46 protein-coding genes and 1 pseudogene (2 of these 47 running past the window's edge) are annotated in these 56,200 nt (G+C 69.5%); 31 read left to right on the forward strand and 16 right to left on the reverse strand.

Features of this window, described 5'->3' with window-relative positions; genetic code table 11:
• On the forward strand, positions 1–21 hold the 3' end of the coding sequence (locus ACG0Z3_RS10610; protein WP_394397454.1) for a bifunctional nicotinamide-nucleotide adenylyltransferase/Nudix hydroxylase. It extends 1,014 nt beyond the left edge of the window; only the last 21 of its 1,035 coding nucleotides appear in the window; its start codon lies beyond the left edge, outside the window; it ends in the stop codon at positions 19–21.
• 161 nt (positions 22–182) lie between these two features.
• Here ACG0Z3_RS10610 and ACG0Z3_RS10615 read toward each other — a convergent pair whose 3' ends face one another.
• Together ACG0Z3_RS10615 and ACG0Z3_RS10620 are read right to left on the reverse strand one after the other, a co-directional pair.
• Positions 183–1,223, reverse strand: a complete 1,041-nt coding sequence (locus tag ACG0Z3_RS10615) for an AraC family transcriptional regulator (protein ID WP_394397455.1) — start codon at positions 1,221–1,223, stop codon at positions 183–185.
• Positions 1,220–2,125, reverse strand: coding sequence for a GGDEF domain-containing protein (locus ACG0Z3_RS10620; protein WP_394397456.1), 906 nt, complete (start codon positions 2,123–2,125; stop codon positions 1,220–1,222). Before ACG0Z3_RS10620 ends, ACG0Z3_RS10615 begins: the two co-directional genes overlap by 4 nt.
• A gap of 174 nt (positions 2,126–2,299) precedes the next feature.
• Between ACG0Z3_RS10620 and ACG0Z3_RS10625 the strand changes: the two genes are divergently transcribed.
• The 11 genes from ACG0Z3_RS10625 (at position 2,300) to ACG0Z3_RS10675 (ending at position 14,427) form a co-directional block, all read left to right on the forward strand.
• Entirely contained in the window at positions 2,300–4,774 is a 2,475-nt protein-coding gene (locus tag ACG0Z3_RS10625) for a TonB-dependent receptor (RefSeq protein ID WP_394397457.1), read from the forward strand.
• The gene (locus ACG0Z3_RS10630; RefSeq protein ID WP_394397458.1) at positions 4,774–6,354 is read left to right on the forward strand and encodes a phytase; all 1,581 of its coding nucleotides are present in this window, start codon (positions 4,774–4,776) and stop codon (positions 6,352–6,354) included. The genes ACG0Z3_RS10625 and ACG0Z3_RS10630 overlap by 1 nt, the downstream gene beginning before the upstream one ends.
• A gap of 10 nt (positions 6,355–6,364) precedes the next feature.
• A complete protein-coding gene (locus ACG0Z3_RS10635) occupies positions 6,365–6,649 on the forward strand; it encodes a hypothetical protein (RefSeq protein ID WP_394397459.1) in 285 nt (94 codons plus the stop codon).
• Positions 6,650–6,721: 72 nt separating this feature from the next.
• A complete protein-coding gene (locus ACG0Z3_RS10640) occupies positions 6,722–7,216 on the forward strand; it encodes a (2Fe-2S)-binding protein (RefSeq protein ID WP_394397460.1) in 495 nt (164 codons plus the stop codon).
• Positions 7,213–9,384, forward strand: coding sequence for a xanthine dehydrogenase family protein molybdopterin-binding subunit (locus ACG0Z3_RS10645; RefSeq protein ID WP_394397461.1), 2,172 nt, complete (start codon positions 7,213–7,215; stop codon positions 9,382–9,384). Before ACG0Z3_RS10640 ends, ACG0Z3_RS10645 begins: the two co-directional genes overlap by 4 nt.
• Positions 9,384–9,746, forward strand: coding sequence for a sulfur oxidation c-type cytochrome SoxX (soxX, locus tag ACG0Z3_RS10650; RefSeq protein WP_394397462.1), 363 nt, complete (start codon positions 9,384–9,386; stop codon positions 9,744–9,746). Before ACG0Z3_RS10645 ends, soxX begins: the two co-directional genes overlap by 1 nt.
• A complete protein-coding gene (locus ACG0Z3_RS10655; protein ID WP_394397463.1) occupies positions 9,743–10,153 on the forward strand; it encodes a thiosulfate oxidation carrier protein SoxY in 411 nt (136 codons plus the stop codon). The genes soxX and ACG0Z3_RS10655 overlap by 4 nt, the downstream gene beginning before the upstream one ends.
• A gap of 61 nt (positions 10,154–10,214) precedes the next feature.
• Positions 10,215–10,538, forward strand: a complete 324-nt coding sequence (locus tag ACG0Z3_RS10660; protein ID WP_394397464.1) for a thiosulfate oxidation carrier complex protein SoxZ — start codon at positions 10,215–10,217, stop codon at positions 10,536–10,538.
• A complete protein-coding gene (soxA, locus tag ACG0Z3_RS10665; RefSeq protein ID WP_394397465.1) occupies positions 10,535–11,275 on the forward strand; it encodes a sulfur oxidation c-type cytochrome SoxA in 741 nt (246 codons plus the stop codon). The genes ACG0Z3_RS10660 and soxA overlap by 4 nt, the downstream gene beginning before the upstream one ends.
• Before the next feature lie 69 nt (positions 11,276–11,344).
• Positions 11,345–12,925, forward strand: coding sequence for a mechanosensitive ion channel family protein (locus ACG0Z3_RS10670; protein WP_394397466.1), 1,581 nt, complete (start codon positions 11,345–11,347; stop codon positions 12,923–12,925).
• Between the two features lie 23 nt (positions 12,926–12,948).
• Positions 12,949–14,427 carry a hypothetical protein gene (locus ACG0Z3_RS10675; protein ID WP_394397467.1) on the forward strand — a complete coding sequence of 493 codons (1,479 nt, stop codon included), beginning with the start codon at positions 12,949–12,951 and terminating at the stop codon, positions 14,425–14,427.
• Between the two features lie 5 nt (positions 14,428–14,432).
• Here the strand turns inward: ACG0Z3_RS10675 and ACG0Z3_RS10680 are convergent, their stop codons facing one another.
• Positions 14,433–15,125, reverse strand: a complete 693-nt coding sequence (locus tag ACG0Z3_RS10680; RefSeq protein ID WP_394397468.1) for a glutathione S-transferase N-terminal domain-containing protein — start codon at positions 15,123–15,125, stop codon at positions 14,433–14,435.
• Positions 15,126–15,183: 58 nt separating this feature from the next.
• On the opposite strand from ACG0Z3_RS10680, the gene ACG0Z3_RS10685 reads away from it, so the two are divergent.
• Entirely contained in the window at positions 15,184–15,921 is a 738-nt protein-coding gene (locus ACG0Z3_RS10685; protein ID WP_394397469.1) for a hypothetical protein, read from the forward strand.
• Positions 15,922–15,935: 14 nt separating this feature from the next.
• On the opposite strand, the gene ACG0Z3_RS10690 is transcribed toward ACG0Z3_RS10685, so the two are convergent.
• The gene (locus ACG0Z3_RS10690) at positions 15,936–17,009 is read right to left on the reverse strand and encodes a phosphotransferase (protein ID WP_394397470.1); all 1,074 of its coding nucleotides are present in this window, start codon (positions 17,007–17,009) and stop codon (positions 15,936–15,938) included.
• Positions 17,010–17,071: 62 nt separating this feature from the next.
• Complete coding sequence (locus ACG0Z3_RS10695) at positions 17,072–17,776, reverse strand: Crp/Fnr family transcriptional regulator (protein ID WP_394397471.1); 705 nt, start codon at positions 17,774–17,776, stop codon at positions 17,072–17,074.
• A gap of 143 nt (positions 17,777–17,919) precedes the next feature.
• Between ACG0Z3_RS10695 and ACG0Z3_RS10700 the strand changes: the two genes are divergently transcribed.
• Positions 17,920–19,656, forward strand: coding sequence for a FimV/HubP-related protein (locus ACG0Z3_RS10700; RefSeq protein ID WP_394397472.1), 1,737 nt, complete (start codon positions 17,920–17,922; stop codon positions 19,654–19,656).
• A gap of 178 nt (positions 19,657–19,834) precedes the next feature.
• On the opposite strand, the gene ACG0Z3_RS10705 is transcribed toward ACG0Z3_RS10700, so the two are convergent.
• From ACG0Z3_RS10705 to lptF, 4 genes are read right to left on the reverse strand one after another with little or no spacing between them, the layout of a single operon-like run.
• On the reverse strand, positions 19,835–20,779 hold the full coding sequence (locus tag ACG0Z3_RS10705; RefSeq protein WP_394397473.1) for a CysB family HTH-type transcriptional regulator: 945 nt from the start codon (positions 20,777–20,779) through the stop codon (positions 19,835–19,837).
• A 33-nt stretch (positions 20,780–20,812) separates the two neighbouring features.
• Positions 20,813–21,181 (reverse strand): sirohydrochlorin chelatase, encoded by a 369-nt coding sequence (locus ACG0Z3_RS10710; protein WP_394397474.1) that lies wholly within the window; start codon positions 21,179–21,181, stop codon positions 20,813–20,815.
• Positions 21,181–22,305 carry an LPS export ABC transporter permease LptG gene (gene lptG, locus ACG0Z3_RS10715; RefSeq protein WP_394397475.1) on the reverse strand — a complete coding sequence of 375 codons (1,125 nt, stop codon included), beginning with the start codon at positions 22,303–22,305 and terminating at the stop codon, positions 21,181–21,183. The genes ACG0Z3_RS10710 and lptG overlap by 1 nt, the downstream gene beginning before the upstream one ends.
• Positions 22,302–23,399 carry an LPS export ABC transporter permease LptF gene (gene lptF / locus ACG0Z3_RS10720; protein WP_394397476.1) on the reverse strand — a complete coding sequence of 366 codons (1,098 nt, stop codon included), beginning with the start codon at positions 23,397–23,399 and terminating at the stop codon, positions 22,302–22,304. The genes lptG and lptF overlap by 4 nt, the downstream gene beginning before the upstream one ends.
• A 30-nt stretch (positions 23,400–23,429) precedes the next feature.
• Between lptF and ACG0Z3_RS10725 the strand changes: the two genes are divergently transcribed.
• From ACG0Z3_RS10725 to ACG0Z3_RS10735, 3 genes are all read left to right on the forward strand, one after another.
• On the forward strand, positions 23,430–24,893 hold the full coding sequence (locus tag ACG0Z3_RS10725) for a leucyl aminopeptidase (protein WP_394397477.1): 1,464 nt from the start codon (positions 23,430–23,432) through the stop codon (positions 24,891–24,893).
• A gap of 2 nt (positions 24,894–24,895) precedes the next feature.
• Entirely contained in the window at positions 24,896–25,318 is a 423-nt protein-coding gene (locus ACG0Z3_RS10730; protein WP_394397478.1) for a DNA polymerase III subunit chi, read from the forward strand.
• 142 nt (positions 25,319–25,460) lie between these two features.
• Entirely contained in the window at positions 25,461–26,600 is a 1,140-nt protein-coding gene (locus ACG0Z3_RS10735) for a branched-chain amino acid ABC transporter substrate-binding protein (RefSeq protein WP_394397479.1), read from the forward strand.
• A gap of 286 nt (positions 26,601–26,886) precedes the next feature.
• Here the strand turns inward: ACG0Z3_RS10735 and ACG0Z3_RS10740 are convergent, their stop codons facing one another.
• The gene (locus ACG0Z3_RS10740) at positions 26,887–27,216 is read right to left on the reverse strand and encodes a hypothetical protein (RefSeq protein WP_394397480.1); all 330 of its coding nucleotides are present in this window, start codon (positions 27,214–27,216) and stop codon (positions 26,887–26,889) included.
• Here ACG0Z3_RS10740 and ACG0Z3_RS10745 point away from each other — a divergent pair.
• From ACG0Z3_RS10745 to ACG0Z3_RS10765, 5 genes are all read left to right on the forward strand, one after another.
• Entirely contained in the window at positions 27,200–28,582 is a 1,383-nt protein-coding gene (locus ACG0Z3_RS10745; protein ID WP_394397481.1) for a TIGR03013 family XrtA/PEP-CTERM system glycosyltransferase, read from the forward strand. The two genes, ACG0Z3_RS10740 and ACG0Z3_RS10745, sit on opposite strands and share 17 nt — an antisense overlap.
• A gap of 48 nt (positions 28,583–28,630) precedes the next feature.
• On the forward strand, positions 28,631–30,793 hold the full coding sequence (gene prsK / locus ACG0Z3_RS10750; protein ID WP_394397482.1) for an XrtA/PEP-CTERM system histidine kinase PrsK: 2,163 nt from the start codon (positions 28,631–28,633) through the stop codon (positions 30,791–30,793).
• Positions 30,790–32,151: a PEP-CTERM-box response regulator transcription factor gene (gene prsR, locus ACG0Z3_RS10755; RefSeq protein WP_394397483.1), complete on the forward strand. Its 1,362-nt coding sequence runs from the start codon at positions 30,790–30,792 to the stop codon at positions 32,149–32,151. The genes prsK and prsR overlap by 4 nt, the downstream gene beginning before the upstream one ends.
• A 225-nt stretch (positions 32,152–32,376) precedes the next feature.
• Positions 32,377–35,172, forward strand: a complete 2,796-nt coding sequence (prsT, locus tag ACG0Z3_RS10760) for an XrtA/PEP-CTERM system TPR-repeat protein PrsT (RefSeq protein WP_394397484.1) — start codon at positions 32,377–32,379, stop codon at positions 35,170–35,172.
• A gap of 154 nt (positions 35,173–35,326) precedes the next feature.
• On the forward strand, positions 35,327–36,391 hold the full coding sequence (locus tag ACG0Z3_RS10765) for an EDSAP-1 family PEP-CTERM protein (RefSeq protein ID WP_394397485.1): 1,065 nt from the start codon (positions 35,327–35,329) through the stop codon (positions 36,389–36,391).
• Positions 36,392–36,591: 200 nt separating this feature from the next.
• Here ACG0Z3_RS10765 and ACG0Z3_RS10770 read toward each other — a convergent pair.
• Positions 36,592–36,702, reverse strand: a pseudogene (locus ACG0Z3_RS10770) (IS1595-like element ISPels1 family transposase); the annotation flags it as partial.
• Positions 36,703–36,945: 243 nt separating this feature from the next.
• Between ACG0Z3_RS10770 and ACG0Z3_RS10775 the strand changes: the two are divergent.
• On the forward strand, positions 36,946–37,710 hold the full coding sequence (locus tag ACG0Z3_RS10775; RefSeq protein ID WP_394397486.1) for a LamG-like jellyroll fold domain-containing protein: 765 nt from the start codon (positions 36,946–36,948) through the stop codon (positions 37,708–37,710).
• 492 nt (positions 37,711–38,202) lie between these two features.
• Here ACG0Z3_RS10775 and ACG0Z3_RS10780 read toward each other — a convergent pair whose 3' ends face one another.
• The 3 genes from ACG0Z3_RS10780 to ACG0Z3_RS10790 form a co-directional block, all read right to left on the reverse strand.
• Positions 38,203–39,585 (reverse strand): efflux transporter outer membrane subunit, encoded by a 1,383-nt coding sequence (locus tag ACG0Z3_RS10780; RefSeq protein ID WP_394397487.1) that lies wholly within the window; start codon positions 39,583–39,585, stop codon positions 38,203–38,205.
• On the reverse strand, positions 39,582–42,728 hold the full coding sequence (locus tag ACG0Z3_RS10785; RefSeq protein ID WP_394397488.1) for an efflux RND transporter permease subunit: 3,147 nt from the start codon (positions 42,726–42,728) through the stop codon (positions 39,582–39,584). Before ACG0Z3_RS10785 ends, ACG0Z3_RS10780 begins: the two co-directional genes overlap by 4 nt.
• 85 nt (positions 42,729–42,813) lie before the next feature.
• Positions 42,814–44,019 carry an efflux RND transporter periplasmic adaptor subunit gene (locus ACG0Z3_RS10790; RefSeq protein ID WP_394397489.1) on the reverse strand — a complete coding sequence of 402 codons (1,206 nt, stop codon included), beginning with the start codon at positions 44,017–44,019 and terminating at the stop codon, positions 42,814–42,816.
• A 105-nt stretch (positions 44,020–44,124) separates the two neighbouring features.
• Between ACG0Z3_RS10790 and ACG0Z3_RS10795 the strand changes: the two genes are divergently transcribed.
• The 8 genes from ACG0Z3_RS10795 (at position 44,125) to ACG0Z3_RS10830 (ending at position 54,205) form a co-directional block, all read left to right on the forward strand.
• Complete coding sequence (locus ACG0Z3_RS10795; protein WP_394397490.1) at positions 44,125–45,522, forward strand: ATP-binding protein; 1,398 nt, start codon at positions 44,125–44,127, stop codon at positions 45,520–45,522.
• Positions 45,523–45,750: 228 nt separating this feature from the next.
• Entirely contained in the window at positions 45,751–46,479 is a 729-nt protein-coding gene (locus ACG0Z3_RS10800) for a response regulator (protein ID WP_394397491.1), read from the forward strand.
• Positions 46,480–46,730: 251 nt separating this feature from the next.
• Entirely contained in the window at positions 46,731–47,102 is a 372-nt protein-coding gene (locus ACG0Z3_RS10805) for a response regulator transcription factor (protein ID WP_394397511.1), read from the forward strand.
• A gap of 74 nt (positions 47,103–47,176) precedes the next feature.
• Positions 47,177–47,872 carry an HD-GYP domain-containing protein gene (locus ACG0Z3_RS10810; protein WP_394397512.1) on the forward strand — a complete coding sequence of 232 codons (696 nt, stop codon included), beginning with the start codon at positions 47,177–47,179 and terminating at the stop codon, positions 47,870–47,872.
• Between the two features lie 19 nt (positions 47,873–47,891).
• Complete coding sequence (locus tag ACG0Z3_RS10815) at positions 47,892–48,695, forward strand: ABC transporter substrate-binding protein (protein WP_394397492.1); 804 nt, start codon at positions 47,892–47,894, stop codon at positions 48,693–48,695.
• Between the two features lie 3 nt (positions 48,696–48,698).
• Positions 48,699–51,239: an ATP-binding protein gene (locus ACG0Z3_RS10820; protein ID WP_394397493.1), complete on the forward strand. Its 2,541-nt coding sequence runs from the start codon at positions 48,699–48,701 to the stop codon at positions 51,237–51,239.
• A 117-nt stretch (positions 51,240–51,356) separates the two neighbouring features.
• Positions 51,357–52,145 carry a response regulator gene (locus tag ACG0Z3_RS10825; RefSeq protein WP_394397494.1) on the forward strand — a complete coding sequence of 263 codons (789 nt, stop codon included), beginning with the start codon at positions 51,357–51,359 and terminating at the stop codon, positions 52,143–52,145.
• The gene (locus tag ACG0Z3_RS10830) at positions 52,142–54,205 is read left to right on the forward strand and encodes a PAS domain S-box protein (RefSeq protein ID WP_394397495.1); all 2,064 of its coding nucleotides are present in this window, start codon (positions 52,142–52,144) and stop codon (positions 54,203–54,205) included. Before ACG0Z3_RS10825 ends, ACG0Z3_RS10830 begins: the two co-directional genes overlap by 4 nt.
• Here ACG0Z3_RS10830 and ACG0Z3_RS10835 read toward each other — a convergent pair.
• Both ACG0Z3_RS10835 and ACG0Z3_RS10840 read right to left on the reverse strand, forming a co-directional pair.
• Complete coding sequence (locus tag ACG0Z3_RS10835) at positions 54,202–55,806, reverse strand: methyl-accepting chemotaxis protein (protein ID WP_394397496.1); 1,605 nt, start codon at positions 55,804–55,806, stop codon at positions 54,202–54,204. The two genes, ACG0Z3_RS10830 and ACG0Z3_RS10835, sit on opposite strands and share 4 nt — an antisense overlap.
• 33 nt (positions 55,807–55,839) lie before the next feature.
• A protein-coding gene (locus tag ACG0Z3_RS10840) for a putative bifunctional diguanylate cyclase/phosphodiesterase (RefSeq protein ID WP_394397497.1) crosses the window boundary here: on the reverse strand, positions 55,840–56,200 show its final stretch. 1,442 nt of this gene lie beyond the right edge of the window; 361 of the gene's 1,803 nt are visible here — the last part of the coding sequence; its start codon lies off the right edge, out of view; the stop codon is at positions 55,840–55,842.

Consider the following 56,200-nt stretch of genomic DNA (forward strand, 5'->3'; position numbering starts at 1 on the left):
GGCCTGCGCGCCCATCCCTAGCCTGGCAGCCTGTCGTCCTACACCGGCGGGGTGCGCGGGGAACTACATTCACTGCGGGCTCTGGCCCCCTGCTTTCCCTCCCTGAGCAGGCGTCTGCGCCGCAAGTGCAGACGGTTTGAACCCTGGCCCCTCGGGCCGGGGTTCCTTTTGTTTGGCATCGCTCAGCCGGGCGCCCAGGCGCCCGGCGCCAGGCCGGTCCAGCGCTTGAAGGAGCGGCGGAAGTTGGCACCGTCGAAGTAGCCCAGCGCCTGTGCCACGCGGTCGCGCCCCCAGCCGTCAGGCCCCAGCAGATAGACGGCCACATGGACGCGCAGGCGGTCTACCTCGGCCTGGTAGTGCGTGCCGTGGCGAGCCAGGCGGCGCTTGTAGGTGGCTGGGCTCATGCCGCTTTCGGCCGCCAGCGTCTCCAGGCTGGGCGGCTGCGCCACCTGGGCCAGCAGGCGGTCTCCCAGCGCGGCCAGCAGGCCGCGGCGCAGGGCCTGCGGGTCGGCCTGGCGGGCCAGCGCCGCGCTGGCCAGGCCGGGGGCTGCGGGCCAGTGCACATCCGCCTCGGCGCGGGTCAGGCGCATGGCGTCCACCTGGCAGCCGAAGTGCAGGGACGTGCCCAGGTGCACGGCGTGCTGGGCGCGGTCGCGCGGCGCGGTGCGCTCGAAGCTGAAGCGCCACGGTAGGCGCCGGCCGGTGCGCCAGGCGCACAGGCTGGCCACGGCGCTCATGTGCAGGTCCACCACGAAGCCACGCAGCCCGGCGGGCAAGCCGCAGGCCTCGGTCCACACCAGCGTCAGTTCGCGCTCGTCCATCACAAGGCGCGGGGTCAGCAGTGGCGTCAGCCGGCCGGCGTGGCGGCACAGCAGTGTCAGCAACGCCGGCAGGCTGTCGGCTTGCAGCAAGGCCTGGCTGGCCAGGCCGTAGTGGCCGGGCAGCAGCAGGGCGCCCAGCGCGAAGGCGCTGTCCGCGCCTGCGTCGCGCAGCGGGGCCAGCAGTGCGAGCAGTTCGCGCGGCGAGATCAGCGGCTGGGCCGGCCAGGCCACGTCCAGCCCGCGGTGGTGGGCAAACTCGGCCAGTAGCGCGGCATGGTCGGTGGCCGGCAGGCAGGCGGTGTCGATCTCGTAGGGCGCCAGCCCGGCGTCGCTGCCGCCCAGGCCCAGCGGCAGCCAGGCGTCCAGCCGGGCTTGCAGCGCGTCCGCGGCGCAGCTCGTCATAGCGCCTGCAGCAGGTCCAGCAGCAGCTGCTCGGGCGGCTGCGTGCCGCTGGTGGCGCGCAGTGCGTGGCGCACCGGCAGGCGCACGCGGCGGCCGTCGTGCAGGTTCAGCGTCAGCTGGGCGAGGGCGGCCTGCAGTTCGGCGGCCATGCATTCGCCCTCGGCCAGCCCGCAGCCAGGCAGCAGCACGATGAAGCGGTCGCCCGCGTAGCGGCACAGCAGGTCCTGCGGGCGCAGGTTGAGTTGCAGCGTGAGGCTGGCGGCCTCCAACGCGCGGTCGGCGGCCTGCAGGCCCTGCTCACGGGCGAGGTGGGCAAAGCCATCGAAGCCTAGCATCAGCACGCAGCCGCTGCGGCCCAGGCCGCGCTCCAGCGTGATCTGCTGCGCCATGTAGCCGGCGTCGGCCAGTTGGGTGACGCGGTCCACTGCCCTGTGGTCGCGGAAGAAGCGCTCGCGCTGCGCCAGTTGGCGCGCCAGCACGCGCTGCTCCTGGCGCCAGAAGTGCAGGCCCACCGTCAGCGCCAGCATGCCCAGCGGCGTGAGTGCCTCCAGCGCGTTGTCCCACAGCATGTCCTTGGGCAGGCGCCAGACCTCATCCAGCGCATCCACCCATTCGCCCACCAGCATGGCCGCCAGGCCCAGCACCAGCCAGTGCGTCACGCGTCCGGCGGGCCGGCTGGCGCGCACGTACACCAGCCACACGCCCACCATGGTCGCCATGCCGCCCTCGGCCAGCACGTCCGTGCCCTGCCATTGCGCCAGCGGCTTGAGCTCGCCCAGCGTGATGAAGGCCAGCAGTGGCGCCGTCAGCAGCGCGGCCAGCATGGGATAGAGGGCATCGCGGGCCAGCAGCTGCTGCAGCGGCTGGCCGATGGTGGGTGAGGGCAGGGTCCAAGGGCGCATCCGGCCATCGTATGAACGGCGTGTGACAGTGTCGGGACGCTGCGGCAGGGGAGTCGCATCGGCTCACGGTGGGCCGCCTGCTGCGCTGCCGGGCCTGTGTGACAGCTGTGTCAAATGCTCGCCACGCCGCGTCGCGAGCATGCCGGCCATTCACACGACGCCGGACGCTCCGCCATGTCTCACCGCCACCTTCCCCGCCTCGGCCTGCTGGCCGTCTCCATCACCCTGGGCTTTGCCGCTCAGGCCCAGACCAAGACCGAGAACCTCGGCACCATCGTCGTCACCGGCCAGCGCGCCAGCCTGCAGTCGGCGCTGGACAAGCAGCGCAACGCGCAAGGCGTGCTCAGCGTCGTGCATGCCGACGGCATCGGCCAGTTGCCCGACGACAACGCCGCCGAGGCGCTGGCCCGGCTGCCCGGCGTGACGCTGGAGCGCGACCAGGGCGAGGGCCGCTTCGTGCGCGTGCGCGGGCTGGGGTCGGACTACAACACGATCAGCATCAATGGCGCCACAGTGCCGGCCTCCGAGGCCGGCCGCCGCTCGCCGGGCCTGGACGTGGTGCCGGCCGGGCTGATCCGCTCGCTGGAAGTGCACAAGACCCTGACGCCCGACATGGACGCCAGCAGCCTGGGCGGCAGCGTCAGCGTCAACACGCTGACCGCCTTCGACGTGCCGGGCCGCCTGCTCAGCCTGGATCTGGGTGCCAACCATGACACCAACCTGGGCGCCACCAAGCCGCGCCTGGGCCTGACGTTCGCGGATCGCTTCGTCGACGGCAAGCTGGGCTTCGCGGTGTCGGTGTCTCGCGACCAGCGGCGCTTTGCCAGCGACAACGTCGAGACTGGCGGCGCTTGGGACGAGGGCAAGCTGGAGGAGCTGGAGCTGCGCCGCTACGACATCCTGCGCACCCGCACCGGGGCGGCCATGAGCCTGGACTGGCGCCCGGCGCCCGGCCAGCAGCTCTACCTGCGCGGCTTTGCCAGCCGCTTCAGCGACGACGAGCAGCGCCAGGCGCTGGCTGTGGAGTTCGAGGATGCGCAGTCCGTCGGCGCGCTGGGTGACGGCACGGCCGTGCGTGAACTCAAGGCCCGCCGCGAGACGGCCCGCACGGCTTCGCTCGCGCTGGGCGGCCAGCTGGCCGTGACGGGCTGGCTTCTACAGGCCGAGACCGGCCTGGGCCGCGCCGAGGAGCGCACGCCCGAGGGCCTGGCCGGCGCCGCTTTCGAGGCTGACTTCTCCGGCCTGGGCTTCAACGACAGCCGTCGCCCGCTGCTGCAGGGGCCGGCCGGCCTGCGCCAGGCCGGCGCCTACGAGCTGGACGAGGTGGAGATCGAGGACAGCCGCGCCCGCGACCGCGTGCGCCACCTGAAGCTGGACGTGCAGCGCACGCTTGACCTGACCGGCGGCGCAGACCTGACGATCAAGACCGGCGCCAAGGCCACGCGCCGCCACAAGGACAACCAGCAGGAAACCTATGTGCTGGACAGCGACGCGCTCGGCGAGCGCAGCCTGGCCGACGTGAGCGGGGCGGCTGGCGTGAGCTATCCCTGGGGCAGCAGCTTCGGCCCGGCCATGGACGCCGGCAAGCTGCGCGCGCTGTGGCGCTCCCTGAAGCTGGCCGACTACCGCGACGACGAGGACTCGCTGGTGGGTGATGTGGATTTGAAGGAACAGGTCGACGCCTTCTACGCCCAGGCCACCTGGGAGCGCGGCGGCACGCAGCTGCTGGGCGGCGTGCGTCTGGAGCGGGTGCGCTTTCAGGCACGTGGTAACGCGCTGGTGGACGGCGATGTTGCCGCGGTCAGCGTTGACACCCGCAGCACCCACTGGCTGCCGGCGCTGATGCTGCGGCAGGACCTGGGTGGCCAGCTGCTGGCGCGTGCAGCCTTCACCAGCTCGCTGGTGCGGCCCAGCTTCGAGCAGCTGTCGCCCGGCCGCGTGGTGGACGGCGACGAGGCCGAACTTGGCAACCCTAGCCTGAAGCCGCTGCGCTCGCGCAACCTGGACATCGGCCTGGAGCAGGGCCTGGGCCGGGACGGCACGGTGTCGGCGTATGCCTTCAGCAAGCGCATCCGCGACTTCGTGTTCCAGACCGACCTGGCCGGCGCACCGGGCTGGGAGGGCTTCGACCAGGTCAACACCTTCGCCAACGGCGACAGCGCGCGCGTGCACGGCCTGGAACTGGCCTACAACCAGGCGCTGCGCAGCCTGCCAGCGCCGTTCAACAACCTGATTGTCGGCGCCAACGCCAGCCTCGTGCGCTCCAAGGCCCGCGTGGGCGGCTATGACGGCGGCGTGTGGAAGAGCCGCGAGATCAGCCTGCCCAGCCAGTCCGACCGCAGCGTCAACCTCAGCCTGGGCTGGGAAGGGCAGGGCCTGTCGGCGCGCCTCGCGCTGAACCACCAGTCGTCCTACCTGCTGGAAGTGGGCGACGTGTTCGATGCCGCACGCGATCTGCGCGTGGATGGCCAGCAGCGCTTGGACCTGTCGCTGAAGTACAAGCTCAGCCGCCAGCTGGAGCTGAGTGCCGATGTGGCCAACCTGACCAACCAGGCCTACTACGTCTACCAGGCCACGCCTGCGCAGAATGCGCAATACGAGCGTTACGGCCGCAGCATCAAGCTGGGCCTGAAGTGGAGCCTGTTCTGATGCGCCGTTTGTTGCTGACCCTCGCGCTCGGCGCCACCCTGACCGTCGCGCAGAGCGCCGCGCACGCCGAGCGCTTCGAACTCGCCAAGACCGCGCTGGAGCTGCGCGACGACGCCGGCCGCACGCTGGACCGCCACGCGCTGCGTGCCAAGCACATGGACCAGCGCCACGACGACGGCCCGCTGGCCGTGCTGCAGGACGCCGACAGCGGCCGCCTCCAGCTCTGGCGCGCCAGCGCCGGCCGTCTGCAGCGCCAGGCAGAGTGGCCCGCGCCGCCGTTTGACCTCGCGCAGCTGTGCCTGTACCGCGACCCGCAGGGCCTGCTGCAGCTTTTCCTGCTGGGCAAGGAGGGCTTGTCGGCGCAGTGGCTGATCCGTGGCGGCGAGGCGCTGCCGGTGCAGGCGCTGGCCACGCCGCTGGACCCCGGCGGCTGCCGCGTGCGCGACGCCGACGGCCTGCTCTACCTCAGCGAGCCCGGCGTGGGCCTGTGGGCCCAGTCCGCCAACGCCGAGCGCCCGGGCCGGCGCCTGCTGCTGGCGGACAGCGAGTCCGGCGAGAAGGCGCTCAATGCCAAGCTGGATGCGTGGTTGGCCGCTCACCCCGTGGCGCCGCTGCCGGCACCGCACCCGGTGGTGTTGGCTACGGGCCAGACGCAGCCGGTGCGCGAGGCTGGCGATGCCGCGGACGACCCCGCTATCTGGGTGCACCCCACGCGCGGCGCACAGAGCCTGGTGCTGGGCACCGACAAGAAGCGCGGCCTGGCCGTCTACGGGCTGGACGGCCGTGAGCGCCAGTTCCTGCCTGTGGGCCGCATCAACAACGTGGACCTGCGACAGGGCCTGCGCTACGGCGGCCGCCGGCTGGACCTGGCCGTGGCCACGCAGCGCGACGAGGCCGGCCTGGTGCTGTTCGGCATCTCGCTCACTGGTCGCGTCAGCGAGCTGGCGCGCCTGCCCACCGGGCTGGACGACATCTATGGCGTCTGCGTGGGCCGCAATGCCGAAGGCGGGCTGGACGTCTACCCCAACGACAAGGACGGCCGCGTGCTGCGCCTGCGTCTGATGCTGGCCGGCACAACCTGGCAGGCCCGGCCCGTGGCCGAGTACCGCCTGGACAGCCAGCCCGAGGGCTGCGTGGTGGACGAGGCGCACCAGGCGCTGTTCATCGGCGAGGAGAAGCGCGGCGTGTGGCGGCTGGACCTGGCCACGCCGGGCAGCCAGCCGGCGCTGGTCATCACCGCCGGCCCGGGACTGGTGCCGGACGTGGAAGGCCTGGCCATCCACCCCGGGCGCGGCTGGCTGGTGGTGTCGTCGCAGGGCAGCGACTCCTACGCCGTCTACGACATCCGCCCGCCGTTCGCGCAGCGCGGCACGTTCTCCATCGGTGTCAACGCGGCGCTGGGCATTGACGCGGTGTCCGAGACCGACGGCCTGGACCTGACGTCCGCCAACCTCGGCGGCCCGTACAAAGACGGACTGCTCGTCGTGCAGGACGGCCACAAGCGCCTGCCGCACGGGCCGCAGAACTTCAAACTGGTGCCGTGGGCTGCGGTGGAGCAGGCGCTGCGCCACGGTCGCTAGGATGGGCGGCATGAGAATCGTGCCCCTGCTGTTGATCTGCCTGGCGCTGGGCGCCTGCGCCTCGCCCCGCTGGGTGAACCCCAAGACCCCGGGCGCCGACCTGCAGGCCGACCTGGCTGCCTGCGAGAAGGACGTGATGCGCACGGCGCACCTGGAGCAGCGCATGGCGTTGCCTGGCAGCTGCGCCGGCGCGCACTGCGCGGGGCAGGAGGAGCAGCAGCGCCTGCAGGCCACGGCCGGCGCCGTGGCGGCCCACAAGCGCTGCATGACCCTGCGCGGCTGGCGGCAGGATTGAGCGGGCTGGCAGGCCGCCGCCGACCCTGCTAGTCTGCCGCCCGCCAAGGGTGGCGGAACAGGAGCAGTGCGCATGGCGGAGTTGACGGTCAACGGCACGCGGATGTCGTACGAGGCGGAGGCGGACACGCCGCTGCTGTGGGTGCTGCGCGAGCAGCTTCGGCTGACAGGCACCAAGTACGGCTGCGGTGTCGCGCAGTGCGGCGCGTGCACGGTGCACATCGACGGCGCGCCCATGCGCAGCTGCGTGATGCCGGCCTCGGCGCTGACGCCGGCGCAGAAGATCACCACGATCGAGGGCCTGTCGCCCACGGCCAGCCACCCGCTGCAGAAGGCCTGGGATGCGCTGGACGTGCCGCAGTGCGGCTTCTGCCAGAGCGGCATGCTGATGGCCGCCGCGGCGCTGCTGAAGGACAAGCCCAAGCCCACCGATGCCGACATCGACGCGGCCATCACCAACATCTGCCGCTGTGGCACCTACAACCGCGTGCGCGCCGCCATCCATCTGGCTGCCGGCCAGGTGACGCGCAAGCAGATCCCCATCGTCATCGACGGAGGCCAGGCATGAGCGCGACGCTGAATCGACGCGATTTCCTCAGCGCCACCTCGGCCGTTGCCGGCGGGCTGATGGTGGGCTTCCACGTGCCGGGTCTTGCCCAGGCGGGCACGCCCACGCCTGAGCTGAATGCCTGGGTACAGGTGCTGCCGGACGACACCACGCTGATCCGCATCGCCCGCTCCGAGATGGGCCAGGGCACGTTGACCGGCCTGGCCCAGCTGGTGGCCGAGGAGCTGGACTGCGACTGGCACAAGGTCAAGACCGAGTACCCCACGCCGGGCCAGAACCTGGCGCGCAACCGCGTCTGGGGCAGCATGAGTACCGGCGGCAGCCGCGGCGTGCGCGACTCGCACGAGTACGTGCGCAAGGGCGGCGCGCTGGCGCGGGCGCTGCTGATTCAGGCGGCCGCCAACCAGTGGAACGTCTCCGTCGTGGATTGCAGCACCGCGGCCGGCCATGTGCTGCACGCGGGCAAGAAGCTCAGCTACGGAGCGCTGGCTGCCGAGGCGGCCAAGCTGGCGGCGCCGGCAGACATCCAGCTCAAGCCCGCCAAGGACTGGAAGCTAGCCGGTCGGCCGATGAAGCGGCTGGACACGCGCCCCAAGCTCGACGGCTCGCTGATCTACGGCATGGACCTGCAATTGCCAGGGATGCTGAATGCGGCCATCAAGGACTGCCCGGTGTTCGGCGGCAAGCTCAAGAGCTTTGACGCGGCGGCCATCGAGAGCCGCCCGGGCGTGAAGAAGGTCGTCAAGGTGGGCGACACGGCCGTGGCCGTCGTGGCCGACACCTGGTGGCGCGCCAAGACCGCGCTGGACGTGTTGCCCATCGTCTGGGACGAGGGCGCCAACGCGACGCAGAACAGCGCCGATACCGCTGCCGTGCTGAAGGCCGGGCTGGACGCAGACACCGCCGCCGTGGGCAGCAGCCAGGGCGACACGAAGGCCGCGCTGGCCAGCGCGGCGCGGCGTGTGGAGGCGGTCTACGGCTACCCGCACCAGAACCACGCAACGATGGAGGTCATGAACGCCACGGCACTCATCACCCCTGCAAAGCCCGGGACGCCCGAGCGCTGCGAGGTCTGGACGCCCACGCAGAACGGCGAGGCCGCGCTGGCCGCCACCGCCGAGGCAGCCGGCCTGCCGCCGTCGGCCTGCGAGGTCTACAAGCTGCACCTGGGCGGCGGCTTCGGCCGGCGCGGCGCCGTGCACGACTGGGTTCGCCAGGCGGTGCTGATCGCGCGCGAGCTGCCGGGCACGCCGGTCAAGCTCATCTGGAGCCGCGAGGAGGACATGACCCACGGCCGCTATCACCCCGTCACGCAGTGCAAGCTGACGGCCGGGCTGGACGAGGCGGGCAAGCTCACCGCGCTGCACATGCGCATCTCGGGCCAGAGCATCATCGCGGGCATCTTTCCGCAGAACATCCGCGACGGGAAGGATCCTGCCGTGTTCCAGGGCCTGAGCGCCGGCGGCGCCGAGGGCGCGCTGGGCTATGCGGTGCCGAACCTGCTCATCGACCACGCGATGCGCAACCCCACCGTGCCGCCGGGCTTCTGGCGCGGCGTGAACCTGAACCAGAACGCCATCTACCTGGAGTGCTTCCTCGACGAGGTGGCTCATGCCGCCAAGCGCGACCCGCTGACGCTGCGCCGCGAACTGCTGGCCAATTCGCCCAAGCACCTGGCCGTGCTGAACGCGGTGGCGGCCAAGGCCGGCTGGGGTAAGCCTCGTGCTAAGGGACGGCATCTTGGCCTGGCCCAGATCATGGGGTTCGGCAGCTATGTGGCGGCCTGCGCCGAGGTGTCGGTCAACAAGAAAGGCGAGCTCAAGATCCACCGCATCGTGGCCGCCACCGACCCCGGGCATGCGGTCAATCCGCAGCAGATCGCTGCGCAGGTGGAGGGTAGCTTCGTCTACGGGCTGTCGGCCGCGCTGTTCGGCGAGATCACGGTCAAGGACGGCCGCGTGGAGCAGCAGAACTTCAACACCTACCCGATGCTGAAGATGGAGCACATGCCGGCGGTGGAGACTCTCGTCATGCCGTCGGGCGGCTTCTGGGGCGGCGTGGGCGAGCCCACCATCGCGGTGGCCGCGCCGGCCGTGCTGAACGCCATCTTTGCGGCGACGGGCAAGCGCATCCGCGACCTGCCGCTGAGCAAGCACAGCCTCGTGTGATGCAGGCGCTGCTGGCGCTCGTGCTGACGGCCGCCGCGCCTGCCGGCGATGTCGAGCGCGGCCGTGCGCTGCTGGCCGACCGCACGCAGAGCCTATGCCTGCTATGCCACGCGCTGACGTCCGAGGGCGATGCCAACCACGGCAACCTGGCGCCGCCGCTGGCCCAGGCCGCGCAGCTGGGGCCGGCCGCGCTGCGCGAGCGCATCGCCGACATGCGCCGCTTCAACCCGGCCACCGTGATGCCGCCGTTCCGCTCGACTGACGGCCTGCGCGACGTGGCCCCGGTCTGGGCCGGCCGGCCGGTATTGACCGAGCAGCAGCTGGACGACCTCGTGGCCTACCTGGGTACGTTGTCGAAATGAAGCGGCGCGAGTTCGCCCTGGCCGCGTCGGCCTTCGCGCTGCTGCCGACCGCGCAGGCCAGTGACACCGCCATGCACGCCGCCGTCCGCGCCTGGGCCGGCCGCGAGCCTGCGCCCGGGCCGCTGCAGATCGTCATCGCCGAGCTGGTGGAGAACGGCAACGCGGTGCCGGTGCGCGTGGTGGCGGCCGAGCCGGTGGTTGGCCTGGCGCTGTTCACGCCGCTGAACCCCGAGCCCGACGTGCTGCAGGCGAGCTTCGGTGCGGCCGTGGCCCGGCCCGAGTTCGGCACCCGCATGCGGCTGGCGCGCAGCCAGACCATCGTGGCCGTCGCCAAGGCGGCGGACGGCCGTTGCTGGCAGGCCAGCGTGGACGTCGTCGTGACGCTCGCCGCCTGCGTGGAGCCCTGATCGTGAGGCCCTCATGCGTGCTTAGTTCATTGGCCTCCATGGGGGCGCACGGCGGACGCTGATGACAACGAGAGCCGTCATCACGCTGCCTGCTGCCATCCAGGCCGGTGAGGCCTTCGAGGTGCGGGCCACTGTGGCCCACGCGATGGAGACCGGCTACCGCACAGGCGACGATGGCGCCCGCCTGCCGCGCGACCTGGTGCGGCGCTTCGAGTGCCGGCTGGACGGCGAGCTGGTGTTCGCGGCCGACCTGTTCGCGGCCGTGTCGGCCAACCCCTGGGTGTCGTTTTGGCTGCATGCCAGCGGGCCGGGCGAGCTGAGCTTCGTGTGGCGTGGCGACCGCGGCTTCGAGCACCGCGAGACGCGCCGCCTGCCGCTGGCATGACGCGCGCCGGGCTATGGCTGGTGCTGGCACTGACGCTTCCCGCAGCGGCCGACGAGCGCCGGTCCGGCCGCGACACCATGAGCCCCGCGCTGCGAACGCTGCAGACCGATGACGGCCAGCATCCGGCGCAGTTGGCTCTGGCCCTGGGCCGCGAGCTGTGGGGGCAAGGGGCCAGGTCGTGCGCCAGCTGCCACGGCGAGCCCGAGCAGCTGCGCGGCGTGGCGGTGCGTTATCCGGCTTTCGACGCCGGCGCCCGCGCCGTGCTGGACCTGCCGGCCCGCGTGCAGCGCTGCCGCGTGCAGCACCAGCGCCAGCCGGCCTGGGCGCCCGAGGCCGAGCCGCTGTTGGCGTTGACGGCGCTGGTAGCCCAGCAGTCACGCGGCCTGCCGCTGCAGCCGCCGCGCGGCCCCGAGCTGGATCGCGCCGCCGCACAGGGTCAGCAGCTCTACATGACGCGCCTGGGCGCGCTCAACCTGTCGTGCGCCCAATGCCATGACGAGCGCGCCGGGCTGCGCCTGGGCGGCAGCCTGATCCCGCAAGGCCATGTGGACGACTACCCCGTCTACCGGCTGGAGTGGCAGCAGCTGGGCAGCCTGCAGCGCCGGCTGCGTGGTTGTTTCAGCGGGGTGCGGGCCTCCGTGCCGCCCTGGGACGGCGAGGCGCTCATGACGCTGCAGGTCTACCTGGCGCGGCGTTCGGCCGGCCTGCCGGTGCAGCCGCCTGGCGTGCGGCCCTGAGACCTTGCCCTAAGCTAGCCACCAGCAGACAGAGGAGCGTGCATGCGGCGACTGGGGTGCTGGATTCTGATGATGGTCTTGTTGGCGCCGCTGTGCGCCCGGGCCGCCGAGGCCATGGCGGCCGACCTGAGTCTGAACCAGCGCAAGCTGGTGACGCTGCGGGCCACGCTCAAGGGCGAGTCGCCCGCCGAGCGCGCCGAGGCGGCCCAGCAGGCGCTGGCGGCGGCGTTGGCAAGCCCGGCGCCGGATCGCGTTGAGCGCCTGGTCTTGCCCGGCGAGCCGCCGGCGGTGCGGCTGCAGGTCAATGGCATCGCCGTGCTGCACCTCGTGCCCGACGACCTGGGCGGCGCCCATGCCGGCCCCTTGCTGGACGCGGCCGCGCTGGACGCCGAGCGCCGGCTGCGGCAGGCGCTGGCCGAGGCGCGTGAGGCCAGCGACCCCAAGGCCTGGGCCGTGGGTTTGGCCTTTTCACTGCTGGCCAGCGTGGCGGCCGCCGGCCTGCTGTGGGTGCTGGTGTTGCTGCGACGCCAGCTGCTGCGCCGCGCGGTGCGCCAGCTGGGCGCCGGCCCGGCGGGGGCGTCCCGGCCGTGGTGGCAGGTGTCGGGCGAGCATGCGATCGCGGTGCTGCGCGGGCTCGCAGGCTTGGCAAGTTGGTGCGTGGCGCTGGTGGTGCTGGACGTCTGGGTCAGCGTGGTGCTGCGCCAGTTCGCCTGGACGCGGCCCTGGGGCGAGCGCGCGGGCGACTGGCTGCTCACGCAGCTGTTGGATCTGGGCCGCGGGGCGCTAGGCGCTGTGCCTGGCTTGCTGACGGCGGGGCTGATCTTCCTCGTCGCGCGCGGCGCGCTGCGCGTGTTGCGCGGCGTGCTGGAGCGTGTTGAGCGCGGCGAGCTGCAGTTCGCCGGCCTGGACGCCGACACGGCAGGCCCGACCCAGCGGCTGGTCGCGATGGTGGTCTGGCTGTTTGCGCTGGCCATGGCCTATCCCTACCTGCCCGGCGCCAGCACCGAGGCCTTCAAGGGCGTGACGGTGCTGGCCGGCCTGATGGTGTCGCTGGGAGCGTCCGGCGTGGTGGGGCAGCTGATGGCGGGCCTGTCGCTGATGTACTCGCGCTCGTTGCGGGTGGGCGAGTACGTGCGCATCGGCGAGGTGGAGGGCACGGTCACGGCGCTGGGCATGTTCGCCACCCGGCTGCACACGGGGCTGGGCGAGGAGGTGAGCCTGCCCAATGCGGTGGTGTTCGGCCAGCCGGTGCGCAACTTCTCGCGGCTGGTGCAGGACGACGGCCAGTACGTGCTGCACACGCCTGTCACCATCGGATACGCCACGCCGTGGCGCCAGGTGCATGCCATGCTGCTGGAGGCGGCGCGCCGCACGCCCGGCGTGCTGGCGCAGCCGGCGCCCTATGTCGTGCAGACGGCGCTGAGTGACTTCTACGTCGAGTACCGCCTGTGCGCTCAGGGCAGCCGGGCTGCGCCGCAGCGCCGCGCCGAGGCGATGAGCCAGTTGCACGCGCACATCCAGGATGTGTTTAACGAGAACGGCGTGCAGATCATGTCGCCGCATTACCGGTCCGACCCGGTCGATCCTCAGGTGGTGGCAGCCGGGCCTTGGTTCTCGCCGCAATCCGGCCCGCTGCCGCCGCAGGGCTGAGCAGCCATCCCGAGGAAAAGCCCATGCCCGAGTTCCAGGCGCCCGGCGTGTATGTCGAGGAGGTCTCGTTCCGCACCAAGACCATCGAGCCCGTGGGCACGACGCTCACGGGCTTCGTGGGGCCGTGCCGCAGCGGGCCGGTGGCCGGCGTGCCGCCGCTGCTGACCAGCCTAGGCGACTTCGAGCGCCGCTACGGCGATGGCGCGCCTCTGCATTTCGGCGCTCAGACGCTGAGCAACGACCTCTGGCATGCGGTGCGCGTCTTTTTTCTGGAGGGCGGCCAGGCCCTGCACGTGAGCCGCGTGTTCCGCGCTGGGGCGGCTGACGACGGCTGTGCGCGCCTGAGCCTGGGGGCTGATGGCGCCGTGCAGTTGCGCGCCCGCCATCCGGGCGCGGCCGGCAATCTCGGCCTGCGCTTCAGCTTTCGGCTGGGTGCCAGCCTGCTGCAGGCGCAGGCCAGGCCCGATGGCCGCCTGCAGCCCTTGCTCGCGCCTCAGGCGGACGGCGCCCTGGTGTGGCTGCGCACGGCCCGCGTGCCGCAGCCGCCGGGGCCGCTGGCCGCGCGCAACGTCGAGGCGCTGCCGCTGTACCAGGCGCGACGCGATGCCAGCGGCAACTGGTGGCTGCAGGGGGCGCGGGCCGCGCTGCGGCTGGACGACTTCGCGCCGGACCTGATGGCCGGCAGCCGCGATGTGGCCTGTGCGCTGAGCGTCAGCGTCGACGTGCTGGCTGCTGACGGCACGGTGCTGGGCCAGTGGGTGGGCTTGCCGCTGCAGGGGATGCTGGAAGCCTTTGGCGCGGAGACGGCCGTAGATCCGCCGCCGCCCATCGTGATGACGACAACCGGGGCCGCGGGCGAGGCCGCCGGGTTGGACCTGCTGCGCGCGCTGCTGCCGCCGCTGGCGGTGACGCCCGCGGCCTGGGCCGCCGCCGGCCAAGACGAGCTCGCTGCACTGGCGGCTCAACTGGCTGGTGGCGTGACCGCGCGCTTCACACTGGCCGGCGGCCACGATGGGGTGCTGCCCGAGGTGGCCGACTACGTGGGCCATGCGGGCGCGGACGGCCCCACCGGCCTGCTGCCGTTCGAGGCGCTGGCGGACATCGCGCTGGTTGCCGCGCCGGGCGGTGGCAGTCGTGCGGGAGCGCCTGCACGTGACGCGGCCGGCATCGCCCGTGCGCTGATCGACCATGCCGAGCGCATGCGCTACCGCCTTGCCCTGGTGGATGTGCCTCAGGGCCTGGATGTCGGCGCGGTGCGCCGGTTCAGGGCCGGGTTGGACAGCCGCCGCGCGGCGCTCTACCACCCATGGGTGCTTGTGGCTGACCCGCACTCAGGCCAGGCGCTGCAGTTGCCGCCATCCGGCTTCGTTGCCGGCCTCTGCGTGACGGCCGACGATCTGGCCCGCGGCTGGCTGGTGGCGGAGGTGGGCGTGGCTCTGCTGCGGCCGGCAGAGTTCCTGGTCTTTCGCATCCAGCAGCAGGCGGCTGCCGGGGCTGCTTGAGTGGTTCAGCGCTGGCGCTGCTGGCGCTCGCCGAACAAGGCCTCGCGGGCGCGTTCGTCGGTCAGCGGCCGGCGCGCATCGGCCAGCACCGCCACGCCACGCTGCACGGCGGGTCGCTTGGCGATCTCGTCGAACCAGCCCTTGAGGTGCGGGTAGTCGGCCATCTCTACGCCCTGGTTCTTCCACGAGCGCAGCCACGGGAACACGGCGATGTCGGCGATGCTGTAGTCGCGCCCGCCGACGTAGGTGGTGTGCGCCAGCCTCTTGTTGAGCACGCCGTACAGGCGCTGCGCCTCGTGCGTGTAGCGCTCGATGGCGTAGGGCAGCTTCTGCGGCGCGTAAAGGCGGAAGTGGTGAGCCTGGCCCAACATGGGCCCGACGCTGCCCATCTGGAACATCAGCCACTGCAGCACCTCGTACTTGCCCGCTACATCGGCCGGCAGCAGGCGGCTGGTCTTGCCGGCGAGGTAGAGCAGGATGGCGCCGCTCTCGAACAGCGAGATCGGCCGGCCATCGGGGCCGTCGGTGTCGGTGAGGGCAGGGATCTTGTTGTTGGGGCTGAGAGCCAGGAAGTCGGGCGCAAACTGCTCGCCGGCACCGATGTCCACGGGATGCACCCGGTACGCGAGGCCACACTCTTCCAGCATGATGTGAACCTTGTGCCCGTTGGGTGTGGGCCATGAGTAGACTTCGATCATTCATCCCCTCCGTTCCGTACCCAGGCCAGCCTGGCATCCAGCCCGATTCTGTCGACTCATGGTGGTAAAGCAAGTCAAGCACTGGCTCGTGACCCGTGCCAACACCGCACGCTGGCGTCCTATCCTGGACTGGGCCGAGGCGCGTGGGGCCGAGTTCAGCCAAAGCCGTGACGGCCAGGGTTTCCTGATCGAGCAGCCCAATGCCCAGCCCGGCGCCTTGCGCGTGGAGTGGGGGCCGACGCAGCGCAGCTATCTGCAGGGCAACGAACTGCGCATGCGCTGTGAGATGGGCCTGCACCCCGACGTGCAGCTGATGGTGCTGGACCGCGCGCTGATGGAGACGCTGGAGGGTGCCGTCTTCGAGGCCTACACCGACACGCTCAAGACCCGCGTGGACACCGACACGCCGGAAGAGATGCGCTGGCTGGTGATGTTTCCCAAGCTCGGCCAGATGTCGTCGCAGATCGTGCGCCAGCGTTTCGGCGTGGTGGGCGTCACCAAGGACCTGAGCAGCAGCTGGGTGGAGGGCGCGCTCAGCGAGGCGCTGGCGCAGGCCAGCCAGGACCTGCTGCCCGAGGGCCATCCCTTCGTGCTGATGTGCATGCGCGGCAACCTTTACCTGCGCACCGAGATGGCCGAGGCCGAGCTGTCGCGCGTGCAGGCGCTGGTGCGCCTGCTGGAGACGGCCGCGCGCGAGGCGCGGCGCGTGAGTGGGCGGCTGGGCGATGGCGGGGCCTGGCCGACGACGGCGTCGGTGGCCTGGTCGCCGTCGTCGCGGCTGTCAGACGATCACTGAGGCCGCCGGGCCGTTCAAGCCTTCTGCGCAAAGTGCCAGGCCAGCTCGGACAGCGGCCGGGCGCTCTTGGCCGTCTCGCGCGCCTGGGCGCTGGAGGCCGTGCCGTCCACCACGCGCTTGGCGATGCCCTGCACGATGGCTGCGATGCGGAACAGGTTGTAGGCCAGGTAGAAGTTCCAGTCGGCCATGACGGCTCCGGCGTCGGCGCGGCCGGTGCGCTCGCAGTAGCGCTGCACGTAGTTGCGCTCGCTCGGGATGCCCAGCGCGGCCAGGTCCACGCCGCCCAGCCCGCGCGCGGCGCCCGAGGTCTGGATGTGCCAGCTCATGCAGTGGTAGCTGAAGTCGGCCAGCGGGTGGCCCAGCGTGGACAGCTCCCAGTCCAGCACCGCGATGATGCGCGCCTCGGTGGGGTGGAAAACGACGTTGTCCATACGGTAGTCGCCGTGGACGATGCTGACCTCGCCGTTATCGCGCGCCGACGCCGGGATGTGCGCCGGCAGCCAGGCCAGCAGCGCGTCCATCGCCGGGTTGGGCTCGGTGACCGAGGCCAGGTATTGCTTGCTCCAGCGGCCGATCTGGCGCTCGAAGTAGTTGCCCGGCTTGCCGTAGGCCTCCAGCCCGCGGGCCTTGAAGTCGACCTGATGCAGTGCCGCGATGACGCGGTTCATCTCGTCGTAGTGGGCGGCGCGGTCGGCGTTGCCCATGCCGGGCAGGCTCTGGTCCCACAGCACGCGGCCGGGCATGAACTCCATGACGTAGAAGGCGCGGCCGATGACCGATTCGTCCTCGCACAGCGCGCGCATCGCCGGCACGGGCACGCCGGTGCCGGCCAGCGCGCCCATGACCTGGAACTCGCGCTCTATGGCGTGCGCGGATGGCAGCAGCTTGGCCACCGGCGCCGGCTTGCTGCGCATCACGTACTGGGTGGCCGGCGTCGTCAGCAGGTACGTCGGGTTGGACTGGCCGCCCTTGAACTGCTCGATAGCCAGCGGCCCCTTGAACCCGTCGACATGGGCCGCCAGCCAGGCTTCGAGCGCTGCCGTGTCCAGCGGCTGGGCAAGGGGACGGGTGCCGGTGAATGCTTCCATGGGGATCGTTCGTCGAGACGTGAACTTTCCATTCTGCGAGCAGGGCACCGGCCCGCGTGTCTTCAGCGCGACGCTGCGGCAAGCAGCTTGTCGCGGCTCAGCACGACGAGCCGTGTGGGCTCCACGCGCACGGCGCCTTCGCGCTCGAAGGCCTTGAGCTCCTGGTTGACTCGCTGGCGCGACGCACCCAGCAGCTGTGCCAGATCTTCCTGCGCGAGTTGCAGGCCGATACGGATCTCGTCGCCCTCGTGCACGCCGTAGGAGCGCGCCAGAAGCAGCACCTGCTTGGCCAGCCGTGCGGCCAGCGGGCGGGTGTTGAGGTCCTCGATCATGTCGAACATCAGCCGCAGGCGCCGGCAGTTCAGCCGCAGCAGCGCGTCGTACAGCTCGGAATGGGCCTTCAGCAGTGCATGGAAATCGGCCTTGCGCACGCACAACAGCGTGGTCTCGCCGTGCGCGTAGGCGTCGTGCGTGCGCGGCAGACCGTCGAACAGCGCGATGTCGCCGAACCAGGTGCCGGGCTCCACATAGGTCAGCGAAATCTGCTTGCCGGCCAGCGACACCGAGCTGACGCGCACCGCGCCCTTGGCGACGGCTGACCACTCCTCGGCCGGCTCACCGCGGTGGGACAGCATGGTCTCGTCGGGCAGCCGGCGCACGTAGGCGCGCTGCAGGATGTCGTTGCGCAGGTTCTCGGACAGGCGTGAGAACCACACGCCCTGGTCGATCTGCTGGCGTTCGGCGGGGGTGAGGGTGAGTGCGTTCATGGCGGGCGGCATTGTGCCCGGGTGGCCCCATGCTAGAGTCGCCCGCGCTGTTCTTCCCCCTCATCCCACCCCTCGCCAGCCGCTCGCAGTCAATGCCCATCACGGCCCCGCGCCCGACCTTGCTGGGTGCTCTCACACCCGCCTTGGCACTGCTGCTCGGCCTCGTTCCGCAAGGGGCCGACGCGCTCGGCATGGGGCGCCCGCAGGTGCACTCCGCGCTGGGCAAGCCGCTGGACGTGACCGTGCCGCTGACGCTGGCCGACGGAGAGCAGCTCACCGATGCCTGCGTGCGTGCAGAGGTGTCGGCCGGCGAGGCTCGTGTGCCGGCCGGGCTGCTGCAGATGCGCATCGAGGGCGAGGCGGGCGAGCGCCGCATCCGGTTGCAGAGCCTGGTGCGCGTGGACGAGCCGGCGCTGCGCATCACGCTGGCGCTGGGCTGCCCGCTGCGGCTGACCCGCGAGTTCAACGCCTTCATCGACCCGCCGGCCCAGCCCGCGGCACCGGCCCTGCAGGTGGCGTCGCCCGCGGCCGTGCCGGCCCCGGCGCCCGCTGCCGCGCCGGTGGCCGAGCCGCCGTCGCGGGGCGTGGCGGAGGCTGCATCGGCCACGCCCCGCGCACCCGCCGTGCGGCCGCGCGCCAAGCCCCGACCCAAGTCCCCTGCGCCCCGGCTGGTACTGGAGCGGCCGGAGGTGCTGGTCAGCCAGGCACCCCAGCGGCCGGGCGTGCCGGAGACGGAGCTGACGCCCGAGCTGGAGGCGCAGATCGCTCAGCTCGAACAGACGGTGGCGCAGCTGCGCGCGGAGCTGGAGGCGCAGGCGTCGGGCCCGGTGGCGTCCGTGGCGGCATCCGCGGCTTCAGCCGCGTCGGCGGTGGCGGCTGCGCAGGCCGCGTCGGTGCCGCCGCCGGAGCCGTTTGCGTCAGCCCCCACGCCGCCAGCGCCGCGTGCGGCGCGCGCGTCGTCGTACCGCGATCCCATGACCTGGCTGCTGACGCTGGGCCTGAGTCTGGTGGCCGGCGCTGCGGCGTTCTACGGCAGCCGCTGGCGCGAGCAGCGCGCGCGGCGCGAGCGGGCTTACTGGCGGGCACTGCATGCGGTCGAGGGCACGGCAGATGCCGCCCCGGTGCCGCCGCACGTGCCGGCCAGCGCCTCGCCGGGCATGGCGCCGCCGGTGGCCGCGCCGGCTGCGGTGCTGCCGGACGAAGGCCAGCATCAGGCTACTCGGCCGCAGCCGCGTCCGATGGCTTGGCCGCCCGGTCCGATCGCCACGCCGCTGCCGGTGGCTGTGCCTGCGCCTGAGGACGTGGCGTTGTCTCTGCAGGCCACCCAGCCGCTGCCCGTGCAGGCCACCGGCGTGCCGGTGCTGTCCCAGGAACTGAGCGTGGCTGACGAGTTGCTGGATCTGCAGCAGCAGGCAGAGTTCCTGCAGCTGCTGGGCCAGCACGATGCTGCGGCAGACCTGCTTGCCGGCCGCCTGGCCCGTGGCAACGCCGGCGCGATGCCCTACCTGATGCTGATGGAGCTGTGTCAGCAGCGCGGTGAACCCGAGGTGTTCGCCGAGCTGGCGCGGCAGTTCGAGCAGCGTTTCCGCACGGTGGCGCCCGCCTGGGCGCAGAGCCTGTCCCGGGGGCGCAGCCTGGATGCGAGCCCCAGCGTCATCGCGCATCTGCAGGTCGTCTGGTCCGACCCGTCGGCGGCGATGCATATGCTGCGCGATCTGTTGGCCCGCGGGGCCGGCCCGGGCGCGCCGCATTTCGAGCTGCCGGCCTACCGCGACCTGCTGACGCTCTACAGCGTGGCCCGCGACCTGTTCGAGGCCGGGCTGCGCGGCGAGGGCGTGGACTTGATGCTGCCGCTGGATTCTCGGTTCGGCGAGCAGTGACCGGGCGCGGCGGCGCTCAGAGGTTGAGAGTTTTTTGGCCGTGCCCGAAAGGCGCGTCAAAACGCCGCTGATCTAGGCGCAAAGCACAGCCATAGTTCTGGCTATGGCGAGCATTTGCAACGACGGGCGGGGGCGTTTTGGCGTGCAAAGCGGGCATGGGTGAAGGACTCTCAACCTCTCAGATGCCGAAGTCGTCGGCCTCGCCGTTCATGGCTTTCTCGATGAGTCGGCGCGACAGCCGCTCCGATAGCAGCTCGGCAAAGGTGTAGACGTAGTTGCGCAGGTAAGCGCCGCGCTTGAAGGCGATGCGCGTGACATTGCTGCCCAGCAACTCGCCCAGCGGGCGGGCGACGAGGTCGCTGCCCGGCGGCTCTTCGCGCATGGCCATCTCGGCCACGATGCCCACGCCCATGCCCAGGCGCACATAGGTCTTGATGACGTCCGAGTCGATGGCCTCCAGCACGATGTTGGGCGTCAGGTGGCGGGCCGCGAAGGCCTTGTCGATGCGCGTGCGGCCGGTGAAGCTGGGGTGGTAGGACACCAGCGGCTCGGCGCCGATTTGCTCCAGGCTGATGCGCTCGGCCGTGGCCAGCGGGTGGTCGCGCGGCACCACCATCACGTGCTGCCATTCGTAGCATGGCAAGGTGACCAGCTCCGGGTACTGTGCCAGCGACTCCGTGGCCAAGCCCAGATCGGCGGTCTCGTCGATGAGCATGCGGGCGACCTGGTCCGGGCTGCCCTGGTGCAGGCTGACGCGCAGCTGCGGCAAGTTCTTGCGCAGCTGGGCCACCGGCGCGGGCAGCACGTAGCGGGCCTGCGTGTGGGTGGTGGCGATGGAGAAGGTGCCGCTGTCCTGGCGCGAGTACTCTTCGCCGATGCGCTTCAGGTTGGCCACCTCGCGCAGGATGATCTCGATGCAGGCCAGCACCTGCTCGCCGGGCTCGGTGATGCGGCGCAGCCGCTTGCCGTGGCGGGAGAAGATGTCCACGCCTAGCTCCTCTTCCAGCTCCAGGATGGCCTTGGACACGCCGGGTTGCGAGGTGAACAGTGCCTTGGCGGTCTCGGTGAGGTTGAGGTTGCGCCGGGCGGCTTCCTGGACGAAGCGGAACTGATGGAGATTCATGGCGGGGGCGGTGAGTCGCCGAGAAGGCGTCGGTCAGTCGAGTACGCCCAGGCAGGTCTGGGTGATGGCCTGCAGCATGGCTTCCTGGTCGCCCAGCGGCGGGTGCAGCAGCCACTCGATGGCGTCGCCATGCAGCTCGCGCAGGCGCTCTAGCAGCACGGGCACATCGCGCCGCACATGGCCGCCAGTGCCAAGGAACAGCGGCAGCACGTGCACGCGCGTGCAGCCGGCGGCGGCCAGCTGGGCTGCTGCCTGCTCCATGTCGGGCGACATCAGTTCCAGGTAGGCCATGGCCAGTGGCGTGTCGGGCCGGGCGGCGCGCAGCCGCTCGGTGACGATCTCAAAGGGCCGTGCCCACGCGGGGTCACGCGCGCCATGCGCGAACAGTAGCAATCCATCCATCATCGGTAGCGCACCAGCCAGGTGAAGGCGGCCAGGGACATGGCCAGGTAGAGCAGGCTTGGCGTTGCTGCCACAGCCCAGGGCGTCCAGTTCTTCAGCAGGCCTAGATGGCCGGCCACGTTGTTCAGCAGTACGAAGCTGATGCCGAGCATGATGCCGCCGAACACCTTGATGCTGATGCCGCCGGAGCGCCCGTGCAGATAGGCAAAGGGCAGGGCCAGCGCCACCATGACGAAACAGGCGAAGGGGTAGAAGGCCTTGCGCCAGAACTGGATGTTGTGCGCCTGGGCGGATTGCTCCTGCGCCGACAGGTGCTCTGTGTAGCGGAACAGTTCGACCGTCGACATGGACACCGCCGGCAGCACGGCCGCCGCGATCACGCCGGCATGCAGCGAGCTCTGCCAGCTCAACTGGTCCAGGCGCTGCTCGGTGACGACGACCTGCCCCACGCTGCGGCTGCCGGTGGCGCCAGGTTGCCAGCTCGTGCGGGCCGCGTCCTGCAGGCGCCACAGGCCCTGGGCGTCCACGCTGACCCGCGCTGCCTCGGTGCGCGACATCAGCCGGCCCTGGGCATCGAACTCGAAGATGCGCACATCGGCCAGCTCGCCGCCCGAGCCGACGCGGCCCACCTTGACCGAGTAGCTGCGTTCCTGGCCGTCGACCTGCCGGTGGTCTTTCAGCCAGGCGCCGCGGCCGGTGTTGCCGGTGTCGCGGCCCAGGCGGGCGCGCAGCTCGTCACCCTGGCGCTCGAAGGCGGGCGCCACGTAGTCACCCATCACGAAGGTCAACACGGCGAAGGCCGCAGCCAGGCCGGCCAGCAGCGCCAGCGCTCGACCCGGGCCCAGGCCCCCGGTGCGCAGGATGGTGAACTCGCTGCTCTGCGCCAGCCGGGCCAGCGCGAGGATGGCGCCGATCAGCACGGCGATGGGGAACATCTCGTAGAAGTTGCCCGGCATCTCCATCGCGGCCAGCAGCGCAGCCTTGCCGGCACCGGCGCCGACCCGGGCCATGCGCTCGATCTCCTCTACGAAGTCGATGAAGAAGGACAGCGACAGCAGTGACAGCGTGACCAGCAGCACCGAGCCGGCGATGTCCTTGTATAGAAGGCGGCGGACGGTCTTCATGCCGGCACCGCCTTGGCCCGGCGGCGCAGGCAGAAGCGGTTGCCGTTGTCGCGCAGCCAGATGACGGCCAACGCCAGCAGCAGCGCCGTGCCGTGCAGTGTCAACAGCGCCTTGGGCAGTGTCATGCGGCTGTTGCCGACCCAGGACTGGGACAGGCTGATGAGGTTGAAGTACACGACGAAGGCCAGCAGTGCGAACAGCAGGTTCCAGTTGTTGGCCCGGCGCGGGTTGGAGGCGGCGAGCCCGATGCCCAGCAAGGCCATGTTGAAGGCGCCAAGGATCATGCCCAGCCGCCAGGCGAGTTCGCCATGGTGCTTGGGCGTGGGGTTCCTGAGCAGATCCAGCGTGGGCATGGCCTTGGGGGGCAACTGGTTGGCGTTGGCCATCACCTGCGGGTCGGTCATGACCTTGTACTGCTCGAAGCGGGCCAGGCTCTTCTCGCCCGTCTTGAGCTGGGTCTCGTTGCGCTGGCCGTGGTCCAGCACGAGGTAGCGGTCGTCGCCTTCCATCTGCAGGCGGCCACGGGAAGAGGTGGTCACCGATTCGCGGTCTTGGTCGCTGGACAGGATGAAGACGTTGCGGCCCGTGGCGGCATCGTCACCGTCGCGTTCGATGAAGAAAACCCGGCTGCCGTCGCTGGAACTCTGGAACTGGCCCGGCGCCACGCGGGAGAGGTCGCTGCGCTTCTGGTAGCGCTCCTTGAGCTCGGCACTGTTCTGGTTGCCCCAGGGCCACACGATGAGTTCCAGCACCACCACGGCCAGCAGCACGGGCCAGGCCATGCGCAGCACCGGCCGGATGAAGGTGGACAGCGGGATGCCGCTGGCGAACCAGATCGTCATCTCCGACTCGCGGTACAGCCGCCCGAGCGTCATGACGACGGCCAGGAACAGCGACAGCACCAGCATGGTGGCCAGGTGGGCGATGGTCGCGTAGCCCATCAGCAGCACCACATCCTGTGGCGCCACGTTGCCGCCCGCTGCCTGGCCCAGCGTCTTGATCAGCGTCTGCGTCAACATGATGGTCAGGATGACCACCAGCGTGACGCCAAAGCTCTTGGCGAGCTCGGATCGCGTGGATGAATCGAATAACATCAAACGCACTTCTATCTACTTCCAGTCATTATGGACTTCAAGGTTCAAGCCACAGAGTTGGATGCACTCGCTACCGCGGGTGCTGACGCGCTCATCGTGGTGCTCGGCGGCGACACGCTGCCCCAAGGCCTGGACGCCGTCGTCGCCAAACATGCGCAGACCGCGATCAAGCTCGGTGACTTTTCGCTGAAGGCCGGCCAGGCGATCACGCTCACGCAGGCCGACGGCCTGAAGGCGGCGCGCTTGGTGCTGGCCGCCAGCGGCAAGACGACGCTGGCGGCGGCCCGTGCCGCGCTGGCGGCGGGGCTGGCCCAGGTCAAGCCACGCGGCGTCGCGAGCGCGGCGGTCGTGTTTGCCGGCTTCGACGAGGCGCTGGTGGAGGCGTTGTCCGAGCAGGCCGCCGTGGCCGGCACGGAAGCGGTATATGTTTACCGCCACACCAAGCCCAGCGCGGCTCCGGCGCCCAAGCTGGCCAAGCTGACGCTGCTGGTGGGCAAGGCTGCGCTGAAGGCGGCCAAGGCGGGCCTGGCCCGCGGTGAGGCCGTCGCGGCCGGCATCGAGCTCGCCCGTGAATGCGCCAACCGCCCTGGCAACCACGCAACGCCCACATATCTGGGCGAGGTCGTGCAACAACTGGGCAAGACCCACGGCTTCAAGGTCGAGGTGCTGGACAAGAAGGCCGTCGAGAAGCTGGGCATGGGCAGTTTCCTGGCCGTAGCCCAGGGCTCGGACGAGCCGCTGCGCTTCATCGTCGCCCGCTACGAAGGTGCGGCCAAGACGGTGGCGCCGGTGGTGCTGGTCGGCAAGGGCATCACCTTCGACACCGGCGGCATCTCGCTGAAGCCGGGCGCTGAGATGGACGAGATGAAGTTCGACATGGGTGGCGCGGCCAGCGTCATCGGCACGCTGCGCGCGGTGGCCGAACTCAAGCCCAAGCTGAACCTCGTCGTCATCGTCGCAGCCTGCGAAAACATGCCTAGCGGCCGCGCGATCAAGCCGGGCGATGTGGTCACGTCCATGTCGGGCCAGACCATCGAGATCCTGAACACCGACGCGGAAGGCCGCCTCATCCTGTGTGATGCGCTGACCTACGCGGAGCGCTTCAAGCCGGCGGTGGTGGTCGACGTCGCCACGCTGACCGGCGCCTGCGTGATCGCGCTGGGCGGTGTGCGCAGCGGCATGTACGCCAGCGACGACGAACTGGCCGCCGCACTGACGACGGCGGGCGACGCTGCGCTGGACCCCTGCTGGCGCATGCCGCTGGACGACGAGTACGCCGAAGGCCTGAAGAGCAACTTCGCCGACGTGCCCAACATCGCCGGCCGTGCGGGCGGCTCCATCACGGCCGCCAAGTTCCTGCAGCGCTTCGCTGGCAAGTACCGCTGGGGCCACCTGGACATCGCCGGCACGGCCTGGAAGGGCGGCGCCGCGAAGGGCGCCACTGGCCGGCCCGTCGGTCTGCTGACGCACTTTGTGCTGGGCCACGCGAAGTAAGCGTGGCGGTCCAGGTCAGCTTCTACAGCGACGCGGCGGATCCGCTGCACTTCGCCTGTCGGCTCGTCCGTCGCGCGCTCGCGTCGGGCAAGCCGGTGGGTGTCTGTGTGGCGGTGTCCGATTCGGCACGGCTCGACGAGTTGCTGTGGAGCTTCGACCCCATGGACTTCATCCCGCATCGACGCTGGGATGGTGCCTCGCCGACGCCGCCCGGCGAGGTGCTGCTGGTCAGTGACGCCGCAGGTCTGCCGCATCGCGGCTTACTGCTGAACCTGTCGCTGGCACTGCCTGCCGATGCGCTGGCGTTTGAACGCGTGCTGGAGGTGGTCGGGCGCGAGCCGGATGCCGTCCAGGCTGGCCGTGAGCGCTACCGCACCTACAAGCAGGCGGGCGCACAGCTGGACCATTTCACTGCCGCGGGCTGATGCCGCGCTGTTGCGCCCAGTTCCCAGGGGCATGCTTTCCCGTATGAGTGCCCTTTCGGATTTGGGATATGTTCAATTCGTTGAAGGCTCAACGGTTGTCGCTGGTCTTTTTCTCTCTTCCCTTCCAAAACGGAGTTGATCCATGCAAGTCAAATTGAATGTGGTGGTGGGTGCTGTGGCTGCGCTGCTCAGCGGCGTGGCGATGTCTCAAGAGCTGGTCGTCAAGATCGGCCACGTGGGCCCGAGCAGCGGCGCCATCGCCCACCTGGGCAAGGACAACGAGCTGGGCGCGCGTCTGGCCATCGAGGAACTGAACGCCAAGGGTGTGAGCATCGGCGGCAAGAAGGCCAAGTTCGAACTGCTGGCTGAAGACGACGCTGCCGACCCCAAGCAGGGCACGGCCGCTGCCTCCAAGCTGGTGGACTCCAAGGTCAACGGCGTGGTGGGCCATCTGAACTCCGGCACCTCCATTCCCGCGTCCAAGATCTACAGCGACGCCGGCATTCCGCAGATCAGCCCGTCGGCCACTGCCGTCGAGTTCACCAGCCGCGGCCTGAAGACGACCTTCCGTGTGGTGGCCAATGACGGCCAGCTGGGCGGCACGCTGGGTCGCTACGCCGCCACGACGCTGAAGGCCAAGAAGGTCGCCGTCATCGACGATCGCACGGCTTACGGCCAGGGCGTGGCCAAGGAATTCGAGAAGGGTGCCAAGGCCAACGGCGCCACGGTCGTGGCCCATGAATTCACGACCGACAAGTCCATCGACTTCAACACCATCCTGACGACCATCAAGGCCAAGAAGCCTGACGTCGTGTTCTTCGGCGGCATGGACGCCGTCGCCGGCCCGATGCTGCGCCAGATGAAGCAGCTGGGCATCACTGCCAAGTTCATGGGCGGTGACGGCATCTGCACGGGCAAGCTGCCGGAACTGTCGGCCGGCACCATGGCCGATGGCCAGGTGGTCTGCGCCGAGGCGGGCGGCGTCGAGGGCGAGGCCAAGAAGTCAATGGACGACTTCCGTGCCAAGTTCAAGGCCAAGTTCAACACCGACGTGCAGATCTACGCGCCGTATGTCTACGATGCCGTCAACGTGTTGGTGGACGCGATGGTCCGTGCCAAGTCTTCTGAGCCCGCGAAGTACCTGCCGGAGCTTTCCAAGACCAACTACAAGGGCGTCACGGGCACCATTGCTTTCGACGCCAAGGGTGACATCAAGAACGGCTCGCTGACGCTGTACACCTACAAGGCCGGCACCCGCGAACAGATCGCCGTGGTGCGCTGATATCGGCATACGCCCGATGCTGGATGCCCGAGCTGCTCGGGCGCCGACGAAAACCCGCCGATGGCGGGTTTTCTTTTGTTTTCTCTCGGTGATGAATAGCGCGCGTCAATTCAAGGCCGGTCGGGTGGGTGTGTGTGGTATTTGCGCCTATCGGGATGGGTATCCGGGTTGGTTTGAAATGTATGGTGCTGCATGTTTCCGGGTTTTCAAGTCCGGATCTGTGTCATTCGCACGTTTTGCTGCGTTGCCTGCGCCGCTTTCACGCGCTTGTCGTCGGCTTTGGGGTCTACTTGCGGCGCTTGTGAAGATTGCCTGCTGCCGGCCTGTTTTCATGGGTGTTTCGAGAGGGGCCACCCTCCAAACGGGGGGCTTTCAAGCCTGGGTGTCGGAGGCATGATGCCGGCGCGATCAAGGACTGGGTGCTGCGTCGGCCGTGGCTGACGTCGATGGCTTGGTACGCGAGCCGGTAAGCTTTGGCGGTCCGGTAAATAGAAAAATAGAAGATTTCCGGCTGGGAGTAAATTGATGGCCTGCGAATTCTGTTTTGTTGAATGAGTGAAATCGCGATCGGCGCTCGGCGGAACTGATCGGGGATATAGATGATCAGAATATTCAATCATTATCTGCACAGGCAGACGCTGCTTCAGGTGTTCTTTGACCTGGGGCTGATCGTTTTTGCCGTGATTGCTGTGGTGTTGAGCCAGGGCGAGTCGGCGCAGACCGTGCTGCCGTTCGCGGCGTCCCATGGTCTTTCGCTGGCTGGCTGCATGTTCGTGATCAATTCCGCGACGGGCTTCTATCAGCACGTCCACAACCGCTCGGTGACCGAGTCTTGCGCGCGCGCGCTGTTCGGCCTGCTGTTCGGCCTGCCGCTGGCGTACGTGATCTTTAGCCTGGTGCCGTCGACCACCAGTCACCGTGACTTGCTGACGCTGGTGGCCATGGTCGCCGTTGCGGCTGTCATGGTGCATCGTGTCTACGCGGCGCATTCCGGCGCGCAGGCCAGGTTGCGCAGCCGCATCCTGATCTTTGGTGTCGGCCCGGCCGCGCGCGCTGTCGGCAACACCCTGAGAGCATCTGATCCCCACGCGCAGATCGTCGGCTACTACGCCGGACCGAACGAAGAGCAGCACGAAGTGCCGCAGCCGGAGATCGTCAATGACGGCGCCAACCTGACCGAGGCTGCGCTGCGCCTGAATGTGGACGAGATCGTCGTGGCTTTGAGTGAACGCCGCGGCGGAAGCATGCCGTTGCGCCAGTTGCTGGATTGCAAGCTGGCTGGCGTGCGGGTGGTGGATATTGCGACGCATTTCGAGAAGACGCTGGCGCAGATCAACATCAAGCATGTCAACGCCGGCTGGCTGGTGTTCGGCGATGGCTTCAGCCAGGGCATGGTGCGGGCGGCGATCAAGCGGGCCTGCGATTTGGTGTTCGCGCTGCTGATCCTGGCGGTGTCCTGGCCGCTGATGCTGGTGACGGCGCTGGCCATCCGGTTGGAGTCTCGCGGTCCGGTGCTCTACCGTCAGGAGCGGGTGGGGTTGAACGGTGTCAACTTCAAGGTGATCAAGTTCCGCAGCATGCGAACGGACGCCGAGAAGGACGGCAAGCCGCGCTGGGCCAGCAAGAACGACGACCGCGTCACGCGTGTCGGGCGCTTCATCCGCAAGGTCCGCATCGACGAGCTGCCGCAGCTCTTCAATGTGCTCATGGGTGAGATGAGCATGGTGGGGCCGCGTCCTGAGCGGCAGTACTTCGTGGATGAGCTGGTCAGCAAGATTCCATATTTCGCGGTGCGCCACAGCGTCAAGCCGGGCGTGACCGGCTGGGCGCAGGTGCGCTACGAGTACGGCTCGACGATCGAGGACTCCGTTGAGAAATTGCAGTACGACCTGTACTACGTCAAGAACCATTCCCTCTTCCTGGATCTGCTGATCATGCTGGAGACGGTGGCCGTCGTTCTGACCGGCAAGGGCGCTCGCTGAGCGTCATGCCGGCATCGGCCCGCGCGCCGATGGCTGGCGTCAACCGGCATGCTGAAATCGCGCATGCCTGATGCGGAATTGATGCCTTCCTCGCTTGCCCTGTCGGAGCCCGTGGCTTCGTTCATCTCCCTGGGCAATCTGGGTTATCTGGTTTGCTGCGCCGTTTACGGCGTGTTCGCGCTCTATTTTGCGCAGCGATTGCTGCGTGGGCGCTTGCAGCGCACGCTGCCTGCCATCGTGTTCCTGGCCGCACTGGCCGTGAGTTCTGCGTGGGCGGGTGTCGCGCTGATCGACGGACTCAGTCACTGGTCCGATCGCACGCCCACCTGGCTGGGCCCCTTGCTGGATGTGTCGCGTTTCGGGCTGTGGTTCGCCTTCCTGGTGAAGCTGTTGCCGCGTGTTGGTACCCGGACGCTCGGCTGGGCCCGGCCGGTGGTGGGGCTGGCGGTATCGGCCCAAGCAGCGCTGGTGCTGGGCGCGGAATGGCTGCCTCACGATGCGCTGGTCCGACCGCTTTCGTTTGGCGCCCTGGCGCTGTCGATTCTTGGGCTGGTGCTGGTCGAGCAGTTGCTGCGCGGCGTTGCCGCCGATGCGCGCTGGAACGTCAAGCCCTTCTGCCTGGGGCTGGGCGGTGTCTTCGTGTTCGACCTGTTCCTCGGGGCTCAGGCGGTGCTGTTCCAGCGCTTCGACGGCGATGCGGCCAGCGTCCGCTCGCTGGTCCATGCGGCGGCCGTGCCTCTGCTGTATGTGGCATCGCAGCGGCAAGGCGATTGGCGCGGTCGGCTTCACCTGTCGCGCACGGCGGTCTTTCACTCGGCCACTTTGCTGTTGGTGGGCGGCTATCTGCTGGTGGTGGCCGGTGTCGGGTATTACGTCCGCTACACCGGTGGCCAGTGGGGGCGGGCGCTGTCGGTGGTGTTGATCTTCGTCGCGCTGGTGGCGCTGATGCTGATCGTCGCGTCGGGTTCCGTGCGGGCGCGGCTGCGTGTCTACATCAGCAAGAACTTCTTCAGCTACCGGTACGACTATCGCGAGGAATGGCTGCGGTTCACGGCGCTGCTGGCCAGTAGCGTGGAGCCGCAGCACACGGCCGAGACGGTCGTGCGCGCACTGGCCAATCTGGTGGAAAGCCCCAGCGGCATGCTGTGGCTGCAGCGGCAGGCCGGCGGGGAGTTCGCGCAGGCGGGGCGCTGGAATCTGCCGGCTCAGCCTGGGGTCGAGCCGCGCGACGGGTCGCTGGCGGCGTTCTTTGCGGAGCGGGCCTGGATCATCGATGTGGATGAATGGCGTCAGCGCCAGGATGCCTACCCGGGACTGGAGTTGCCGGCCTGGCTGGTGGACGAGGCGCGTTGCTGGCTGGTCCTGCCGCTGCAGGTGCGTGAGACCTTGATCGGCTTCGTGGTGCTCGGCCGTCCGCGTGCCGCCGTCGAGCTGAACTGGGAGGTGCGTGATCTGTTGCGCACTGCCGCAAGTCAGGCCTCCGGCTATCTGGCGCAGGCGCAGGCCACCGAGGCCTTGCTGGAGGCGCGCAAGTTCGATGCGTTCAATCGCATGTCGGCCTTCGTGGTCCACGACCTGAAGAACATCGTCACCCAGCTGTCGCTGATGATGAAGAACGCCAAGCGCCTGCGCGACAACCCGGAGTTCCAGCAGGACATGCTGGACACGGTGGAGAACTCGCTGGAGAAGATGCGACAGCTGATGTTGCAGCTGCGCCAGGGGGACAAGCCGCATGGCGTGACCAGCGGTGTCGACCTCGAGCAGATCGCAAGGCGACTTGGCGTCGCCGCGGCCAGCAAAGGCCGGGCGCTGGAGCTGGCGTTGCAGGCGGGCGTGAGCACCCGGGGCGATGCCGAGCGCATGGAGCGGGTGCTGGGGCACGTGGTGCAGAACGCATTTGATGCGACCCCTGCTGGAGGCTTGGTGCGGCTCAGCCTCGATGCGCAAGGCAGCCAGGCGCGCGTGCGTGTCACCGACACAGGCTGCGGCATGAGCGACGACTTCATACAGAATCGTTTGTTCAAGCCGTTCCAGACGACCAAGGTCAGCGGCATGGGTATCGGAGCCCACGAGAGCTATCAGTACGTGCAGGAATTGGGGGGGAAGATCAGCGTGCAAAGTGAATTGAACCAGGGCACCACGGTGACCCTGCTCCTGCCCCTGTTTCATGCGCAGGCCGATGCGTCGCGGGCGGGGCTGGAGCTGCGATGACGACGCCTCGTCACGCGCCGCTGCTGATCGTCGAGGACGACCTGGCGCTGCAAAAGCAGCTCAAGTGGTCGTTGGACAAGTTCGAGTCCGTGACGGCGGACGACGTGGCCAGCGCCGTCCTGCAGTTCAGGCGGCACTCGCCGGCCGTGGTGACTATGGACTTGGGACTGCCCCCAGACCAGGACTCCGTGTCGGAGGGCTTCAAGTGCCTTGAGCGCTTGCTGGAGCTCGACCCTGCTGCCAAGGTCATCGTGCTGACCGGCCAGAACGACCAGGACAACGCGCTGCGTGCCATCCGCATGGGGGCCTACGATTTCCTGGCCAAGCCGGTGGATCCGGACGTGTTGAGCCTGAGTGTCGAGCGCGCCTATCGGCTCTACGAACTGCAGCAGGAGAACCGCCGCCTGCAGATGCAGCAGAGCAGTGATGTGTTCTCGGGCCTCATCACGCGGGACCCCGGCATGCAACGCGTCTGCCGCATGATCGAGAAGGTGGCGCCCAGCGATGCCACCGTGCTGCTTCTGGGCGAGAGTGGCACGGGCAAAGAGGTGCTGGCGCAGGGCCTGCACGACGCCTCCAGACGCAAAGGCCGCTTCGTGGCCATCAACTGCGCGGCCATCCCCGAGACGCTGCTCGAGAGCGAGCTGTTCGGCTACGAGCGCGGCGCCTTCACCGGAGCGACCAAGTCCACCGTCGGCAAGATCGAGACCGCGAACGGCGGCACGCTGATGCTGGACGAAATCGGCGATCTGCCGATGCCCTTGCAGGCCAAGCTGCTGCGCTTCCTGCAGGAGCGTGTCATCGAGCGGGTGGGGGGGCGTCAGGAGATCCCCATCGACGTGCGCGTGGTCGGGGCGACACACCAGGACTTGAAGGCACGCATCGCCGATGGGCGCTTCCGTGAGGACCTGTATTACCGCCTTGCCGAGATCGTGGTCGAGATCCCGCCGCTGCGGGAGCGCCTTGGCGATCCGGTGCTGCTGGCCCATGCATTCGCGCGCCGCTTTGCTGCCGACATGCGCCGGGCGGCGCCGACGCTGGCCGACGACGCCGTGCGAGCGCTGGAGGCGCACCGCTGGCCGGGCAATGTCCGTGAGTTGCAGAACATGCTCAAGCGGGCCGTCATCATGGCGGACGAGAACCGCATCACGGCGCTCGACCTGGGCCTGCGCAGCATCTCAGTGGAAGAGCAGGGCGCGGAGACGCTGGATTTGCGAGCGGTGCGCGAGGCTGCCGAGCGGCAGGCCGTGATCACCGCGTTGGCGCGTACCGACGGCAACATCCTGCGCGCGGCGGAGTTGTTGGGCGTGAGCCGGCCGACGCTGTATGACCTGATGAATCGGCTGCAACTCAAGTGATGCGCCTTGCGCCGGCTTCTCGGGTTCGCGCCGGGCTCCGGCGGTGCAGTGATTTCGCAGCCGTGCTTTGCCGCCAGCAGTGGTTTCGTGAGGGCGTGGAATTCGCACGTCGAGCCGCTGGCGCCAAGCCCGATTGAGGGCGTGGGTGGTGTTTTCCCGGTTCAGCAATGAGCGCCGCCGATGAGTCGGTCATGCGCTGAGTTCAAGGTTTTGGGAGTTCTGAATATGACAACGTTGAAAAAACAAGGGCGCCCTGCGCGCCGGATGGCTTTGCTGCCGGCACTGCTTGCCGCCGTGCTTTTGTCGGCCTGTGGTCGCATGACCGTCGATCAGTTGGTGGAATCGGCCGACGGCTATGTCAAGAAGGGCGACACCAAGGCCGCCATGATCCAGCTGAAGGAGGCGCTCAGCCAGGATCCCAACGTGGCGCGCGCGCGATTCATGCTCGGCTCCGTGTTGCTTGAGATCGGCGAAGCGGCTTCTGCCGTTGTCGAGCTGCGCAAGGCGCAGCAGTTGAACTATCCGCAGGACGAGTTGGTGGCGCCGTTGGCCCGGGCGCTGGTGGCTGCTGGGCAGCACAAGGTCGTGGTGGACGAGTTCGCCGCATTGAGTCCCTCGCAGGCAGCCACATTTGCCGACCTGAAGACATCCATCGCCACGGCGCAAGCCTCGCTCGGCAAGGCCGGCGAGGCCCGCGCTGCGCTTGCGCAGGCGCTAGCCAAAGTGCCCGACTACCCGAAGGCGTTGATGCTGCAGGCCAGGCTGGCCGGCTACGAGGGTCGCACGGATGAGGCACTGGCACTGGCGGACAGGGTGCTGGCGCTGACGCCGAATGACGCCTCCGCCTGGTTCCAGAAGGGTGAGTTGTTGATGCTGGGGCGGCGGGATTCATCCAAGGCGCAGGCCGCTTTCCAGAAGGCGCTGGAGATCCAACCCTCGCACGTGTCGGCACGGGCTGCGAGCGTGGAGCTGCTGATTGCACGCAAGGAGATGAAGGAGGCTGAGCAGCAGCTGAGCGAACTGAAGAAGGCGTCGGGCAACCGGGTGTTGATCAGTTACCTGGAAGCCCAGCTGGCATTTGCCGGCGGCGACCTCAAGAAAGCTGCTGCCGCGTCCGAGTTGGCGCTCAAAGGCGCGCCAGAGGAGGTGAGCGTGTTGCAGCTGGCGGGCAACGTGCAACTGGCCACCGGTGCCCTGTTGCAGGCGGAGCGTACCCTCAGCAAAGCGCTCAGCATCCGGCCGGCCCAGCCGGGCTTGCGCACGACGCTGGCCCAGACCTATCTGCGCATGGGTGAACCGGCCAAGGCCCTGTCGACGCTGCAGCCTTTGCTGGTCAGTGGCAGCGCTGGCGCTCTCGTGCATGGGCTGGCGGGTGAGGCCGAGTTGCTGCAGGGGCATCTCGAGGCGTCGCGCGCGCAGTTTGAGCGGGCCGTCAAGCTGAACCCGAACGACACCGCCAGTCTGACCAAGCTGGCACTGGCCAGGCAGGGAACTGCTGGCTATGCGGCAACCAAGGCATCACTGCGCAAGATAGCCGCCGAGGACAGGGTCGCGACCAGTGCCGATCTGGCCCTGATCAGCCTGCTGCTGGCCAATCAAGAACTGCCGGAGGCGTTGAAGGCCATCGATTCCATCGAAGCCAAGTTGCCAAAGAACCCCTTACCCCACAACCTGCGCGCCAAGGTTCAAGTGCAGGTGGGTGATATCGCCAGTGCCCGCGCGAGTCTCGACAAGGCTTTGGCCATCGACCCCACCTTTTTCCCTGCCGTTGCCAGTCATGCCGCGCTAGACCTGCGCCAGCAGAATCTCGTGGCGGCCAAGGGCCGTTTCGAAGCCTTACTCAAGGCCAAGCCCAAGCACGTGGAGGCCTTGCTGGCCCTGGCCAAGCTCAGTCAGGCCGAGGGTGCTTCGCCGGCCGTGATCACGGATCTGTTGGCGCAGGCGATTCGCGGCAATCCGACGGAACCGGCGCCACGCTTGCAGCTGATTGAACTGCAACTTGGCGCCAAGGACATCAAGGCCGCTCAGGCGACAGCCCGAGAGGCCATCAGTGCGCTGCCGGACGAGCCCGATCTGCTGGATGCGCTCGGACGTTCCGAAGCGGCCGCCGGCGAGATCGAGCAAGCCCTGGCCGCATTCAACAAGCTGGTGACGCTGGAGCCCAAGTCAGTCCGCCCCTTCATGAGGTTGGCTGGTGTGCAGGTGGCGGCCGGCAAGGCGGCCGCTGCCGAGCAGAGCCTGAAGAAGGCGTTGTCGCTGGACGCGACACATTTGCCGGCTCAGCAGGCGCTGGTGAAGGTTGCGCTTGCCAAGGGTCGGGCGGACGAAGCGATTGCCATGGCTCGGGAGGTGCAAAAACAGCGTCCGAGCGAAACCACCGGCCTCGATCTCGAAGCTGAAATTCACCTGGCAAAAGGCAAGTCCGCCGAAGCGGTCGACGTGTACCGCAAGGCGCTCAAGACGCGTCCGGCCAGCATCCTGGCGGTCAAGCTGCACATGGCGCTGCGCGGTGCCAAGCGCGACAGCGAGGCCGCGCAGTGGGCGGAAGATTGGATCAAGGCTCAACCCCGCGATGCCGGATTCCCGGCCTATCTGGGCGACGTCGCCCTGCGCCAGCAACAGTTTGACGTTGCCGAGCGTCAGTTCCGTCGAGTGGTGGAGCTGTTGCCCGAGAACAGCGATGCGCTGAACAACATTGCCTATGCGATGGCAAGGCAGGGCAAGTCGGGCGGCATGGCGTTTGTCGAACGCGCCTTGAAGTTGCGCCCCGACAGCCCGGGCTATCTGGACACTCAGGCTGCGGTGTTGGCCGCCGACAAGCAACTGGTGCGCGCGCTGGAGGTTCAGCGGCGTGCGGTGACCCTGGATGGGGACAACGGCATCCTGCGCCTGAACCTGGCCAAGCTCTTGATCGAAGCCGGCGACAAGGCTGCAGCCAAGAAGGAGCTGACTCCCCTCAAGGACATGGGTGTGCGTTTTGCTGCTCATGCCGAAGTTGCCCGACTGTGGGCTGCGCTCTGACGGGTGTCGGAATTCTTTTCAGTGGCCGAAATGAGCGCAACATGCTTGTGGAAAAATCTAACCGGGACAGTGACTTGCGTCGTCTGGCACGGTGTGTGCTTTTAAAGGGTGTCACTGAGGCAAATCGGCCTCGGTTTAGCCAAGGGTCGGAATCATGATCAAGCATTCGAAAGTCAAGACGATCGCCGCAGTCGCCAGCGCCTGCGCCGCTCTGTTCGCCGCAGCGCCTGCCAGCGCTTATGTCTACGCTGTTTCCAAGCTGGAAATCAAAGATCTGGATATCGGCATCGTCCCGGCTGGCGCAGCCAACACGGCTATCAACGACGTCGGTGCGGCTTCGAACTACACGTTCAACCTCACGAACACGGCGTCCTTCACGCCCATCGGTGGCGTGACTGCCACTGACAGTGGTGGTGGTTCTTGCACGGGCCAGGTTTTGCCGAGCCCGAGCACTCTTTGCAACAACAGCGGCGGTCCGATTTTGGGCGCCAAGGTTGCAAACGCACCTGGCCTGCTTTCGCTGCGTGCTGAAGACAACTTTGCCATCCTGGGTTCGAACAACACGCAGAGCTACAGCAATGCGGACTCGGAAATCACGACCGCCAAGTTGGTGAATTTGGACGGCACCAAGACCAACACAGTTCAGATTGCTGAGTCGCTGCTGAACGTGAACGGCACGGCCAAGGCCAACACAGAGGTTAAGTCGACGACTACGCTGCTGACGTCGATCTTTACCACCAGCGATACCGACTTGTATGTCTCCTTCGAGGCGCTGCTGACCCTCAAGGGCAACATCGCCGAAAGTTCGGGCGGGGTCTACACGTCTTCTGCCGGTTCCAATGTGACGTTCACGCTTTCCAACAACATCACCGGCGACGAGTGGACCTGGAACCCATCGGGCAACACGGCCACAAACAACTGCGTGGATCAAGACGACGTTGTGGCTGCGAATTGCACGGAATTGAATGACGGCGGCAACCTGAACGTGACCCGCTCGCGGTCGTTCAACCCGTCTGGTTACGACGCATCGTTCGATAGCTTCAAGAGTTTTGGCCTGAAGATTGCCAATCTGGCTGCCGGCAGCTACTCGCTCTCGCTTCAGGCAACGACTACGACGTCCGTGGATCGCTTGCATGTGCCTGAACCGGGCTCCTTGGCCCTGGCTGGTTTGGCACTTCTGGGTTTGGGTGCTGTGAGCCGTCGCTCGCGCAAGCAGTGATTGGTTGAACAGGCCAGCTCTTGGCTGGCCTGTTCGCCAGTGCGCACTCGATGTGCACATTGCCAAAAAGAGACAAAAGGGAGCGCATGCATGCGCTCCCTTTTGCTTTGGCTCTTTGCGCCCTGCTTCGTGGCGGGGCAGACGTCCACAGTCATTGCTAGGAACGGTGCGGGGTGGCGGAACGTTTTGGGCTGACCGGTCCAGCCAAGGTGGCTGGCCAGGTACGAATTGGCCACGCCGTGGAAGCGGGGCATCCAGCCTTTGATCCTGGCGTGATACGCGTTGGCGTTCTGAATGTGCCAAGCGCCCTGGGCGCCAACAGCTGGCACGCTCAAGCCGACAGGCTCGCCGCTGGTGGCGATGCTCTGACGCAGCCCCCTCCCCCCTGACTGGGGGTGTCGGCAGCGTTGACACTGCCTGGGCTGGAGTCCGCAGTGGACGCTGCAAGTCCATGATTTATATGAAGAAAAAGCCAGGCCTGAATCGTGCTTACTGCTGACTGCAGCGCCGCGCAAGGGTCGTTGCGCCCTGAAATTTCCGAACGCAGGTCCTCCATGACGCGCTTTAACCGCCTTTTCGCCGCCGCCAGCCTCGCCCTTGGCCTCGCTAGCTCGGCGCTCGCCGCCCCCGTGCTGATGCACGACTACACCCTGAACGGCACGCTGGCCGATGCCCTGGGTGGCCCCAGCCTCGTGGCGATCAATGCCGGCGGCACCGATGGCACGATCGGCGCCACCGGCTTCAGCTTCCCGAAGAACTCCGGCCTGCAATTGACCAATGGCAGCTTCAATGCGGCCAACTACTCGATCGAGATGGCATTCAGCTTCGACGAGATCGGCAGCTGGCGCCGGATCATCGACTTCAAGGAGCGCAGCACCGACACCGGCCTGTACAACCTGAGCGGCGCCATCGCCTTCTACCCGTACACCACCGGCAGCGGCCTGTTCGCTCCGGGGCAGATGGTGAACATCATCATCACGCGCGACGACGCCACCGACATGTTCAATGTCTATGCAAACGGTGCTTCGGTACTCAGCCTGCTCGACACGGCCGGCGATGCGGTGTTCAGTACGGCGAATGAGACCGTCAATTTCTTCCGTGACGACCTTCCAGTGCCCAACGAGGCCTCGGCGGGCTTTGTCGACCGCATCCGCTTCTTCGACGGCGTCCTCTCCGCCACCGAAGCCCGCTGCCTGCAGACCGCCGATCCGGCCGCCTGCGGCGTGGCCAGCGGCGGCACCGTGCCGGAGCCGGCCAGCTTGGGCCTCGTGGGCCTCGCACTGCTGGGCCTGGGCGCCGCCCGCCGCCGCCGCGCCTGAGCCCGCCACGCCTGGGTGGCAAGGTCACTCAGATCCTGGGAAGCCCCGCCAAGACGGGGCTTTTTCATGGCCGGCGAACACTGCGTCGTGCGGCGAAAGCCAGGCTCACTTCGCCAGGTCGACCAGGCCGGCCCTCGCCAGCGCGTCGCGATGCTTCTACTTCGCGGCATCGAGGATGCAGGCGCTGTTCAGCGCAGATCGTCGCTTTGATGTGTAGCTTTCGGCGCTTGAATCTTCGACTCGTGACCCGGTGACTGATTCAGGTCCCCGAGTGTGAGTCCGACTTGAAGACGCGGAGTACAGCAATCGCTGCATACCGGCCGACTTGCCGGCCAGTCGAAATTGGGCAATCGGGCGCAAGCGTGACCTCGACCACCCGGACAGGCCGCAGACCCGAATCGCAACGCTTCGGGCATCGCCTGGCGCCTCAACATGTCGTCGCGTGCCTCGTCCCCGCGCCGGCCTGCCGGCCCGCGCAAGGACTGGCGAGCACTACCGCCCGCCCAGCACGCGCAGCAGCGTGACGCGGTTGGCCTGCTCGGTCTGGCGCAGCGTCACCAGCGCTTGCTGGGCTGTGGCGAGCGTGCGTTGCGCGTCCAGCAGGTCCAGCTGGCTGCTGCCGCCCAGGCGGTAGCTCTGCTCGGCCAGGCGCAGTGCCAGCTCTGCTGCTGCCACCTGGGCCTGCTGGGCCTGCAGCCGTTCGGCCAGGCTGTCGCGCACGGCGAGCGCATCGGCCACCTCGCGGAAGGCCGATTGCAGCGCCGCCTCGTAGCTGGCCAGCGCCTGGCGGCGGCTGGCCTCGTTGGCGTCGACCTGCGCGGCGCGCGCGCCACCGTCGAACAGCGGCAGGTCCAGCTGCGGCACCAGGCTCCAGAAGCCGGTGCCGCTCTGGAACAGGCCGTCCAGCTCCGGCGAGCGGGTGCCGGCGCTGGCCGTCAGCGTGAGCCGCGGGAAGCGTGCCGCGCGGGCCGCGCCCACGTCGAAGGCGGCAGCCTGCAGCGCCTGCTCGGCGGCTCGCAGGTCGGGGCGCTGCAGCAGCACATCGGCCGGCAAGCCCGGCGGCAGGGCGGGTAGGGCGGTCACGGGGGCCAGGTCCTGCGCGGCCGGCAGCAGGCTATCGGGCAGCGGCTGGCCGGCCAGCAGTTCCAGCTGCAGCCGGGCCTGCGCGACGGCGGTCTGCGCGCGCGCGGCCTCGCCGCGTGCTGCTTCGTGGGCGGTCTGCGCGCGCGCCAGCTCCAGCCCCGAGGCGGCACCGAGCTGGTGGCGCTGCGTGGTCAGCGCCAGCGTGCGCTGCTGGCTGTCGCGCAGTTGCCGGGCTAACGTCAGGCGTTGCTGCTCGGCGGCCAGCGTCAGCCAGGCGTTGCTGGCCTCGGCGACGAGGCTGAGCCGCGCGCTGCGCTGCGTTTCCTGCTGGGCTAGGTAGCGGGCCATGGCCGCGCCTTCAAGGCTGCCCAGGTGGTTGAAGAAGTCGATCTCGTAGCTGGCCAGGCCCAGGTTGACAGCGTAGCTGCTGGTGGTGCTGCCACCGGCAGCCTGCGCGCGCGTTGCCGAGGCACTGGCGTTGGCGTCGGGGATGCGGTCGGCCTGCGTGATGCGGTACTGCGCCCGCACGCGCTCCACGGCGGCCGCGCTGGCCCGCAAGCTGCGGTTCTGCGCCAGCGCGATGCCGACGACCTGGCGCAGCCGCGCGTCGGTGAAGAAGGCGTCCCATTCATGCGCCGCGTCGGCGGCGGTGGCGGGTGAGGGCGTGGCGGCGGCGCGGAAGTCCTCGCGCAGCGGCGGCGTGGGCTTGTCGGTGGCCGGCACGAGGCTGGCGCAGCCGCCTAGCAGCAGGGCGGCGGTCAGCGCGGTCAGGGTCAGATGTTGCTTGTTCATGCCTGGCCTCCCGCCTGCGCGGCTGCCGATGGTTGGCGCACGAAGCGCTGCCGCACCCACAGGTAGAACAGCGGCACGAAGAAGATGCCCAGCACTGTGGCGCTGGCCATGCCGCCGAGCACGCCGATGCCGATAGCACGCTGCGAGCCGGAGCCGGCGCCGCTGCTGTAGGCCAGCGGCAGCACGCCCATCATGAAGGCCAGCGAGGTCATGAGGATGGGGCGCAGGCGCTGGCGGCTGGCCTTCAGCGTGGCGTCGATCAGGCTCATGCCCTGCTGCATCAGCGTCTGCGCGAACTCCACGATGAGGATGGCGTTCTTGGCGCTCAGGCCCACGGTGGTCAGCAGCCCGACCTGGAAGAACACGTCGTTGTTCTGCCCGCCGAGGTGGCTGGCGATCAGCGCGCCGAAGATGCCCAGCGGCACCACCAGCATCACGCTGAACGGCACCGACCAGCTCTCGTACAGCGCGGCCAGGCACAGGAAGATGAACAGCACCGACACCGCGTACAGCAGCGGCGCCTGGTCGCCCGACAGCCGCTCCTGGTAGGACCGGCCCGACCACTCGTAGCCGATGCCCGGCGGCAGTTCGCGCAGCACCTCTTCCATGGCCTTCATGGCGGCACCGGAGCTGACGCCCGGAGGCACGTCGGCCTGCATCTCGTAGGCCGAGCTGCCGTTGTAGCGCACCAGCTGGCGCGGGCCGTTGGTCCACTTGGTGGTGGCGAAGGCGGCGAAGGACACCATCTGCCCGGCGGTGTTGCGCACGTACCAGTGCTTGATGGCGTCAGGGTCGGCGCGGAATGCCGCGTCGCCCTGCACCAGCACGCGCTTGACGCGGCCGCGGTCGATGAAGTCGTTCACGTAGGCCCCGCCCAGCGCGATGGACATGGTGTCGTTGATGACGCTGGGCTGCACGCCCAGCACGCCGGCCTTGTGGTCGTCGATGCTGATCTGCAGCTGCGGCGTCTCGGTCAGGCTGTTGGTGCGGGCTCGGCTGAGCTCGGGGTGCTGGTTGGCCAGCTCGATGAGTTGCTCGCGCGCCTCGATGAGCTTGTCCTGCCCCAGGCCGCCCAGGTCCTGCAGGAAGAGCTGGATGCCGGCGCTGCCGCCCAGGCCGCGCACGGTGGGCGGCATGACGATGAAGATGCTGGCGTCGCGCACGCGCCGGCCCAGCTCGCGCGTGAAGCGCTCGGCCAGCGCGGCCGCGCCCTCCTCAGCGCGCGGGCGGTCCTTCCAGTCCTTCAGGCGGATGAAGCCCTGGCCCGAGCCCTGGTCGCCACCGGCGCCGCGCACGACGTTGTAGAACAGCACGACGTCCTGCTCGGCTAGGTAGGCCTCCAGCTGCTGCATCACCACTTCCAGCCGCTCGTTGGTGGCGCCGGGCGCCATGCGCACTTGGATCTGCAGGCCGCCCTGGTCCTCGTCCGGCAGGAATGAGGTCGGCAGGCTCTTGTACATCCAGGCCATGCCGGCGATGACGGCCAGGTAGACGGCGAAGCTGCGCACGCCGCGGCGCGTCAGCCAGGAGACGCCGCGCACATAGCGTTCGGTGAAGGCGTCGAAGCGGCGGTTGAAGCCGCCGAAGAACCAGTCCAGCGGCTTGCCCAGCGGGCCGGTGTGGGCCGCATGCTCACCCTTGCCGACCGGCTTGAGCACGGTGGCGCACAGCGCGGGCGACAGCGTCATCGCCACCAGCACCGACAGCACCATCGCGCTGACCACGGTGATGGAGAACTGGCGGTAGATGATGCCGGTGGACCCGCCGAAGAAGGCCATGGGGATGAACACCGCCGACAGCACGACGGCGATGCCCACCAGCGCGCCGGTGATCTCCTTCATGCTCTGGCGCGTGGCCTCCTTGGGCGACAGGCCTTCCTCGCGCATCAGGCGCTCGACGTTCTCGACGACAACGATGGCGTCGTCCACCAGCAGGCCGATGGCCAGCACCAGGCCGAACATGGTCAGCGAGTTGATGGAGAAGCCGGCCACCGCCAGCACGCCGAAGGTGCCCAGCAGCACCACGGGCACGGCGATCGCAGGGATTAGCGTGGCGCGCAGGTTCTGCATGAACAGATACATGATGGCCACGACGAGGATGATGGCCTCGATCAGCGTCTGCACCACGCCCTCGATGGACACGCGGATGAAGGGCGTTGTGTCGTAGGTGACCGTGGCCTTGTAGCCGGGCGGGAAGAAGGGCTCCAGTTCCTTGAGCTTGGCCTTCACCGCGTCGCCCGTGGCCAGCGCATTGGCGCCGCTAGCTGGGAAGATGGCCAGGCCGGCGGCTGGCCGGCCGCTGGAGCGCACATTGGTGGTGTAGCTGTCGCGGCCGAGTTCCACGCGAGCCACATCGCCCAGGCGCAGCGCCGAGCCGTCGGCCTGCACGCGCAGCACGATGGCCTTGAACTCCTCGGCCGTCGTGAGCTTGGAGCGGGCCGTGATGATGGCGGTGAGCCGCTGGCCCTCGGGCGCCGGCAGCGCGCCCACCTGTCCTGCCGAGACCTCGGTGTTCTGCTGCTGCAGCGCGGTGCGGATGTCACCGGGCACGAGGTTGTAGCGCTGCAGTTTGAGCGGGTCCAGCCAGACGCGCATCGCGTAGCCGGAGCCGAACACGTTGACGTCGCCTACGCCCTCCACGCGGCTGATCACGTCCACCAGCGTGGCGTTCAGGTAGTCGCCCAGGTCGCTGGAGCTGGTGCTGGGGTCGTCGCTGGTGAGCATGGCGATCATCAGGAAGTCGGTGCCCGACTTCGTGACGCGCACGCCCTGTGCCTGCACCGCTTGCGGCAGCCGGCTGATGATGGACTGCACCTTGTTCTGCACCTGCACCTGGGCGGTGTCGGGATTGGTGCCGGCCACGAAGGTCAGCGTCGTGCTGGCGCTTCCGGTGGCGCTGCTGGTGGACTCGATGGACAGCAGGCCGTCAATGCCCTTGAGGCTCTGCTCGACGATCTGCGTGACCGAGTCCTCGATGGCCTTGGCCGATGCGCCGGGGTAGCTGGTGTTGATGGACACGCGCGTGGGCGCGATGTCTGGGTAGCGCTCCAGCGCCAGTTTGTGGATGGCACCGGCGCCGGCCAGCATGATGACGATGGCGATGACCCACGCAAAGATGGGCCGGTCGATGAAGAAGGATGCCATGGTTCAGTGCCGCCCGGCCGCCCGAAGGCACTGAGCGCCCCCTCGGGGGGCAGCGAGCGTGAGCGAGAGTGGGGGTTGAGTCATGTCAGCTGCCCTTGGCCTGGGACGCCGGGGCCGAGGCGGCACCGGCGGGCTTGTCGCCCTTCTTCTTCGGGGCGGAGCCGGCCGGCACCGGCGTGACCGGCTGGTTGGGCCGGGCGCGCTGCAAGCCCTCGACGATGAGCTTGTCGCCCACCTTCAGGCCGTCGGTTACCAGCCACTGGTTGCCGACGGCGCGTTCCAGCTTCAGCCGGCGGCGCTCCACCTTGTTGCCTTCGCCGACCACCAGCGCCGTCGCGTCGCCGGTGGGCGAGCGGCTCACGCCCTGCTGGGGCACGAGGATGACGCCCTGGTCCACGCCAGCCAGCAGCCGGGCCGTGACGACCATGCCCGGCAGCAGCTGGCCCTTGGGGTTGGGCACGCTGGCTCGTAGCGTGACGGCGCCGGTGCCGCGGTCCACGCTCACGCCGCTGACCGTCAGCTGGCCCGGCAGCGGGTAAGTGCTGCCGTCCTCCAGCTGCAGCCGGATCTGGCTGTTCCCGCTCTTGCCTTCCAGCTGGCGGCGCAGCGCCAGCAGCTCGGCGCTGCTCTGCACGATGTCCACCTGCATGGGGTCGAGCTGCTGCACCGTGGTCAGCGCGGTGGTCTGGTTGGCGGTGACCAGCGCCCCGGCCGTGACGGCCGAGATGTCGACTCGGCCGCCGATGGGCGCGGTGATGCGAGCGCGGGCGAGTTGCACCTTGGCGGCGTCCAGCGCGGCGCGCGCGACGGCCACGTCGGCCTCGGCCTGGCGCAGCGCGGCGGCGCTGTCGTCGGCGGTCTGGCGGCTGATGGCGTCGGCCTTCAGCAGCTCGGCATCGCGGCCGGCCTTGGTGCGGGCGGCGGCCAGCTGGGCCTCGGTCTTCTGCAGCGCGGCGGCGGTGCGGGCTCGCTCGGCCTCGAAGCTGGCGTCGTCCAGCTGGTACAGCGGCTGGCCAGCGCGGACCGTGGCGCCTTCGGTGAACAAGCGCTTGGTCACGACCCCGGTGACCTGCGGCCGGATCTCGGCCACCTGGCTGGCGCTGAGTCGGCCGGGCAGGGCCAGCTCCAGCGGCGCGTCGGCGGTGCTGACGCTGACCACGCCCACCTCGGGCGCGCCGCCCTTGGGTTTGGCGGCCTGATCGGCGTCGGACTTCTGGCAGCCCGCGAGCAGCAGCAGCGAGGCCGCGACGGCGCCCAGGGCGAAGGGATGAAGAGGCAGGTTCTTGCGCATGGGGGCAGATGCTGCCCGCAGAATGTGGAGAGAGCTTGAAGGGCCTGCGCCGCACTGCGCCATGCATTGCCCGCGTCGCCGCTCTCGCGCACCATGCCGTTCGTCATGTTCCATCTGCCCCGCCTCAGCCTCGCCGCCAAGCTGTTCGCCGCCGTGTTCGCCACCGCGATGGCGGTGGCGCTGGCCATGGGCGTCTCGGCTCAGATCAACCTGAACCGCGACTTCCTTGGCTACCTGAACGAGCAGGCCGTGAACCGGCTGGAGCTGGCGCGGGTGTCGGTGGCCGCGGGCTACGTGGAGAACGGCAACAGCTGGGATTTCCTGCGCGAGCAGCCGTCGCAGTGGGGCTGGCTGCTGCGTCCGCGCCTGCCCGAGGCCGAGGCGCCGGCCGTCAAGACCAGCCCGGCCGATCTGACCGGCGCCACGCGCCGCTTCACGCTGTTCGACGCAGACCGCCAGCGCATCGCCGGCTTCCCGCTGCCGTCCAGCAACGCCATCGAGCGCGCCATCGTCGTCGACGGCCTGACCGTGGGCTGGCTGGTGCTGACGCCGTTCGAGTCGGTCAGCTCCGGCGCCGAGAAGCGCTTTGCCGACGCGCAGGCGCTGGTGGCCTGGGGTGTGGGCGGCGGCGCGGTGCTGCTGGCAGCGGCTGTGGCCTTCTGGGCCTCGCGGCGGCTGCTGCAGCCAGTGCGCCGCGTGGCCGCGGCCACGCACCGCCTGGCCGCGGGGGACTACACCACCCGCGTGGCCGAGGGCCGCCGCAACGACGAGATCGGCCAGCTGGGCCGCGACTTCAACCAACTTGCCCACACGCTGCAACGCAATGAGGCCATGCGGCGGGAGTTCATGGCCGATGTTTCGCACGAGCTGCGCACGCCGTTGGGCGTGCTGCACGGCGAGCTGGAGGCGCTGGAGGACGGCGTGCGCCGCCTGGACGGCGCCGCGCTGCGGGCGCTCAAGGGCGAGGTGTCCACACTGCACAAGCTGGTGGACGACCTGTACGAGCTGTCGCTGGCCGACGTCGGCGCGCTGGCCTACCGCAAGGCCGACCTGGACCTGCGTGAGCTCATCGCCGGCACGGCTGGCGCCTTCGGCGAGCGCATCCAGGGCAGCGGCCTGACGCTGCAGCTGGCGCTGCCCGAGCAACCGCTGCCCGCCTTCGGCGACGAGCGCCGGCTGCGCCAGCTGTTCAACAACCTGCTGGAGAACAGCTGCCGCTACACCGACGCCGGCGGCGCGCTGCGCATCAGCGCGCGGCGCGAGGGTGGGCATGCTGTCATCGACGTGCAGGACAGCGCGCCCGGCGTGCTGCCCGAGCAACTGCCGCGGCTGTTCGAGCGATTCTTCCGCACCGAGGCTTCGCGCAACCGCCGCAGCGGCGGGGCCGGGCTGGGGCTGTCGATCTGCCAGCGCATCGTTGAGGCGCACGAGGGCCGCATCGAGGCGCGTACCTCGCCGCTGGGCGGGCTGTGGCTGCGCGTGGAGCTGCCCAGCCATGGGTGAAACCAAGCCCCTCGTCTGGGCATGTGTCGCTGAACGCGCGCCTGGCCGGTCTGGGACCACGCCGAGGCGTGCGCCGCAGCGTTTCGGCAGACACATTGAGCCCACTGGGCTCAATGTGTCCGGCCTCAGCCCCCAGGGGGGCGGCGATGCTTTTCGTATCTACCGGCAAGCCCATCGCCTGTCGGGCGGGCTTGGGGCGGCCCGGCGCTCGGCCCGCAGGCGTTGGGAATGAGCATGGGTGCCGACACGCAGTTGCCACTGGACACCGGCCCGGCGCGCGTGCTGGTCGTGGAGGACGAGCCGCGCCTGGCCGCGCTGCTGGCCGACTACCTGCGCGCCGCCGGCCATGAGCCCGAGTGCGTGGCCGATGGCCGCGACGTGCTGCCGGCGTGGACGGCCCGCCGACACGATCTCATCCTGCTGGATCTCATGCTGCCGGGCCTGGACGGGCTCAGCGTGTGCCGCGAAATCCGTGCGCGCAGCAGCGTGCCCATCCTGATGCTGACTGCGCGCGCCGACGAGGCCGACAGGCTGCTGGGCCTGGAGCTGGGGGCCGATGACTACATCGCCAAGAACCCCTTCAGCCCGCGCGAGGTGATGGCGCGCGTGAAGGCCGTGCTGCGGCGCAGCCGCGCTGGAACCGCATCGCCCGTGGCCGCGCTCGAGGCAGCGTCGCCGCTGCAGGTTGACGACGCCGGCTGGCGCGCCAGCTGGCAGGGCCAGGCGCTGGACCTCACGCCCATCGAGTTCCGCCTGCTGCGCACGCTGGCCGGGCAGCCGGGGCGCGTCTACGCGCGCGCGCAGTTGCTGGAGCTGTTGCACGACGACGGCCGCGCCGTCACCGAGCGGGCCGTGGACAGCCATGTGAAGAACCTGCGCCGCAAGCTGGAGCAGGCCGGCGCGGGCGCCGACCGCATCCGCGCGATCTACGGCGTGGGTTACCGCTTCGACGCTTGAACGCACCGTGCGGCGTATTGATATATTTGATATGAAAATGTGCTGCTGGCGGGAGGTCTGCCGGCCCGGCGCCCGAGATCCCGCGCGCTCGCCCTGGTGAGGCAAGCATGGGCTCGTGCCTGATTGGCTGGATGTCGCCGCTTTTCCGGGAACTTTCCCGGTTTTGCCAGCGCTTTCTTGTCGCGCGCTCGCTGGCTTTAATCGATATAAATGATAATTTCTCCGATGCAACCACGGCGGCAAGCGCGGCAATGAAGAAAATCCTGATCGTCGATGACCATGCGGACATCCGCAGGCTGATCCGCATGACGCTGGAGTTCGAGGACTACGCCATCGAGGAAGCCGCGGACGGCGAGAGCGCGCTGCGGGTGGCGCAGGCCATGCAGCCGGACCTGGTGCTGCTGGACGTGATGATGCCGGGGCCGGTGAACGGCCTGGAGGTCTGCCGGCGCTTGCGGGCGGGCGCCACGGCCAGCGGGCCGCGCGTGATCATGCTGAGCGCGCGCGGGCATGCCAGCGACCGCGAGGCCGGGTTGCAGGCGGGGGCCGACACCTACCTGGTCAAGCCCTTCAGCCCGCTGCAGCTGATCAACGGCATCGCCCAGCTCTGGGCCGCGGCGTGACGGGCAGGGGCAGCCCGGTCGCGGACCGTCCTGCGGAGGCGACGCACAGCTTCGACGCGGCCGCTGCGGCGCAGATGGAGCGCATCGTCTTGGACCTGCGCCAGATGTACCACGAGCGCAACGAGGCCCTGCGCGAGGTCACGCGGGCCCACCAGGAGGTGCTGCTGAAGCTGGCCCGGGCCGCAGACTTCCGCGACGACGACACCGGTGTGCACATGGCGCGCATCGGCTACCTGGCCGAGGCGCTGGCGCTGGCGCTGGGCCAGCCGGCCGCGTGGGCACGCATGCTGCGCTGCGCTGCGCCCATGCACGACGTGGGCAAGATCGGCATTCCTGATGCCATCCTGAAGAAGCCCGGCGGCTACACGCCCGAGGAGCGCCAGGTGATGAACCAGCACCCGCAGATGGGCGCTGACATCCTGGGCCGCTCGCGCGTGCCGCTGTTCCAGCTGGCTGCCGAGGTGGCGCTGACGCATCATGAGCGCTGGGACGGCTCGGGCTATCCCGGCGGGCTGGCCGGCCAGGCCATCCCGCTGTCGGGCCGCATCGTCTCGGTGGTGGATTTCTTCGACGCGCTGACCATGGACCGCTGCTACCGCAAGGCCTTCGCCGACGAGGTGGCACTGGGCATGCTGGCCGAGCAGCGCGGCGTGGCCTTCGATCCTTGGGTGGTCGACACCTTCGTCGCCCAGGCCGCCAGCCTCATTGAATTGCGCGAACGCATCAACCGGCAGACACCCAGCTTCGAGCAGCTGGCCGCTGTGGACTGAACAAGGAAGGGGAAGACGCATGGCGATGACGCTGTTTGGCCGGCTTGCCGGCATGGCCCTGGCGGCCTGTCTGGGCGTGGCCGCGGCCAGCGCCGGGGCGCAGACGCTGGAGCGCGTGCGCGCACGCGGCAAGCTGCAGGTGTGCATCTGGCCCGACTACTACGGCATCACCTTCCGCAGCCCGCGCACGCAGCAGCTCACGGGCATCGACATCGACCTCTCCGCCGAGCTGGCGCGGGAGCTGGGCGTGGCCGTGGAGTACGTGGACTCCTCCTTCCCGCAGCTTGTGGCCGATGTGAATGGCGGGCGCTGCGACGTCGCGATGTTCGCCGTGGGCATGTTGCCCAGCCGCAAGGAGGCACTGGATTTCACGCAGCCCTACCTGCAGAGCGACATCTACGGGGTGACGACGCGCGCCAACCTCGGCGTGCGGCAGTGGAGCGACATCGACCAGCCCGGCGTCGTCGTCGCCGTGCAGGCCGGCACCTTCATGGAGCCGGTCATGCGTGACGCGCTCAAGCAGGCCCGCCTGGTGGTGGTGCGCCCGCCCGCCACGCGCGAGCAGGAGCTGGAAGCGGGGCGGGTGGACGTGTTCATGACCGACTACCCCTACAGCCGGCGGCTGCTGGACAACGCCGACTGGGCCCGCCTGGTGGCGCCGGCCAAGCCCTTCCACGTGCTGCCCTACGGCTATGCCGTCAAGCGCGGCGACGCCCGCTGGCTGGCCCGGCTCGACGAGTTCGTTGCGGGCATCAAGCGCGACGGCCGCCTGCTCGCTGCAGCCCGCCGCCACGGCCTGGCCGACATCGTCGTGCCGCGCTGAGGCATGGGCCGGAACAGCCAGCAGGGGGGCACGGGCGCGGAGCGCCCGACGCTGGGCCGCGCGCAGTTCCTGGCCAAGGCGCTGGCCGCGCTGGTGGCGGTGGGCGTGCTCGCTGCACTGGCCGGCCTGGCCGAGTTCGAACGCCGCGAGACGCTGGAGAACGCCCAGGCCCGCGCCGAGCTCATCAGCCGCACGCTGGAGGAGCATGTCACCCGCACCATCGGCTCGGCCTCGCTGGTGCTGCAGACGCTGGGCGAGGCCATCGCCCGCCAGCCCTCCGCCGAGCCGGCCCGGCTGCAATCGCTGATGAGCCAGACGCTGCTGGCCAGCCTGCCCTACCTGCGCGGTGCGGCGGTGCTGGACGAGCAGGGCGTCGTGCTCGCCAGCTCCATCCCCGAGGAACGCGGCCTGCGCATCGACCTGGCCCGGCTGGGCAGCGCGCCGCGCGAACACCACGACATGTTGCTGCCGCTGCTGCATGGGCGCAGCCTGGCCGACCTGGCCGACCTGGCCGTCGGCGCGGCCGCGCGCCCGCCCGCCGGCGTGGACATGCTGCCGCTGCTGCGCATGCTGCGCGGCCCGGGCGGCCAGAAGCTGCTGCTGGTAGCGCTGATCAACCCGGGCGTGCTCGCCAACTTCCAGCAGGTGGCGCTGTCGGGGGACGACGGCGTGGCGGCCCTGGCCGGCTTCGACGGCCAGCTGATCGCCGCCAACGACCGGCTGCCGGTGGCGCCCGGGCGCCGCATCGAGGGCCACCCCATCTTCGACAGCTGGCTGCCCGCGCGCGAGCATGGCCAGTACATCGGCAAGGGCCTGCGCGCCGGCCCGCAGGTGGTGGCGTTCCGCGCCTCGCGCACGCGGCCGCTGGTGGTCACGGTGGAGTTGGCGGTCGTGACCGCGCTGCAGACCTGGTACGAGCGGGTGCGATGGCTGGCCGCGGCCGGCGTGCTGGTGCTGCTGGCCATTGCCGGCGGCGCGATGACGCTGCTGCGGGCCATGAACTCACGTGAACGCGCGCGGAGCGCGCTGGACGGGGCCCACGAGCAGGTGGCGCTGCGCGAGCGCGAACTGAGCGTGCTGCTCAAGAGCGTGCAGGAGGTCATCTTCCGCACCGATGCGGGCGGCGCCATCACCTTCGTCAATGCGCGCTGGGCCGCCATCAGCGACGAGCCGCTGGAGCAGGCCCGGGGCCGGTACCTGCACGATCTCGTCATCGCTGCCGACCGGGCGCGCACGGCCGCGCTGTTCCGCGCAGACGACCGCTCGGGCGTGCGCCAGGCGCAGGTCTGCATTCCCGCCGCCGATGCGCGGCCGCGCCATTTCCTGCTCGCGGCGGTGCCTCTTTTCAAGAACGGGCAGGTCGTCGGCTTTGCCGGCAGCGCGGTCGACGTCAGCGAGCGCGTGGCGGCCGAGCAGCAGCTGCAGCACCAGCTGGCGTTCACCGGGCTGCTGCAGGAGATCAGCCCGCTGCCGGTGTCCATGTTCGACGCCGCAGGCCGCTACGTCATGGTGAACCAGGCCTGGGAGGAGTTCGTCGGCCGCACGCGCGCGCAGGTGGTGGGCACGCCGGTGGGCCATTTCCTGCCTCCCGAGGCCGCGTCCCTGCATGCCGACCAGGACGCCGAGCTGATGGCGCGCGGTGGCCGGCTGCGCTACGAGACGCGCGTGCAGCATCGCAACGGCTCCCTGCGCGACATGGTGGTCACCAAGGTGCTGGTGCCCGGCGAGGACGGCCAGCCCGCCGGCATCCTGTGCACCTTGATGGACGTCAGCGAGTTCCGCGACGCCGAGCGCGCCACGCGCGAGGCCCGCGATGCCGCCGAGGAAGCCTCGCGCTCCAAGTCCGAGTTCGTCGCCAACATCAGCCACGAGCTGCGCACGCCACTGCAGGCCATCCTCGGCTTCTCGGAGCTGGGCTACACGCGTGGCCTGGACAACCCGCGCCTGGCCGGCATGTTCAACGACATCCACAACTCCGGGCAGCGCATGCTGGCCCTGGTGAACGACCTGCTGGACGTCTCCAAGATCGAGAGCGCCGTCGGCACCTTCGACCTGGAGCGCTGCGACCTGCGCACACTCGTGAACGCCGTACTGCGCGAGCTGGCACCGCTGGTGGGCAAGCGCCGGCTGCGCCTGTCGGTGGCGCTGCCCGAGCAGTCGCTGCGCGTCAAGGTCGATCCGCTGCGCATGCAGCAGGCCATCCGCAACGTCGTGGCCAATGCCATCAAGTTCTCGCCCGAGGGCGGGCAACTGGAAGTGCAGGCGGGCGAGGCGGCCGACGGCGAGGTCTGGCTCAGCGTGGCCGATCGCGGCCCGGGCATCCCGCCGGCCGAGATCGAGACCATCTTCGATGCCTTCGTGCAGTCCAGCAAAACCAAGGATGGCTCCGGCGGCACGGGCCTGGGGCTGGCCATCTGCCGCAAGATCATCGACGTGCACGGCGGCCGCATCTCCGCCGACAACCGGGCCGACGGCGGGGCGGTGTTCCGCATCCAGCTGCCGCAGCGCCCGTCGGGCGATTCGCAGCTGGACTCCACCTTCTGAGCACCCCGGCCCTCCGGACCCCGGCGCGGTGTTCGCGTCGCCTGGGTGCGGCCGGAGCCACGCGGTTAGGCTACAAAATGGGGTTGAGATCCATCACGCGACCGCCGCGCCTCACCCTTGACTTCCCAGCACATCGCCGTCGTCGACGACGAAGCCGCCATCACCGAGCTGCTGGCGCATTACCTGTCGTCCCATGGTTTCCGCGTCACGCCGCTGCCCTCGGGCCGCGCCCTGATGGAGACGCTGGCCACCGACCCACCCGAGCTCGTGCTGCTCGACCTGGGCCTGCCCGGCGAGGATGGCCTGGCCATCGCCCGCCAGCTGCGCGAGCACTGGCGCTGCGGGCTGGTCATCATCACGGGGCGCGGCGATGCGGTCGACAAAGTCGTCGGGCTGGAAGTGGGCGCCGACGACTACGTGACCAAGCCCTTCGACCTGCGCGAGCTGCTCGCCCGCATCCGCGCCGTGCTGCGCCGGCTGGCGCCGCCCCAGGCGCCCGAGTCCGTGACCGAGCGGCCGGCGGTACCGGCGCTGGCCGGCCAGGCCGCGCCCGAGGCGGCACGCGAGTGCCTGAGCTTCGACGGCTGGCGGCTGGACCTGTCGGCCCGCCGGCTGACGGACGCACAGGGCCAGGAGGTCGTGTTGACGGCCGGCGAGTTCGACCTGCTGCAGATCTTTGCCCAGCATCCGGGGCGCGTGCTGTCGCGCGACTTCCTGCTGTCGCAGACGCGAGGCCGCGAGGCCGGGCCCTTTGACCGCACCATCGACGTGCAGGTCGGCCGCCTGCGCAAGAAGCTGGAGCCGCAGGCGCCCACGGCCCAGATCATCAAGTCGGTGCGCAGCGCCGGCTATCTGTTCACGCCGGCGGTGTCGGCCACGCCCCGCGCGCTGCGGGCGTCGTCATGAGCGCGTCGACGCTCCTGCCCCCGGGCCTGGACGACAGCACGGTCTTCCGCTCGCTGTTCTCGGCCTACCCGGACGGCCTGCTGCTGGTGGACTCGGGCGGCCGCATCGCGATGGCCAACCCGATGGCGGCTAGCCTGCTGGGCTATGCGGTGGACGAGCTCGTCGGCAGCAGCGTCGACGCGCTGGTGCCGGATGGCATCCGCCAGCGCCATGCCGCCTACCGCCAGGCCTACGCTGCGGCCCCGCGCACGCGCCCCATGGGCACGCAGATGGCGCTGGTGGCGCGCCGTCGCGATGGCTCCGAGGCGATGGTGGAGATCGCCCTCAGCCCGTTGCAGGACCATGGCCTGCCCTTTGTGGTGGCAGCCATCCGCGACATCGCCGAGTACCCGCGCGTGAAGCAGGCGCTGCAGCGTGCGCGCTACAGCGAGCATGTGGCGCAGCTGGGCCGGCTGGCCGTGGACGCACGCGACCCGCAGCAGCTGATTCAGCGCGTGCCCGTCCTCGCGGCCGAGGCGCTGGAGGTGGACACGGCGCTGGTGCTGCTGCTGGAGAGCAACGGGCTGGAGCTGCGCGTGGCCGGTGGCGTGGGGCTGCTGGCCGCCGAGGCGCCGGGCGCCACGCTGGCGCCGCGCAGCGACACGCCGCTGGGCCTGGTGATGGCACAGGGGCGGCCGGTCGTCGTCGAGGATGGCCGGGCCGACCTGCGTTTCGCCGCGTCGCCCGAGATCCTGGAGGCGGGCCTGACCAGCAGCATGACCGTGCCGCTGCTGGACCGCAGCCGCGTCATCGGGGCACTGAAGGTGCGCTCGCGCCAGCCCCGGCGCTTCGGTGACGAGGAGCAGCGCTTCCTGGAGTCGCTGGCCAGCCTGCTGGGCACCAGCCTGCAGCGGGCTCAGACCGAGGAGGCGCTCAATCACGCCCAGCGCCTGGAGAGCGTAGGCCAGCTGACCGGCGGCATCGCGCACGACTTCAACAACCTGCTGACCGTCATCCAGGGCAACCTGCAGGTGCTGGAGGAGCTACCGGCGCTGGCGCAGGACGCCGTGGGCCAGCAGCTGGTGGGCGCGGCCATGCGCGCCTCGAGGCGCGGCGCCGAGCTGACCGGCAAGCTGCTGGCCTTCTCGCGCCGGCAGGTGCTGCAGCCCAGCGCCGTCGAGGTGCCGGCCCTGTTGAACCCGCTGGCTGAGTTGCTGCGGCGCACGCTTGACCAGCGCATCCGCATCGACGTGGAGGTCGAGCCTGGCTGCCCGCCGGTGCTTGCCGACCCCGGCCAACTGGAGGCTGCGCTGCTCAACATCGCCATTAACGCGCGCGACGCCATGCTGGACGGCGGCCGCCTCGGCTTCCGCGCGGCAGTGGCCGACCTGCCCGCGCTGGGCGCGCGACTGCGCGAGGAGCTGGGCGACGGGGAGTTCATCTGCATCTCGGTGGCAGACACCGGCACCGGCATGCCCGAGAGCGTCAAGGAGCGGGCCTTCGAGCCCTTCTTCACGACCAAGCAGGTCGGTCGCGGCACCGGGCTGGGCCTGAGCGCGGTGTACGGCTTCGTCAAGCAGTCCCGCGGCGCCGTGTCGCTGGACAGCGTCACCGGGCAGGGCACCACCATCAGCCTGTACCTGCCAGTGCCCGGCGGCGCGCAGGCGGCGGCGGCCGATGAGGAGGCCGAGGGCGACGGCGTGCCCGCCGGCCTACGCGTGCTACTGGTGGAGGACGACGCCGAGGTGCGCGAGGTGGCGCAGCACTTCCTGACGCACCTTGGCTGCAGCTTTCGCATCTGCGCGAGCGCCGAGCAGGCGCTGACGCTGCTGACGCCCGAGGCCGATTTCGAGCTGCTCATCAGCGACATCGCGCTGGGGGCCGGCATGCGCGGCACCGAGCTGGCCCGCGTCGCGCAGCAGCGCCTGCCCGGGCTGGCGGTGCTGCTGATGTCGGGCTTCTCGGCCGAGCTGCTGGATGCCGACCGCGAGTCGCCGGCCGACTGGGAGCTGCTGCCCAAGCCCTACAGTCGCAGCCAGCTGGCACAGGCGATCGCCAGCACGCTGGCGCGGGCCGCCTAGGCCTGGCGCGCCGCGCGGCGCAGTTCCACGGCGTCCGGCAGCGGCGCGCGGGACTGGCCGGCCTGCAGCCTGAACACGCGCAGCGCGGCGCCCACTTCCTCCGACTGCGCCAGCACCTGCTGCGCCGCGCCGGCCAGCTGCTGCACCAGGCCGGCGTTCTGCTGCGTGAAGCCGTCCATCTGCTGGATGACCTCGTGCATCTGCGAGATGCCCAGCAGCTGCTCCTGGGCGCCGCGGTCGATGTCGCCTATCAGCGTGGTGAAGGCCTCGACGGATTGCAGCGTGGTGTCGATGCTGGCGCGGGCATGGGCCGACTGCTGCTCCGCCGCCTGCACCTGTTCCGTGGAGGCGGCGATGAGCTGCTTGATCTCGCGCGCCGCGACCGAGCTGCGCTGGGCCAGCGCACGCACCTCGCCGGCCACCACCGCGAAGCCCCGGCCGTGCTCGCCGGCGCGGGCCGACTCGACGGCCGCGTTCAGCGCCAGGATGTTGGTCTGGAAGGCGATGCTCTCGATGACCTGCACGATGTCGCCGATCTTCTGCGACGAGCGCGTGATGCCGCCCATGGTCTCGGTCACGGCATGCACGACCGCCGCACTGCGCCGTGACACGTCGCTGAGCTGGCCGGCCACGCCGCTGGCGACGTGGGTCGTGTCGGTGCTCTGCTTCACGGTGGCGGTGATCTGCTCCATGCTGGCGGCGGCCTCCTCCAGGCTGGCGGCCTGGGACTCGGTGCGCTGCGCCAGGTTCTGGTTGCCCTGCGCGATCTCGCGGCTGACCTGATTCATGTGGTCCAGTTCGGCTGCGGTGTCGGACACCAGCGCCCGCATGTTGACCGCCAGTTGCGCCAGCGCCCGCTCCAGGCGGCGGCCGTGCGGTGCACCGGAGGGGCGCAGGTCCTGGCTGAGGTCGCCGGCCGCGAGGCCGTTCGCATAGTCCTCGATCTGGCCCATGCCCTGGCGCAGCCGCCACTGCGTCAGCCAGGCGGCGCCGGCCGCCGTGCCGAGCACACCGGCCGCTGCGGCCCACCACGGCAGGCTGGCGAGCAGCACGCCCGCGCCGCCGATGACGGCATAGCCGGGCAGGTGGCTCAGCCACGGCCGCGCGCGCAAGACCTGGCCTGCCCGCCCTGCCCAGCCACCGCGGCGCAGGCGGCCGCCTTCGAGCGTGTGGATCAGCCGCCCGGCCTGCTTCTCGTCCCGCATGACGGCGTACAGCGCCTCGGCGGCCTGCACGTCGGCCCGCTCCGGCCGCGAGCGCACCGACAGGTAGGCCACCGGCCGGCCGCCTTCCAGCAGCGGCGTGACGTTGGCCTTGACCCAGTAGTGGTCACCGTCCTTGCGGCGGTTCTTGACCACGCCCGACCAGGGCTGGCCGGTGGCGATGGTGGCCCACATGTCGCGGAAGGCCTCCTCCGGCATGTCCGGGTGGCGAATGAGGTTGTGCGGCTGGCCCAGCAACTCGTCGCGCGTGAAGCCACTGGCCTCCACGAAGGCCGCGTTGCAATGCAGGATGCGGCCCTTGAGGTCGGTGGTGGAGACCAGGTTGCGGCCCGCGGGCAGCAGGTACTCGCTCTGGGTCACGGGCAGGTTGCTGCGCATGTCTTCTCCTTGTCGTGCGGACGGCTGGTCAGGTCAAGGTGAGCGGGGCGGTGTGGCGGGCGCCCGGTTCTGGTCGATCAGCTGCTGGCGCAGGGCCGCAGCGGGCCCCGGGCGGCCGAAGTGGTAACCCTGCAACTCATCGCAGCCCTGCTGCTGCAGGTAGCCTCGTTGCAGCTCGGTCTCGACGCCCTCGGCGACGACCCGCAGGTGCAGGCGGTGGGCCAGCGCAATGATGGCGTCCACCAGCGCAGCGCCGTCGGGCTGCTCACCGATGCGGCGCGTGAAGGACTGGTCGATCTTGAGCGCGTCCAGCGGGAAGTGCTGCAGGTAGGCCAGGCTGGAGAAGCCGGTGCCGAAGTCGTCCAGCGACAGCTTCACGCCCAGCGCCTTGATG

Source organism: Pelomonas margarita (genome assembly GCF_043555875.1).
GTDB classification, from domain to species: Bacteria; Pseudomonadota; Gammaproteobacteria; order Burkholderiales; family Burkholderiaceae_C; genus Pelomonas; species Pelomonas margarita.

Bases quoted from the DNA above. Each gene is read 5' to 3' on its own strand.
- ACG0Z3_RS10625 (WP_394397457.1), top strand. From the start codon at position 2,300: ATGTCTCACCGCCACCTTCCCCGCCTCGGCCTGCTGGCCGTCTCCATC.
- ACG0Z3_RS10780 (WP_394397487.1), bottom strand. From the start codon at position 39,585: ATGAACAAGCAACATCTGACCCTGACCGCGCTGACCGCCGCCCTGCTG.
- ACG0Z3_RS10795 (WP_394397490.1), top strand. From the start codon at position 44,125: ATGTTCCATCTGCCCCGCCTCAGCCTCGCCGCCAAGCTGTTCGCCGCC.
- ACG0Z3_RS10745 (WP_394397481.1), top strand. From the start codon at position 27,200: ATGATCAGAATATTCAATCATTATCTGCACAGGCAGACGCTGCTTCAG.
- ACG0Z3_RS10815 (WP_394397492.1), top strand. From the start codon at position 47,892: ATGGCGATGACGCTGTTTGGCCGGCTTGCCGGCATGGCCCTGGCGGCC.
- ACG0Z3_RS10710 (WP_394397474.1), bottom strand. From the start codon at position 21,181: ATGGATGGATTGCTACTGTTCGCGCATGGCGCGCGTGACCCCGCGTGG.
- ACG0Z3_RS10675 (WP_394397467.1), top strand. From the start codon at position 12,949: ATGCCCGAGTTCCAGGCGCCCGGCGTGTATGTCGAGGAGGTCTCGTTC.
- ACG0Z3_RS10725 (WP_394397477.1), top strand. From the start codon at position 23,430: ATGGACTTCAAGGTTCAAGCCACAGAGTTGGATGCACTCGCTACCGCG.
- ACG0Z3_RS10615 (WP_394397455.1), bottom strand. From the start codon at position 1,223: ATGACGAGCTGCGCCGCGGACGCGCTGCAAGCCCGGCTGGACGCCTGG.
- ACG0Z3_RS10645 (WP_394397461.1), top strand. From the start codon at position 7,213: ATGAGCGCGACGCTGAATCGACGCGATTTCCTCAGCGCCACCTCGGCC.
- ACG0Z3_RS10810 (WP_394397512.1), top strand. From the start codon at position 47,177: ATGGAGCGCATCGTCTTGGACCTGCGCCAGATGTACCACGAGCGCAAC.
- ACG0Z3_RS10655 (WP_394397463.1), top strand. From the start codon at position 9,743: ATGAAGCGGCGCGAGTTCGCCCTGGCCGCGTCGGCCTTCGCGCTGCTG.
- ACG0Z3_RS10640 (WP_394397460.1), top strand. From the start codon at position 6,722: ATGGCGGAGTTGACGGTCAACGGCACGCGGATGTCGTACGAGGCGGAG.
- ACG0Z3_RS10660 (WP_394397464.1), top strand. From the start codon at position 10,215: ATGACAACGAGAGCCGTCATCACGCTGCCTGCTGCCATCCAGGCCGGT.
- soxA (WP_394397465.1), top strand. From the start codon at position 10,535: ATGACGCGCGCCGGGCTATGGCTGGTGCTGGCACTGACGCTTCCCGCA.
- ACG0Z3_RS10635 (WP_394397459.1), top strand. From the start codon at position 6,365: ATGAGAATCGTGCCCCTGCTGTTGATCTGCCTGGCGCTGGGCGCCTGC.
- ACG0Z3_RS10775 (WP_394397486.1), top strand. From the start codon at position 36,946: ATGACGCGCTTTAACCGCCTTTTCGCCGCCGCCAGCCTCGCCCTTGGC.
- ACG0Z3_RS10630 (WP_394397458.1), top strand. From the start codon at position 4,774: ATGCGCCGTTTGTTGCTGACCCTCGCGCTCGGCGCCACCCTGACCGTC.
- lptG (WP_394397475.1), bottom strand. From the start codon at position 22,305: ATGAAGACCGTCCGCCGCCTTCTATACAAGGACATCGCCGGCTCGGTG.
- ACG0Z3_RS10830 (WP_394397495.1), top strand. From the start codon at position 52,142: ATGAGCGCGTCGACGCTCCTGCCCCCGGGCCTGGACGACAGCACGGTC.
- prsR (WP_394397483.1), top strand. From the start codon at position 30,790: ATGACGACGCCTCGTCACGCGCCGCTGCTGATCGTCGAGGACGACCTG.
- ACG0Z3_RS10765 (WP_394397485.1), top strand. From the start codon at position 35,327: ATGATCAAGCATTCGAAAGTCAAGACGATCGCCGCAGTCGCCAGCGCC.
- prsK (WP_394397482.1), top strand. From the start codon at position 28,631: ATGCTGAAATCGCGCATGCCTGATGCGGAATTGATGCCTTCCTCGCTT.
- ACG0Z3_RS10695 (WP_394397471.1), bottom strand. From the start codon at position 17,776: ATGAACGCACTCACCCTCACCCCCGCCGAACGCCAGCAGATCGACCAG.
- ACG0Z3_RS10800 (WP_394397491.1), top strand. From the start codon at position 45,751: ATGAGCATGGGTGCCGACACGCAGTTGCCACTGGACACCGGCCCGGCG.
- ACG0Z3_RS10620 (WP_394397456.1), bottom strand. From the start codon at position 2,125: ATGCGCCCTTGGACCCTGCCCTCACCCACCATCGGCCAGCCGCTGCAG.
- ACG0Z3_RS10670 (WP_394397466.1), top strand. From the start codon at position 11,345: ATGATGGTCTTGTTGGCGCCGCTGTGCGCCCGGGCCGCCGAGGCCATG.
- ACG0Z3_RS10735 (WP_394397479.1), top strand. From the start codon at position 25,461: ATGCAAGTCAAATTGAATGTGGTGGTGGGTGCTGTGGCTGCGCTGCTC.
- prsT (WP_394397484.1), top strand. From the start codon at position 32,377: ATGACAACGTTGAAAAAACAAGGGCGCCCTGCGCGCCGGATGGCTTTG.
- soxX (WP_394397462.1), top strand. From the start codon at position 9,384: ATGCAGGCGCTGCTGGCGCTCGTGCTGACGGCCGCCGCGCCTGCCGGC.
- ACG0Z3_RS10785 (WP_394397488.1), bottom strand. From the start codon at position 42,728: ATGGCATCCTTCTTCATCGACCGGCCCATCTTTGCGTGGGTCATCGCC.
- ACG0Z3_RS10805 (WP_394397511.1), top strand. From the start codon at position 46,731: ATGAAGAAAATCCTGATCGTCGATGACCATGCGGACATCCGCAGGCTG.
- ACG0Z3_RS10685 (WP_394397469.1), top strand. From the start codon at position 15,184: ATGGTGGTAAAGCAAGTCAAGCACTGGCTCGTGACCCGTGCCAACACC.
- lptF (WP_394397476.1), bottom strand. From the start codon at position 23,399: ATGTTATTCGATTCATCCACGCGATCCGAGCTCGCCAAGAGCTTTGGC.
- ACG0Z3_RS10690 (WP_394397470.1), bottom strand. From the start codon at position 17,009: ATGGAAGCATTCACCGGCACCCGTCCCCTTGCCCAGCCGCTGGACACG.
- ACG0Z3_RS10790 (WP_394397489.1), bottom strand. From the start codon at position 44,019: ATGCGCAAGAACCTGCCTCTTCATCCCTTCGCCCTGGGCGCCGTCGCG.
- ACG0Z3_RS10835 (WP_394397496.1), bottom strand. From the start codon at position 55,806: ATGCGCAGCAACCTGCCCGTGACCCAGAGCGAGTACCTGCTGCCCGCG.
- ACG0Z3_RS10705 (WP_394397473.1), bottom strand. From the start codon at position 20,779: ATGAATCTCCATCAGTTCCGCTTCGTCCAGGAAGCCGCCCGGCGCAAC.
- ACG0Z3_RS10680 (WP_394397468.1), bottom strand. From the start codon at position 15,125: ATGATCGAAGTCTACTCATGGCCCACACCCAACGGGCACAAGGTTCAC.
- ACG0Z3_RS10820 (WP_394397493.1), top strand. From the start codon at position 48,699: ATGGGCCGGAACAGCCAGCAGGGGGGCACGGGCGCGGAGCGCCCGACG.